Source organism: Variovorax sp. UC74_104 (genome assembly GCF_044055375.1).
Lineage (GTDB): Bacteria > Pseudomonadota > Gammaproteobacteria > Burkholderiales > Burkholderiaceae_C > Variovorax.
In genome coordinates, this window is sequence record NZ_CP171978.1 from 2765978 (window position 1) to 2823155 (window position 57178).

Consider the following 57178-nt stretch of genomic DNA (forward strand, 5'->3'; position numbering starts at 1 on the left):
CCTGGGCGTCTCGGGTGACGGCGACTCGGCCTCCATCGGCCTGGGCCAGTTCGCGCACGCCATGCGGCGCGGCGTGCGCATGGCCTACATCGTGGAGAACAACGGCGTCTACGGCCTCACCAAGGGCCAGTTCTCGGCCACGGCCGACCAGGGCTCCAAGAGCAAGAAGGGCGTGGTCAACACCGACAGCCCGGTGGACCTGGTGGCCATGGCGCTGCAGCTCGGCGCGAGCTACGTGGGCCGGGGCTTCTCGGGCAACAAGGCGCAGCTGGTGCCGCTCATCAAGGGCGCGATCAGCCATGGCGGTTCCGCCTTCATCGACGTCATCAGCCCCTGCGTGGCCTTCAACAACCATCCGGGCAGCACCAAGAGCTACGACTACATCCGCGAGCACAACGAGGCGGTCAGCCGCATCGACTTCATCAGCGGGCGGGAGGAGATCGCCGTGGACATGGAGCCCGGCGAAGTGATGGACGTGCGCCAGCACGACGGCACGCTGCTGCGCCTGCGCAGCCTGCACCCCGACTACGACCCGGGCGACCGCTTCGCCGCCATGGCCTACATGCAGCGGCACCAGGAGATGGGCGAGGTGGTCACGGGGCTGCTGTACGTCGACCCGCTGGCCACCGACCTTCATACGGCACTCAACACCTGCGACCGGCCGCTCAACGCACTGGGGCCGGAACAGCTGTGCCCCGGCGCCCAGGCGCTGGAGCGGCTCAACGCCTCCTTGCGCTGAGCAACGGCGGCGGCACCATTCAGGGTTCGACTCACGGAGGGCGCATCATGTCCGAGCGCACCGTTTTCCAATCGATTTCGCGCACGCACGTGCTCAGCCTGGCACCGCAGGCCAGCGTGCGCGACGCAGCCTGCGCGATGACGCGCGCCAACTGCGGCAGCGTGCTCGTCATGGAACTGCCCGACACGCTGCTGGGCATATTGACCGAGCGCGACCTCATGACCCGCGTGCTCGCCAAGGGACTCGATCCCGACGCGACGCCGGTGCGCGAGGTGATGACGCCCAACCCGATCTGCGTGCCGCCCGAGACGCTGGTGTCCGACGCGGTGGTGCTGATGCTCGAGCGCGGCTTCCGGCATCTGCCGTTGGTGTCGGGCGCGAAGGTGCTCGGCGTGTTCTCGGTGCGCGATGCGCTGCCGAGGGAGATCGGCGCGGCGGTGAGCCTGAGCGAGTTCAGGGAGCAGGTGAACGACGCGCTGGGGTGAAGTAGGGGGCGGCGCAGCCCTTTCAGGGAATCACGTAGTCGGGATACTGCTTGCAGATCTCGTTGACGGCGCTGAGCGTTCCCGACAGGTGCTTGCGCAACGCGGCCTGGGCTGCGTCCGGGTCCTTCGCCTCGATGGCGCGCACGATGGCGCGGTGGTCGCGCAGGATCGCCTCGGTCTTGCCGGCGGTCGGCAGGTGCAGGCGGCGAAGGCGGTCGACGTGGCCAGAGACGCGGCCCACCAGATCCCACAGGCCCAGCACGCCGCCGGCCTCGTACATCAGTCGGTGGAACGCGCGGTCCGCGTTGACGAAGTCGCCATAGCGCTGCGAGTTCGCGAGCGCGGCCTGCTGGGCGATGACGCCCTTGAGCTGCTCAACCAGGCCCGGTGTTTCGTCGAGGGCCAGCTGGTGCACCAGCTCCAGCTCGATGGAGCGCCGCAGGAAGTGCGCCTCGCGTGCGGCCGCGATGTCGATGCGGCTCACCAGCGTCGCGTGCTGCGGGAACACGTCCACCAGGCCTTCCTCGTTGAGCCTCAGCAGTGCCTCGCGCACGGGGGTCTGGCTCACGCCGAAGCGGTCGGCCAGCTCCTGCCGCTGCAGCACGGTGCCGGGAACGAGTTCGAGCGCGAGGATGGCTTCGCGCAGGTTCTCAAGCACCTGTGGCGCGGCGAGGCGGGTGCGGTCAAGTCGGATCTTCGGGGAGGCGCTCATCGCCGGCGATTGTGTCATTGACGCACTAATATACTAGTGTTTTAATTCGACGAAAGACGCCGGCAAGGCCTGGCGAGGCCGCACTTTCCACGCAGCGGCCATGGAGACAACCCCTTGACGAAACGCCCCTACGAATCCCTTCGCAGCGCCCGCTGGTTCGCGCCCGACGACTTCCGCTCCTTCGGCCATCGCTCGCGCGTGCTGCAGATGGGCTACAGCTACGCCGACTGGATGGGCAAGCCCGTCATCGCCATCGTCAACACCTGGAGCGACGCCAACCAGTGCCACTCGCATTTCAAACAGCGCGTGGAAGACGTCAAGCGCGGCGTGCTGCAGGCGGGCGGCTTTCCGCTCGAGCTGCCGGCGATCTCGCTTTCCGAGAGCATGGTCAAGCCCACCACCATGCTCTATCGCAACTTCCTCGCGATGGAGACGGAAGAGCTGCTGCGCAGCCACCCCATCGACGGCGCCGTGCTGATGGGCGGCTGCGACAAGACCACGCCCGGCCTCACGATGGGCGCGCTCAGCATGGGCATTCCCTTCATCTACCTGCCGGCCGGCCCCATGCTGCGCGGCAACTGGAAGGGCAAGGTGCTGGGCTCCGGCTCCGACGCCTTCAAGTACTGGGACGAGCGCCGCGCCGCCCGCCTGGGCGAACAGGCATGGGCCGAGATGGAGGCCGGCATCGCCCGCAGCCACGGCACCTGCATGACCATGGGCACGGCCGCCACCATGATGGGCATCGCCGAGGCTGTGGGACTGACACTGCCCGGCGCGTCGAGCATTCCCGCGGCGGATGCCAACCACATCCGCATGAGCGCCGACTGCGGCCGCCGCATCGTCGATATGGTGTGGGAAGACCTTACGCCCGCGAAGATGCTCACGCGCGCCAACTTCGAGAACGGCATCGCCTGCGCGATGGCCATGGGCTGCAGCACCAACGCCGTCATCCACCTGATCGCGATGTCGCGCCGCGCCGGTCACGCCGTGAGCCTCGAGGACTTCGACGCCTTCAGCCGCCGCGTGCCCGTCATCGCCAACATCCGGCCCAGCGGCGATGCCTACCTGATGGAAGACTTCTTCTACGCGGGTGGGCTGCCGGCGATGCTGGAGCGCATCCGCGGCCACCTGCGCACGGAGGCGCTCACCGTCAACGGCCGCAGCATCGGAGAGAACATCGAAGGCGCCGAGGTGTACGACGACGACGTGATCCGGCCGCTGACCAACCCCATCTACGCCGAAGGCGCGCTGGCCGTGCTGCGCGGCAACCTTGCGCCCGACGGCGTGGTCATCAAGCCCAGCGCCTGCGCGCCGCATCTGCTGAAGCACACGGGCCGTGCGCTGGTCTTCGACGACTACCCGTCGCTCAAGAAGGCCGTGGAAGACCCGGAACTCGACGTGACCGGCGACGACATCCTGGTGCTGCGCAATGCCGGTCCGCGTGGCGCCGGCATGCCCGAGTGGGGCATGCTGCCCATCCCCACCAAGCTGCTGAAGCAGTGCGTGAAGGACATGCTGCGCCTGTCCGACGCACGCATGAGCGGCACCAGCTACGGCGGCTGCCTGCTGCATTGCTCGCCAGAGGCCGCTGTCGGCGGGCCGCTCGCGCTCGTGCAAACCGGCGACCGCATCACGGTGGATGTGCCCGCGCGCCGCATCCACCTGGAGATCGACGACGAGGAGCTCGCGCGCCGCAAGGCCGCGTGGACTCCGCCGCCGCCGCGCTACGAACGCGGCTACGGCTGGATGTTCGGCCGCCACATCCGCCAGGCCGACGAGGGCTGCGACTTCGACTTCCTCGAAACCAGCTTCGGCAAGCCGGTGCCCGAGCCGGACATCTTCTGACCGCCATCCGATTCCACCCACTTCCAGACAACGGAGACCCCACGTGAATCCCGCCACCCGCGAGCAGCTCATGAAGGTGAGCACCGCCACCCTGTGCACGGCCCTGTTCAAGCGCGGCCTGCGCCACCAGTTCATCCAGGACGTGCGCCCGCTCGATGCCGGCCTGCCCAACATGGTCGGCGAGGCTTTCACGCTGCGCTACATGCCGGCGCGCGAAGACCTGAACCCGATCGGCGTCTTCCTCGACCGCGACCATCCGCAGCGCAAGGCCGTGGAGCAGTGCCCCGAGGGTGCGGTGCTCGTCATCGACAGCCGCAAAGATGCGCGCGCCGCATCGGCCGGCGGCATCCTCGTCACGCGGCTCATGAAGCGCGGCGTGGCCGGCGTGGTCACCGACGGCGGCTTCCGCGACAGTCCCGACATTGCGAAGCTCGGCTTTCCCGCCTACCACCAGCGCCCCAGCGCACCTACCAACCTCACGCTGCACCAGGCCATCGACATCAATGTGCCCATCGGCTGCGGCGATGCACCGGTATTCCCCGGCGACGTGATGGTGGGCGACGCGGAAGGCGTCGTCGTCATCCCGGCCCACATGGCCGACGAGATCGCCGCCGAGGCCACCGAGATGACCGCCTTCGAGGACTTCGTGCAGGAGAAGGTGCTCGAAGGCCGCTCCATCCTGGGCCTCTATCCGCCCACCGACGAACAGAGCCGCACCGACTTCGCGGCATGGCGCCAGGCCAGGGGCCGCTGAGCCGGCCCGCCGATCACAGAACACAAAGGAGACAAGACATGCGTTCCATCCGCCTCGCTGCGGCGTTCCTCCCTGCGGCGCTGCTTTCGGCTGCGCTCGTTCCTCTGGCCGCATCGGCCCAGGCAACCGATTGGCCCGCCGCCAAGCCCATCGTGTACGTGGTGCCGTTCACACCCGGCGGCTCCACCGACATCGTGGGCCGCACGCTGGCCCAGAAGCTGGGCGAGAGCCTCAAGCAGTCGGTGGTGGTCGACAACAAGCCCGGCCAGGCCGGCGGCATCGGTGCCGCCTACGTGGCGAAGGCGCCGCCCGACGGCTACACGCTCTTCGGCGGAACCATCAGCACGCACGCCATCAATGCCAGCCTCTACAAGAAGCTGGCCTACGACCCGATGAAGGACTTCGAGCCCGTCTCGCTGGTTGCGCGACTGCCCAACGTGCTCATCGTCAACAGCCAGCTCGGCGTGAACTCCGTGGCCGAGCTCGTGGCGCTGCTGAAGAAGGACGAGAGCAAGCGCACCTTCGCTTCCTCGGGCGCCGGCACCTCGACGCACCTGGCCGGCGAGATGTTCGCCGACCTCGTCGGCGTGAAGCTCACCCACGTGCCGTACAAGGGCACGCCTCCGGCGCTGACCGACGTGGCCGCGGGGCAGGTGCCTTTCATGTTCGACCAGGTGACCGCTGCGCTGCCGCTGGTCAAGAGCGGAAAGCTCAAGCTGCTGGCAGTGACCACCGCGAAGCGCATCGCGCTGGTGCCCGACCTGCCGACCATGATCGAATCGGGTATTCCCGGCTTCGAGATGTCGTCGTGGCAAGCGGTATATGCCCCCAAGGGCACGCCCAAGCCCATCGTGCAGCGCCTCAACGCCGAGATCGTGAAGGCCCTGCACCAGCCCGACGTGCAGGCCAAGCTCTCGGGCCAGCTCGCGATGGAACTCGTGGGCAGCACGCCCGAAGAACTGCGCGACCACATGGCCAGGGAGATCCCGCGCTGGGCCGAGCTGGTGAAGAAGTCCGGTGCCGTCGCCGACTGAACGATCAGGAACAACGGCCAGGAACAACGGCCAGGAACAACGGCCAGGAGCAACGGCCAGGAGCAACCGACAAGAATCCAAGGAGACAACCGATGCAGAACAAGACGAACGACGACCGCCGCCGATTCCTCAAGACAGCCGTGGGCACAGCCGCGGGTGTCGGCACCGCAGCCTTCGGCACGCTCGCAGGCGCCCAGGCCTTCGACTTCAAGCCCAGCCAGCGCTATCCCGACCCGGCGGTGCTGATCCTCGACCCGAGCTTCACCAAGTACAGGCTCTACAGCAGCACACTGGAGCAGCTGGGCTCCGGCATGCGCTGGGCCGAGGGGCCGGTGTACTTTCCCGAGCACGGCTATCTGCTGCTGAGCGACATTCCCAACAACCGGCTCATGAAGTACGACGAGAAGACCGGCAAGTTCGGCGTGCACAAGACCGGCGTCAACTACGCCAACGGCAACACCCGCGACCGCCAGGGCCGCCTCGTCACCTGCGAGCACTCGGTGACGCGGCGCGTGGTGCGCACCGAGAAGGACGGCCGCATGACCGTGCTGGCCGACAGCTACCAGGGCAAGCGCCTCAACGCGCCGAACGACGTCGTCGTGAAATCGGACGACACCGTCTGGTTCACCGACCCCATCTTCGGCATCAACGGCGAATGGGAGGGAAGCAGGGCCGCGCCGGAGCAGGCCACGACCAACGTGTATCGCATCGCCACCGACGGCAAGCTCACGGCGGTGATCACCGATCTCGTCAATCCGAACGGCATCGCCTTCTCGCCCGACGAGAAGAAGCTCTACGTGGTCGAGTGGAAGGGAACGCCCAACCGCAGCATCTGGAGCTACGACGTGTCACCGGACGGCACGAGCGTCTCCAACAAGACCAAGCTCATCGACGCCGACGGCCCCGGCTCGCTCGACGGCTTCCGCGTCGACCGCGACGGCAACCTCTGGTGCGGCTGGGGTCACTCCGGCGCCATCGCTTCGGAGCCCACCGACGTCGGCGGCGGCATGAAGGCCTACCTGCCCACCGGCAAGTCGGAGGAAATGGATGGCGTGAAGGTCTTCAACCCGCAGGGCAAGCCCATCGGCTTCATCCGCCTGCCCGAGCGCTGCGCGAACCTGGAGTTCGGCGGGCCGAAGCGCAACCGGCTCTACATGGCGAGCAGCCATTCGCTGTATGCGCTTTATGTGGAGGCGCACGGGGCGGTCTGACCTGGGCGCGCGCCGGTGCCGGTGGCCGGCTGCCTTCGTCCTAGAGCGCAATCACATCCGCAATCGGCTTGTTCGCCTTGAAGCACGACAGCGCCTCCATCTGCTTCCAGGCCTGCAGCTGCGTGAAGTTGGTCTGGTACTCGATGTAGCAGCCGGTCAGCGCCTCGTCGATGATCTTGTCGGCCCGCTCGAAGAGGATCTGGTTGTCTTCCAGGTCGCGGAAGTAGGTGCGCCAGGTGTCGCGTTCCTTCGACTGTCCCAGCAGCGTGAGATAGGCGCTGTAGAAGAGCGAGTTGAAGGCCCGGCCGATGTTGTCCTGGTAGACGGTGAACTCGCCGCCGCCGCCGGCACCCACGCCGAGCGTCACGTCGGCCTCGATGCCGAGCTTGGAGCCGCCGAACGCGGACGACTCGAACTCCAGCGAGAAGGACGCGCCCACGCCCGCCGACAGCGAGCCCTTGGCCGTGCCCTTGACGATGTCGTAGCCGCACATGCGCACCGAGAGCGAGGCCTCGCCCTTCACGCGCGCGCCGGCGAAGGCCTCGGCCCCGACCTTGAACTTCACGCCGTCGACCGTGGCGTTGAACTCGACCTCGGCCTTTGCCATGGCGCCCGCGAAGGCCTCGGCGCTGGCCTCGATCAGGAAGATGTCGGCCACGTCGATCTTCGCGTCGAGCTTGATCTTCACGCCCACCATCGCCTCGACGCTCGCCTTGGCCGTCACGCCCTTGCCGCGCTCGTAGCTCGCTTCGGCCTCCACGGACGCGGAGGCGCCGGCGAACGCATCGGCCTTGAACTCGGCGCGCAGCCCGGTGATCTCGATCACGCACTCGCCCGTGGCGCGCACGCCGTAGCCCACGGAGGCCTCGGCCTTCACCGCTTTCTTGAATTCCTCGTTGGTCCAGGTCACCTTGCCGAACTTGCCGTTCTCACCGCCGCGCATGAGGCCGGTCTCGATCTTGCCGCTGGTCTGCAGCCACGGGCGCGGATCGGCGAACCTGATCTTGGTGAGGTCCTTGCACAGCACGTCGAGGAAAAGGCGCACCTTGGCGGGCTCGTTGTTGCCCATGTACTGCAGCGGGAGCGAGACGTCCTCCATGTACTCGGAGCCGTTGCGCAGGCCGTCCATCCAGAACTTGAGCAGCTGCTTCTTGCGCACGATGAGGTCGCGGCGCACCGCGTTCACCGCCATCTTGTCCGCGACCGAGGCGAGCTCGCTGGGCAGCCGCAGGATGGGCATGTCCAGCAGGCCGCCGAACTGCCGCTTGTACTCGGCGTTGAAGTCGTTCATCTTCTGCAGCACCAGCGCGGGTTCCGGCGAGTGAGTGCCTTGCGTGAGCTTCTCCAGCATCTGCTTGTAGACGTAGAGGAACTGCAGGAACTCCTGCGCGAGCGCCTTGCGCTCCTTGCTGGAGGGGCCGCCGATGATCTTGCCGAGCTGCTTGAGCCAGGCCTTGGTCTTGGTGTTGAACTCGCCGCCGGGCAACTCGGCCCAGACGACTTCGTACTTGTGCGTGAATTTGGCGCTCGCGAGCGCATTGAACAGGGGAGTGGAGGTTGCCATGAGGTTGACGACGTGACGTATTCAAGAAAACGGATTCACCCTAGAGGTCCGGCCTGACGCCGATCATCGAGAAGTAGCGGTTCAGGTCCCCGTCCTCGCGCAGCACTTCCTGCATCAGCTGCGGCAGCGGCATGCGTCCCCATGCCACGGCGCGGTTCACGAGGTAGGGCGTCGGGCTGTGCGGCTCCTCGCGCATCAGGTAGGCGGCGGCCAGCTCGAGCAGCCGATAGGCCTCGGCGCGGCTGCCGATGCGGCCGCCCGCCAGCACCTGCGGGAGCGCCTCGGAGGGAGGGGGAGGAAAGGAGGCAGGAGGAGCGTCGCTCATGTCGTTGTCGTCCATCGGGGTTGCGGTGGGCAGCGGTTCGGCATCCGGCACCCATCCGGTCGGAGCCGGAGTGACTGGTTTCTCTTCGTCGCGCGGATCGCGCCCCTGCAGCAGGCTGCGCAGCGCCTGCCGCATGCGCGCGAGCATCTCCGTCAGCTTCGACAGACTGGGCGCGTCCACGCCCAGCCGCTCGTCGAGCAGGGCTTCCAGGCTGCGCCATGCATCGGCGGCCGCAGCGACCCGGTCGTCGAGCGCGGCGAGCGCATGCAGGTCGCGCGCGGCGCGCTCGAGGATGTCCTGGCGCGACACCGTCTGCGCGCTCGGCTCCTCGGCCACTTCCTTCGCCTTCCCCTTGGCGTTGCCCGCGACGCCGGCCGCGCCCGTGCCGTACTCGCTGCTCAGCGCGCGCTGCCAGTCACCCAGCGTGATGAAGGGCGGCGAGAAATCCGGCCATTCGAGCAGCGGCACGCGCATCAGCAGCGCCTGCGCGATGGTGTCGTTGACCCACACGAAGGTGGCGGTGCGCATGTCGGCGTCGCCGTCGTCGCCGATGCGCGGATGCACGTCTTCCCAGAACTCGCGCGCCAGGCCTTCGAGCAGCCGCGCCCCGGCGGCCATCCCGTCGACCGCATGGCGGTGCACCCAGGCCTCGGTGAGCCAGGCGGCCATCTGCAGGTCCTTGCTGCGGCGCTGCAGCACCTCGGTGCACAGCATTTCGGCGGTACGCCAGTCGGCCTTCTTCAGCGGACGAGTCCATTCGCCCATCGGCAGGCTGGCGTCTTCCTCGGTGCGCGCTTCGCGAATGCGGGCGCACACCGGGTCGTAGCGCAGCGGCGGGCCGGCCGGGCCTTCGGGGCCCTCCAGCGGCGAGAGAAAGGCCGCGAGGTCGGGCGCGAAGCCGCCGGTGGCTTCGTCGATATCGGCGTTCAAGGGAGACATCAGGGCGGCCATCAGGGCATGTTCCATTCGGGAGCGCGCGCGGGAAACGCGGTGGGCCAGATCAGGGCGTTCTTCTTTCCGGCGGGGCTGGCGGCGATGCGCAGGAACACGCGCGCGCGTCCCCCGTTTGGCGCCTGGGCGGCGTCGCCGGCCGACTGGGCCACCAGCGGAAACTCGAACTTCAGCAGTTGCGAGCGGCCGTCGGGCCGCTGCGCCGGGTCGCCTTCGCGCTGGCGCTGGGCCAGCGTGAACAGCGCCCACGGGTCGGCGAAGCGGAAGCTCACGGTCTGGCCGTCGGTGATCAGCGCATGCTGCTGCGGGTCGGCGCGCGCCATCAGCGGCGAGTCCTTCGCGATGCGCAGCACCAGCGCCACCGGCATGCCGTATTCCCAGCGCAGCGTGCGCGGCGCGTCGCGCAGCCGGAGCACCTGGTCGCCGACCTCGAAGGACCAGTCGATGATCTTGTTGCCTTCGATTTCGCCCATGGTGTTCGCGCGGAAGTCCACGCTCAGGTCATAGCCCGGCGCGGCGCCGTCCTCTGTGGGGAAGAGCGGCAGCAGGAAGTCGCGCGCGCGGGCGAACTGTTCGGCGAAGCGGCGCGCGCCCGCGCCCTGCATGCCGGGGCCGCGCATGCCGCCCGCGTCGATCGCGCGGTTCTCCTTCAGCGCGCGCGCCAGCGGGTCGAAGGCGCGGGCCAGGTCGTTCACGTCCGCCGGATCCGCCAGCTCGAAGGCGCGGCCGGTGGCCGGGCCGAAGGGGTGGCGGCCGGCCAGCGAGCGGTTGAAACGGGTGGAGAACTGCGTCCACAGCTCCTGCTGGTCGCCGAACTGCAGCTCCTGGCAGCGCGCGAGCAGTGCGCTGTAGATCTGCTGGTGCCGGTCGGCGAAGTAGTCGCCGATGCGCGTGGCCGGTGCCTTGCCGGCCAGCTTCGCGCCGCAGGACTCGCGATCGATCTCGGCGCCGGTCGTGCCCAGGAACTGTTCGAGCAGCAGCAGGCTGCTGTTCGGGTTCTTCAGCCGGTAGCGCTCCAGGTCGCGGTTGATGGCCTGCCAGCGCTGCGCGAGCACCGAGCCCGCTCCCGCGCCGTCGAGCGCCGAGATGTAGCTGTCGGCCAGCTTGCCCAGCGCCTCCGTGCGATTGAACTGCTGGCCCAGGTAGGCCGCGAGCGAGCCCGCGTCGGAGACGCCGAAGGCCACCAGCATCGGCCCGCGCTCGCCGCGCCAGGCCTGGAAGTCGCGTCCGCGCATGGCGTACAGCTCCGATTGGTTGAAGGCGTCGTCGACGGCCTCCAGGCGCAGCAGCGCGTCGCGCGAGACCATCGCGCGCAGGTCTTCGGCGCGCGAGCCGGCCCCCAGCTCGTAGAGCAGCGCCTGGAGCTTGGCGAGGCGCTGGCGCGAGGCTTCGTAGGCCGATGCCTGCGTGTCGGTGACACGGCCGCCGTCGCCCATGCCGTTCGCGGCTTCGGCGACCTGGTCGACCACCAGTTGCGCGAAGTGCGCGTTCAGCGCGGCCTCGATGCCCGGGCGCAGCGCCGCCGGAAATGCCTGCATGCCCTCGCTCATGTAGCGCTTGCGGATGTCGCCAACGGCCAGCGCCTGGTCGAGCCGCGGCAGGTCCCACGCGGCGAGGCCGCGCATGCCGGCGCCCGGCAGTTCGCGGTCGCGCGCGGCGGCCATGAAAGGCTGCGCCAGCAGGGCGGTGAGCGCGTCGCGCAGCGCGATGCGCTCGGGCGCCAGCGCGAAGCGGCCGTCCTTGTCCTGCCAAACCAGGCCCGGCTGCGCGCCGCCGAAGCGCAGGTTGAACTCGGCGCGGAACTTCTGGAAGGCGTCCTGCGCCCGCGAGCGCACCGCGTCCGCAGGTTCCAGCCCCAGCAGCCGGTTCTGCTCGATGCGCGCGATCGTGCGGTCGTAAGAGGCGCCCAGCACCAGCACCGGCTGGCGCATCCAGCCGCCCTTGCCCGAGGCGACCAGGTCTTCCTGGTCCTTGATGGCCGCGATCACCTCCCGGTAGCTGGCCGTCGTGCGCGTGAAGGTGCCGGTGCTCGCCAGCGATGGCAGCAGCCGTGCCAGCGATTGCTCCGACACCAGCAGCTCGTTGTTGACGAAGAGCCGTGCATCCAGCTGTGCCGTGCCCTTGTCGAGCGCGCAGCGCAGCGCCGACTGCACGGGAGCGAGCGGAATGGCCAGCGCGTTGCCCTCTGCCGCCTGCCTGAAGTAGCGCAGGTTGCGGCTCAGGTCCGCCGGCAGCTCCGCGCCCAGCGCGTAGCGCACGGCCACGCGAAGGTCTTCCGCATTGCCGGTGGCCGGCTGGCGCAGCCGCTCCACCGCCTGCAGTGCGGCATCGAGCTGCTCGACCGAGCCCAGGTAGCGCTGCAGCGCGCCGAACTCCGGCTGGTCTTCCACCAGCAGGCCGTTCTTGCGTGGCGCGTCGCCAATGGTCTTGAAGCTCGGCGGGAGTCCGCAGCTCGCGCCGGTGATGAATTCGCCGGTGGCCTCGTCCTGCTCCACGCCGCTGAGCTGGCTCACGCGCGCCATCAGCTCGCGCCGCAGCGTGCTCACTGCGATGTCGCCGAACTCGCGCTCGATGCGCTCTATCACGCGCTCGTTCAGGTCGTCGAAGGGCTGCCAGGAGCCGGGCATGAAGAAGGAGTACGTGCCGTCAGTGCGCAGCCGCTCGTTCATGGCCAGCAAGGACAGCGCCTTGTTGCGGTACCAGGCGGTGGGAATGGTCTCGCCGCGCTGCAGCGCGCGCATGCGGTACTGCGCGTCATGCTGCAGCTGCGAGAGCGCGGAAACCAGCGTCGCGTTGTGCCTGTTCAGCTGCCAGGTCGCCACCAGAAGCCCGATGCCCCAGCCGCCCAGGAAGAGCACCGCCGCCCAGCGCAGCGCGCGATGCAGCACGGGCCGCGTGAGCGTCTGCGTGCGCGAGGGCCGCGTGAGGCCGTACTCCAGGAAGATCTTCTTCTCGAACAGGTCGCGCAGGAAGGCCGGCTGGCGCATCAGCTGCGCGATCAGGTCGCCGCCGATGGGCTCCAGGTCCTTCCGGCCGTAGGCGTCGTGCTCCGAGTCGATGGCCGCGACGGTCTGCGCCGATTCGCCGCTGTCGCCCGTGAGGTAGATGCCGCGGAAGAAGAAGGGCTCGTGGTACGCGCTCGGGCGCATCAGTTCGTCGACGTACAGCTGCAGCTGGCCGCGCAGCGCCTCGATGCGCGAAGGCAGCAGCAGTTGCGCGCCGGCACCCTGCGGCTCAGTGCCGGTGGCGAAGAGCTCGGCCGATACGTCGGACACCGAGCGCACCACCGTGCCCACCGCCTCGTCGACCCACGCGGGCTGGTAGGTGGTCGACAGGTCGTAGGGCGAGGACCAGCCCAGCATGCTCGCGCGCAGCGGCTCGGGCAGGGCGCTCGCGAAGGCGCTGAAGCCCTCCAGGTGCTCCGCGCCGGTGACAAGCACGTACACCGCGAAGCGCATAGCGAAGCGGTTCTGCGCCAGCCACAGGCGCCGGTGCGCAAGCTTGGCGCGCTTGGAGAGCTCGAGCCGGCCGTCGGTACTGTCGTCGAGCAGCAGCGCGGCCGGAATGGTGATGACCACCGAGTCGAAGGGCCGCTGCGGCCGGTACGACCGGCACATGCCCAGGAACTCGTCCCACGGCTTCTCGGAGGCATCGTCGTCGTCGGGCGAGCCGAGGTAGGCGCCCTGGATGTCGATGACCACACCGCGGTCGAAGAAGTGCCACGAGATGCCCTGCGTGGCCGCGGCCGAGGCCGATTCGGTGCTGAGTGCGCTCGCCACGCCCGACTGCTCGATCGGCAGCTGCCGGTGGTCGTCGCCCTCGTTGAGCAGCATGATCCACGGAATGCCGTAGCGGTCGGCGCGCGAGGCGATGTTGCCCTCGATCAGCTCCACCGCCTGGCGGAACGAGCTGCGCAGCGAGTCGAAGCGGATGCGCGCGACCTTCGGATCGCTCGATGGCTTGGCGTGCGAACGGCGTGCCGCGAAGTACAGCACCATGCCGAGCACGAGCAGCACCACCAGCGTCAGCACCGCGATGGAAACGAGGAAGAGCTGGTCAGTCAGCATGTCGACGACCTCCTGATGCTCCTTGGGTGGCGCAGGTCGTTCATCGCTGGTAGGCCCCCGATGCGTCGACCGCTCCCGGCTGCAGCACCTGCCGCACGGGCCACGACTGCCACAGCCACAGCAGCTCCGACACCGCCAGCAGCGTGGCGACGCCCAGCATGAACAGCACCGTCCAGCGGCTCAGCGTGGGCAGCTTGCGCGGCGCGATGTGCGAAAGCGTGCTCGCGTAGGCGCGCTCCGATACCACGCGGTCGCGGCCCGAGAAATCGGCCGGCCGCTGGTAGACGAACTGAAAGAGCTCCTCGCGGTAGCCCAGCAGGCGGGCTTCCTCGCCCGCGCCGCGGTACTTGCCCTGGAAGCCCAGCGCCAGCGCGAAGAGATACAGCCGCGCGATGTCGCGCTTCGACGGTTCGCGGCCTGACAGCAGTTCCTCGATGCGGCTGAACACCAGGTCGCCCGCGATGTTGGTGCGAAAGAGCGACGACTCCAGCAGGTGCGCCGTCCAGCGCTCGCGTCCGATCCACGGCGTGTGCAGCAGGATCTCGTCGGCCAGCGCGGCCTTGAGGTAGCGCGCGTCGGCCACGTTCTCGAGCTCGAAGCGCGTGCTCTCGCGGCGCGATTCGAGCGACTGCAGCTCCAGCAGGTTCTCCAGGTGGCGCGCCAGCGTCTGCGCCACCATGTCGATGTCGCTCTCGCGCGATTCGGCGGTGCGGTCGCGTGCCTTCACGATCTCGTCGTAGAAGGCGCGGAACTGCCGCGTGATGTGGTCGTCGACGGCCAGCTCGGGTAGGTTGCGTGCCATGGCTTCAGTCCTTGATGAACAGGACGATTTCCTGTGGCGGCTGGGCGGTGGCGCCTTCGTTGGCGTTGGCGATCACCAGCAGCTCGCCGGGAACGGTCAGCGCGGCGCTGGTCTGGATCGCGTAGAGCAGGTAGCCAGAGCCCGGGCGCAGGCCGAGCTCGTCGGCCGACTCGATGGAACGGCGCACCGCGCCCAGCACGCGGCGCTCGCGCAGCGAGGGATAGGCCGACTGCGAACCGACGATGGCGCTGTCCATCCAGGCCAGCAGGTCCTTGTCGGACTGTCCGCGCAGGCCCACCACGATGCGCGCGCCGGCCACCCACTGCGGCTGCAGCGTGGTCTCGAAGGCGCCCTGGCGGAAATCGAACTTGTGCTCGCGATACTCCTGGCTCACCTCCGACACCGCGTCGCGCAGCGCCAGCAGCAGCGGCTGGAACACGCGCGAGGGGTCGGCGTGGTCGTAGTCCATCGGCACAGGCGGCACGCCGCCCGGGCGCAGCAGGCTCAGCGAGGCCAGCAGCGCACAAAGGGACCAGTACATCGGCAGCGGATGCAGGTGCGGCGTGCGCATCACCGCCTCCGCATGCGGCAGGCCCGACAGCAGGCTGCGCAGCCGGTCCTTCAGCTCCAGGTGCGCGAGGCGGTCGTCGATGCGCGAGGAAGGCACGGCCGTCTGCTTGGCGACGAAGGCTGCCTTGCCGCGCAGCTGGCCGAGCAGGGCGGACGCGGCGGTCCACAGCGGGTTGTCGCGCGCCACTTCCAGCAGCGGCGGCTGCGCGTCGCCGAGCTTCACCACCTCGTTGTCCTTGAAGACCTGGCCCAGCCGCAGATGCACGTGCGTGCCGGGCGGCACCGCGCCGGCGCTGAGCGCGAGGCGCGGCAGCATGCGCGGGATGTTCGCGGGCTCGGCGTCGGACACCGCGTCTTCCACCGGCGCGCCGGCCACCGAGCGGAAGCGCACGGTCGCGGCGCGATGCCGGTTGGGCGTGGTGACCGGCAGCGTGAGGTAGATGTCCAGCGGCTCGTTGGCCAACCGCTCCGCGTAGGGCGCGAGGGAAAGCTCCAGCGCGCCGTGCGCGGCCTCGGCAGCCGAAAACTGCACCGCGGTGCCGTCGGGCAGGATGGCTTCGAGCGCCAGCACGCGCAGCAGGCCGGCGGGCAGCAGGCCCTGGTCGAACACCAGGCGGCGCACGCCCCAGGCGAAGGGCGCGGCGGCCAGCGTCTGCCAGGCCACGAGGGTGTCCATGCGCGAGGAGAACTGCTGGAAGTGCTGCGGCGACAGCAGCATGCCTTCATGCCACTCGACGCGGTCGGTGACGGGGGCGGCGCGGTGCAGGTCAGACATGGCGTGCTCCCGCGCGGCTGGATTGGAGTTGTTGGTTCACTTGAAGGAATCCGTGTTGTTCAGCGCGACGCGGCCGACACGTCGAAGCTCTGTGCATCGAAGCGGGCCACGATCGAGCCCTTGAGGTCTTCCACCCGGATGCGGTTCGCACCGGGCGTGGTGTAGTTCGCGAAGACCAGCACCGCCGAAACGCGCGGCGAGCCGATGGCGCTGGCGGGCACGCGGATCGTCTGGCCCGGCACCAGCTCCCACGAGAGGTACGACAGGCTCTGCGGAAAGGTCTTCTGCAGGTCGGCGCGCGCGCCGAACCACTTGGCGGCCGTGAGCTCGGTCACGCGCGCGAGCATGGCGTCGTCGAGCACCATCACCACGTCGACGGCCACGGGGCTGTTCTGGTTGGCGCCGGGCGCGGCCGACAGCGTGAGCTCGTTCCAGCTCACGCGCGTGCCCTTGGGAAAGAGGCTGCCGCATGCGGCCAGCTGCACGATGAGCAGCAGCGCGGCCATCCGCTTGATGAGAAGCTTCTTCGTCCGGTTCATCGCGAAATTCCTGTGTTCGCCGCGGCGGGGGGATGCGTACGTGACCGCCGACTGCGCCTGCCGCACGCCCACCGCGATGCCCATCAGCAGGATCAGCACGGAGGCCAGCACGCTGCAGCCCGCGAGCAGTGCGACGTGCCCGCGTGCGAACACGAAGCGCAGCGGCTGGGCGGGCTTGATCTCGGCAGCCGGCGCCGCCACGCGCTCAGAGGGCAAGCCGGCCGACACCATCGAAATCAGCGCGCAGGTAGCCAGCAGCGTCAGCAGGTTGCGCGGGCCCTCGCAGATCAGGTCGATGGCCAGGAAGAGCGCCAGCGCCGCCTCGATGGGCAGCTGCAGCATCGACAGCACGATGCCCGCGTAGCCCACGTTGGTGAGGCTGCTGTTGCCGGCAGAGGCGAAGGCCGCGATGGTCGCGCCCGTGCCGATCATCCCGATGTCGGCCGCGCTGAGCGTGCGGTCGTAGAGGTTGGCGACGAAGAGCGCCGCCAGCACGTAGTAGAGCGCCGAGCCCGCGCGCAGGAACACCGAGGCGGTGGGCACCACCAGTTCCACGATGCCGCGGCTGAAGCCCAGGCGCGCGCTCATCGTCTCGATGGTGTGCGGAATGCTGGCCGTAGTGCTCGACGACATCAGGCTCACCAGCATCGGCGTCTTCAGGTGCTGCAGCACCTCGGCCAGCGGCTGGTTGCCGCGTCGGTGAATCACCGCGATGGCCAGCGCGCCCAGCAGTGCCACCAGCACGACGAAGTGCAGCAGGAAGCCGCTCATGGCGCGGATGGTCAGTGCATCGGTCTGCGACAGCACGTGCGCCGACATGCCGAAGGCCACCACCGGCAGCAGGATGTTGGCGCGCGCGATGATGAGTTCGAGCGTGCGGTAGATGCCCTCGAACATGTGGTTGAGCGCCGCGTGCTGCGTGCGCGCCAGCGCCGCGAAAGCCAGGCCGAACAGCAGTGCGCAAGAGAGGATGCCCAGCGAGCGGCCCTCGGCCAGCACGCGGAAGAAGTTGTCGGGCACCACGGTGGCGCGCGGGCGTTCGATGGGCGTGGCCTGCATGCCGTTGTCGTGCAGTCGCATCTCGATGTCGCCGCCGTCGCCGGCCCGCTGCACCAGTTCGCCGAGGTGCTCGCGCGCTTCGGCGTCCAGGTGCGCGCCCGGCGCGTTCACCCAGCCCAGCGCCAGCCCGGTGGCGGCGCAGCTCACCACCAGCAGCAGCGCGAGGCCAGCGATCATCGCAATGCGCCTTCCGGGAAAGGGCAGGCCCATGGTCTGGCGCAGGCCGAAGAAGGTCGCCACCACCAGCAGCGGAATGGCTGCCATGCTCACGATCGCCAGGTAGACCTGCGCCGCCGTGTACGCCACGTCGCCCAGCGCGGGCGCATACACGCCCGCGACGGCGCCTGCCGCCATGCACAGGAGCAGGGCGAGCAGGCTGTGGGACATGCGCGTCAGGAAAGCCATGCCGGCCTGTTCCATCCCTTGTCGAGCGCGAAGGCGACCGTCGCGCGCGCCAGTTCCAGCGAGCTGTCGACCAGCGTCAGCGGCGTGTGACCGGTGGCCCGTGCGACCTTCGCGGCCTTCGCAGCGATGGGCAGCTCGGTGCAGCCCATGATGACGGCGGTGGCGCCCGTGGCGGCCAGCGCCTGCAGCGCGAGCCCGAACGCCGCAGCGCCGGCGTCGATGTCGCCGCCCTTCACCGAGCGGATGCAGGCGTCCACGTGGTCTTGGCCGGTGCCGGCATCGGGCACGATGAAATCGATTCCGCGCTCGCGCAGCGCCTGCTGGTAGAAGCCCGAGGCCAGCGCGCCGCGCGTGGCGAGCACCGCCACCCGCACCGGCCGGTCGTCCGATGCCGTCGCGATGGCGGCCACGCACGACTGCGCGATGTGGATCACCGGCGCGCGGCTGTGCGCCGCGATCTGCGCATACCAGTGGTGCGACGAGTTGCAGGGAATCGCGATCACGCCGACGCCGGCGTCGTTGAGCACGTCGATGCCCGCGAGCAGCGCATCGAGCGGGTCGGGCCCGGTGCCCAGGATGGCGCTGGAACGGTCCGGCACGTGCGGCAGGTTCGCGACGATCACCGGCAGGTGTTCCTGGTCGCGCGTGGCCGGCGTGAGCTGGATGATCTTGTCCATGAAGTCCACCGTCGCCGATGGACCCATGCCGCCGAGAACGCCTATGCGTGACATGAAGGCGCGCTCCCTAGATCTTCAGCGGACGCGGGCACACCACGGCCACTGCGGCGGTGTTGCCGATGACCAGCACCAGCGTGCGCAGCATGTCGCACACCGGGTCCACCGCCAGGAACAGGATGAAGGCCGCCTCGAAGGGCAGGCCCAGGTAGGTGCAGGTCATGCCGATGAGCGACACCGTCACCAGCCCCGTCATGCCTGCAGAGGCGAAGCCCGCGAGCACGGAAGAGGTGAGCACGATGCCGATCTCCACCGGCGTGAGCGAACGCCCGTAGATCTGCGCGATGAAGAGCGTGGCGCACACGTAGTACACGACCGGCCCGATGCGCAGCAGCGACACCGTGAGCGGCACCAGCAGCTCCACCCGCGAGCGCGCGAAGCCCAGGCGCGTGACCAGGCTCTCGATCATGATCGGCATGCAGGTGGCGCTGCTGCGCGTGGCCAGCGCCAGCGCGAAGGGGCCGCGCAGCGCGTTGAGCGTCTGCCCCAGCGTGCCGTTGGAGCGCTTCCAGATGATGACCGCCGCCACCGCCAGCAGCAGCGCCGACACGACGAGGAAGGCGACCACGAAGGCGCCCATCGCCTTCAACGGTTCGATGCCCGTCTTGCCCAGCTGCGCCGCGCTCATGCAGAACAGCACCACCGGCAGCGGAAAGCTTAGCCAGCGCATCAGCGTCTGGCAGGCGTGGTACACGGTCTCCAGCGCCTGCGTGAGGCCGTCGGAGATGCGCGTGGGCACGTGACCCACCGCCAGGCCGAAGAGCAGCGCGAACACCAGCGTCTTCAGCGTGTCGCCGTTGGCCAGCGCCGAGAAGATGTTGGCGGGCACCAGGCTCACCAGCATGTCGGCGAAGCTGGCGGTCTTCTTGACCTCGTCCACGCCGCGCAGGTTCATGGCCGTGTCGCTGGCGCTGAGATCGCCGCCCACGATCTGGCCGAAGGTCTGCATGGTGCTGCTGGGCAGGTTCTCGCCGGGACGCAGGATCAGCAGCGTGGCCGCGCCCGCGATGGCCACGAAGGCCGAGAACGCGAGGAACACGAGCGCCACCCGGCCCAGCAGGCTGGCCGTGCCGCCGTCGCGGAACAGGCGCTGCAGGCTGAAGATCACGGCCGAGACCATGAAGGGCAGCGTGATCATCTTCAGCAGGTCGACGTAGATGTCGCCCACGAAGGCCAGCGGCGTGGCGAGCGGGGGCGCGAGCATGCCGAAGGCCACGCCGGCCCCGAGGCTGATGATGACGACCCACGGGTTGAGGACGAAGGCGTAGAGCTTGGAGGTGTTCATGATGTTTGCGCGTCCTGTGCCGCTCAGCGGTCGAGTGCCTGCAGCACCTTCTGGATATCGAGCTTCTCGGCGCGCTGCGCGAGGAACTGGTTGACGTAGGCCAGCAGCGTGGTGTCGGTCACGGCCACGCCGATGCCCAGCGTGTCCTCCAGATCCTTCAGCGTCACGGTGCGCAGCACGAGCGAGACGGTGGGGTCGGCCTTGAGCACGCGCTTGACCTCGAACTCGTCGCGGTACGCGCTCACGATGTCGCCCTTGTGCAGGGCCACCAGCACGTCGTTCCAGGTCGGGAACTCCTGCACCTTGGCGTGCGGGAAGTTGGTGCGCGCGTAGTCGGCGAACGACGACTTGGCGATCACGCCGATGCTGCCGTCGAAGTTGCGGATGACCTCGGGCAGCGGCCGTCCGCGCGAGAGCTGCGCGAACTTCACGCGGTTGAGGATCAGCGAGTGGCTCAGCGTGAGGTACGCGTCGCTGAACGCGATGGTCTGCGAGCGCGCCAGCGTGCGTGACAGCTTGCTGATGGCCAGGTCGGCCTGGCCGTTGGCCAGCAGGTCGACCACCGCGTTGAAGGTGCCGGCCTCGCGGTTGAAGCGCAGCTTCACGCCCAGCTCCTTGGCGAGCGACTGGGCGAGGCCCACCTCCAGACCGGTCCACTGGCCGCTGTCGTCGAAGAAGAAGAACGGGGGCGTGTCGACCTTGAGCATGGCCACCACCAGCTCGCCGCGCGTCACGATGCGGGCGATGTCGGGTGCGAGCAGCCGTCCGTCGGGCACGCGCACGAGGCCGTTGACGAGCACGGGCGGCGTGGCGGGAGCGGCAGGCTCGACGGCAAAGGCGGCCGCTGCCGGTGCTGCGGGTGTCGCAGGTGCGGCGACAACCGGCGTCGCCGCCACGGGCGCAGCGGGTGCCGCGAGCGTGCCCTGCGCCACGGGCCGTTCGCCCGCGGCGAGCGCGCTTGCACCTGTGCAAAGGCCGGCGATCGCCAGCAGTGTGGGAAGGGCAAGGCGCCGCAGCGCGTTGTGCATGCCCGTGAGGTGTCGTGCGTTGGTCGACATGCTTGTATTCACTTTGGTCATTGGGTGGAGGCAGCGGGGGCCGTGGGGGCCGCGGGAGCCGTTGCGGGCGCGGCGGCGGGCGGTGGAGGTTGCGACGGCGCCGCGGCAGCGGGTACGGGAGCAGGCGCGGGCGCCATCAGCTTGCCGATCTCGACGCCCATCAGGAACAGCAGGACGCACAGCAGCACCAGGCAGGCCGCCGTGATGGCGACCATGCGGGAACTCATCGTGAAAACGTATTGGGACATGGGGTTGTCGGTGCGTGCCGTTCGTTGGTCGTCGTTCGTTTCAGGGAACCATGGAGGTGAATTGCCCGGGCGCGACCACCTGGATCACGCCGCCCCAGTTGCAGGCGAGCTTGGAGCTGTCCTGCAGCGCGGGCATGTTGCCGACCAGCACCGTGGGCGAGCCCGGCGCCCAGGGCGCGGCCGTCACCGGGATGCAGGGCATGGGCGTGAAGGCGCCGAGCGCGGCGGCGGTTGCCGCGGCCACCATCGGGTTCGACATGCTGTTGCAGGTGCCGAAGGGAAGGATGTTGACGATCGGCTTGTTGTCCATGATGTTGGCGCCCGGCGTGCTGCCCGTGAGCACGCCGCTCACGGGCAGCACCACGAGGTTGGACGGCGCGGCGCCGAAGCTGCACTGCAACGTGGCTCCCATGCAGACGTGCATGCCCATGGCTCAGCTCCCCCTCACGAGTTTTTCGAGGCTCTTCATGAAGCCTGGCGAGGCGGCGGTCTCCACGATCTCGCGGCCCGCCTGGTCGAAGCGGCGCGCGCCGCCGTAGGGCTTGCCCTGGCGGTAGGCGACTTCTTCCATCAGTTGCCCGTTGGGCCAGTAGCGCCGCAGGGGGCCGTGCAGCACGTTGGCCACGTAGGTGGAGGACTGCGCGACGCCGCCGTTGGGCGCGTAGTCGATGACCTCGCCGTCGAGCAGTCCGGCGCGGTAGCGCTCGCGCCGCAGCATGCGGCCCTCGTGGAAATAGGTGGCCTCGCCTTCGAGGCGTCCGGCCGCGTAGGGCAGGCGCGCGGTGACGTCGCCCGATTCGGCATACGACACCGCCTCGCCGTGCTGCACGCCGCGCACGTGCTGCAGCGTCTGCATCAGCTTGCCGCTGGGGTAGTAGCTGCGCGTGACGCCCTCGGCCAGGCCGCCGATGCGCTGGGTTTCCTGCAGCAGCTGGCCGCGTTCGTCGAAGAGCCGCATGGGGCCGTGCGGCAGGCCGGCCTGGTACGACGCATCGAGCGCCGGCTTGCCCGGTGCCGAGAAGACCTGCATCGGCCCGTACGGCAGCTCGCCCACGAAGGAGGCGCGCACCACCGTCTGGCCCGCATCGTCCAGCGTCTCGCGCACGACGGCGGCCGGCAGGGCGGCGATGTCCTTGACGGGCAGGGAGGAAGGGATTGCCATGGCGCCGCTCAGTTGATCTTCACCAGCCCGCCCTTGAGCGTGACCATGCCGCCGCCCTCGACGGAGTTCATGCCCGAGGCCTTGCTGCTGATGGAAGGCGCCTCGTTCGACAGCGTGGCGCCGCCCTTGGCCGACAGCGCCACGCCGGCCTCGGCCGCGAAGTTCATGCCGGCGTTGGCGCCCAGGTTGGTGCCGGCCTTCAGGTCCAGCGTCTGCGCCGACTTGATGAGCAGCGTGCCCGTCACGTCGATCACCAGGTTGCCCGTGACCTTGAGCTCGTAGTTGCCCGTCACAGTCTGCGTGAAGTTGGCCTTGTTGTCGTGCGTCTCGTTACCGGTGACGTCGAGCGCGCGCGTGCCCTTCACCGAGTGGGTCTCGTTGCCGGTGTCGACCTTCACGGTGCGATTGCCCTTGGTGACGGTGTGCGTCTCGTTGCCGGCCTTCACGGTGGTGGCCAGGTCGTTCTCGATCTCCACGCGCATGTCTTTCTGCGCATGAAGGTAGAACTCCTCCGAGCCCTTCTTGTCCTCGAAGCGCATCTCGTTGAAGCCTCCGCCGCCCTTCGTCGAGTTCGAGCGGATGGTGCTTTGCGACGAACTGCCCGGCAGCGCGACCGGCGTCGCGTGCGTGCCGTTGTAGACGCTGCCCGAGACGAGCGGCCGGTCGGGGTCGCCGTCGACGTAGCTCACGACCACCTCCTGCCCGATGCGCGGCAGGAAAAGCGCCCCCCAGCCTTCGCCAGCCCACATCTGCGAGACGCGGATCCAGCAGGAACTCTTTTCGTCCTTCTTGCCCAGGCGGTCCCACGGGAACTGCACCTTGATGCGACCGTGCTGGTCGGTCCAGATTTCCTCGCCGGCAGGGCCGACCACGCGCGCCGTGTGGCTGCCGGCAACCACCGGCCGGGGCATGACGCGCGGCGGGCGGAAGGGCAGGGCGGGAGGCAGGGTCTCGAAGCTGTTGCCGTAGTGCTCGAGGTCGGCGTGGTGCCGCACGCTGTGCACCATGTGCGCCACGTTGAGGTCCGCGCGCGGATGGTCTTCCAGCGTGAAGGTGGTGCCGGGCGTGAGGTAGTGGCAATGGCTGTCGCCGCGGCCGGACTGGCTGCCGCTGCGGTGTGCCTCCAGCCGGATGCGCGCGCGCGACTGTGCCGCCGAGAGCGGCACGCGCGAGGGGTACTCGTAGTCGGTGCCGCGGCCGTCCTTGCCCTGCGTCTCCTTCAGCAGGCTGGTGTCGGGCGTGAGGAAGTCGTAGTCGTCGACTTCCTGCGCCTTGGTGGCCAGCCGCGCGTCCGACTCGAAGCGGGTCACGGCGTGGGCGTGCGCGAAGCCTTCCTCGGCGCTGCGAACCAGAAGCTTGTCGGCATGCGGGCACGGCTGGCATGCCGAATTGCTGTCGGCCAGCACCAGCGTGTGTTCACCGTCCGCGAAAGTGAAGAAGTAGAAGATGCCTTCCTCTTCCATCAGCCGCGAGACGAAGTCGAAGGCCGTCTCGTCGTAGCGCACGCAGTACTCGCGCGGCGTGTAGCTGCCGCTGAGCTGGAGCGCGAAGCTCACGCCGAAGTCGCCGAGCATCTTCTGCACGATGTCCGGCGTGCTCATGTTCTGGTAGATCACGCGGTCGCGGCCCAGCGTGAGCAGCCACATGCGCGGCACCAGTTCGAGCGTGTAGGTCGCGAAGTCGCGGTTGCTGCCCATGTAGGTGAAGCGCGAGACGATGCCGTTGAAGAAGCGGCTTTCCTTCCCGGGCCGCTGCAGCACGACCGTGGCCGAGGTGCCGATCACCGCGGCAGCGTCCAGCGCGTCGTCGGACGAACGCATGGTCAGCGAGCAGGCGAAGAGCTGCGATAGCCCCTCGGTGGCCTGGAAGGATTCGAGCAGCAGCTTGTCGGGGCCGAACGCCGTCTTCACCGTCAGAAAGGCGGCGTGCTGGGTAAAGCCTTCGCGCATGTTCATCGCTTCGTCAGCTCAGCGTGGCCGGCTCGAAGCCGAAGGCGAAGGCACCGTCGGCGCCCACGCTCATGTGCACGCCGGTGAAGGCGGCCGCCATCGAGATGCGCTCCAGCACCTGGCGCGACAGCTCGGGCAGCACCGCGTGCGCCAGGATGTGGTCGATGTTGCGCGCGCCGCTGTCCACCTCGGTGCAGCGCGCGGTGATGGCGTCTTCCACCTGCGCGTCCCAGGTGAACCCGGCGTGGTGATTCAGCGCGAAGCGCCGTGCCAGCTTGCCCAGCTTGAGGTTGACGATGGACCGGATCTGCCCGTCGCCCAGGTGGTGGTAGGGCACCAGCGCGAGCCGGCCCAGGAAGGCGGGGCTGAACTGCTTGAGCAGCTCGGGGCGCAGGCGCTCCACGAGCTCGTCGGGGTCGGGCCTGCGCCCGCCCTGCGAGGCCTGCGTGATCACGTCCTGCGCGGCGTTCGAAGTGAGCAGGATCAGCGTGTTCTTGAAGTCGATCAGCACGCCTTCGCCGTCTTCCATGGTGCCCTTGTCGAACACCTGGAAGAAGAGTTCCAGCACGTCGGGGTGCGCCTTCTCCATCTCGTCGAGCAGCACCACGCTGTAGGGGCGCCGCCGCACCGCCTCGGTGAGCACGCCGCCGCGCCCGTAGCCCACGTAGCCGGGCGGCGCGCCCTTGAGGCTGGAGACGGTGTGCGCCTCCTGGAACTCCGACATGTTCACCGTGATGACGTTGCGTTCGCCGCCGTACAGCAGGTCGGCCAGCGCGAAGGCGGTCTCGGTCTTGCCCACGCCGCTCGGGCCCACCAGCATGAACACGCCCACGGGCTTGCCGGGGTCGTCCAGGTCGGCGTGGAAGGTGCGGATGCGCCGCGAGATGGCGTCGAGCGCGTCGTCCTGCCCGACCACGCGCTCGGCCAGCTTCTCCTTCAGGTTGAGCACGGTGTGAAGCTCGTCGGTCATCATCTTGCCGACCGGAATGCCGGTCCAGCCGGAGATGACTTCGGCCACCATGGTGCCGTCCACGCACACGGGCACCATGGGCTCGTCGTTCTGCAGCGCCTCCAGGCCCTTCTCCAGGCGACGCAGCGCGGCAGTGAGCAGGGCGGGGTCGTTCTCCTCGTCGGCCGGCGGTGCGTCGCTGCGCAGGTTCTCTGCGATCTTGCGGCGCAGCGCGACGATCTCCATCACCGCGTGTTTTTCCTCGTCGACCTTGTCGCTCAGGCGCTTGTGCTTCTGGCGCAGTTCGTCGAGCCGCGCCGAGAGCGTGGCGATGGCTTCCTGCCGGTCGCTGCCCGTGGCCGCTTCATGGCGCAGCACGCGCAGCTCGTTCTCGCCGGTGGCGATGTCGCGCGCCGTCGATTCGAGTTCGGCCGGCAGCCCGTTCTGCCCGATGGCCACGCGCGCGCAGGCGGTGTCGAGCACGCTGATGGCCTTGTCAGGCAACTGGCGGCCGGTGATGTAGCGGTGCGAGAGCTTCACGGCCTCGCGCACCGCGTCGTCCACGATCTCCACGCCGTGGTGCTTCTCCAGCGTCTCGACCATGCCGCGCAGCATGTCGATGGCGACTTCCTCGCTGGGCTCCTCCACCTTCACGACCTGGAAGCGCCGCGCGAGCGCAGGGTCGCGCTCCACGTATTTCTTGTACTCGGCCCAGGTGGTGGCGGCGATGGTGCGCAGTTCGCCGCGCGCGAGCGCCGGCTTGAGCAGGTTGGCCGCATCGCCCTGGCCCTCGGCGCCGCCCGCGCCGATGAGCTGGTGCGCTTCGTCGATGAAGAGGATCACAGGCGTGGGCGAGGCCTTGACCTCGGCGATGACCGACTTGAGCCGGTTCTCGAACTCGCCCTTCACGCCCGCGCCGGCCTGCAGCAGCGCGAGGTCGAGCGAGCGCACCGACACCTGGCGCAGCGCAGGCGGCACGTCGCCCTGCACCACGCGCTGCGCGAAGCCTTCGACCACGGCCGTCTTGCCCACGCCGGCCTCGCCGGTGAGGATGGGGTTGTTCTGGCGGCGGCGCAGCAGCACGTCGATGATCTGGCGGATCTCGCCGTCGCGGCCGCGGATGGGGTCGATGGCGCCGTCGCGCGCGAGCTGCGTCATGTCGACCGTGTACTGGTCGAGCGAGGGCGTGGCAGAGCTGCTGCGGCGCGCGGTGGGCATCTGCATCGCGCCGGCTTCGGGCGCTGGTTGCGTCGCGGCGGCCGGGTTGGCTGCGGGCGCGGAAGGAGCCTGTGCGATGGGCGCGGCGGCCAGTGCCGCACCCGCCGCGTCTTCGGGCGACGACTGCAGCAGGCCCGCGAGTTCGTCGCGCAATGAACTGCGCGGGATCTGCAGCAACGCGGGCGCCGCATCGACCAGCCGGCCGCGCAGGCGGTCGACCTCGAGCAGCGCCAGCATCAGCGTGCCCGAGCGCACGTGCTGCTGGCCCAGCAGCACCGAGCTCATGAGCCAGGCTTCCTGGAAGAGCGGCGCGAAGTCGGGCGCGAGGCTGGGCGTGCGGCCGTTGCCGCGCTTGAAGGTGTCGAGCGACTTCTGAAGCTGCGCCTGCACCGCGTCGGGCCGGATGCCGAAGCGGCCGAACACCAGCCGAAGGTCGGGCGCCTCGTTGTCCACCAGCTTCATCAGCAGGTGCTCGATGTCCACGTTGTAGTGCGTCTGCTGCACGCACAGCTCGGCGGCCTGTTCCATGGCGCGCTTGCATTCCGGGTTGAGCCGGCCGAGCAGGGTGCGGATGTCGATGTCCATAGGAGAGCGGGAGAGCGTGGTCGGATCAGCCGTGGGGCGCGTCGCCGCCGTCGCTGGTCAGGGTGTGTTGAACGGGCGGCAGCGCGCCGCGGAAGGCCGGCCCGGCGACCCACGAGGTCCAGCCCAGGCGCATCGGGTTGGATGCGCCGAGCACGCTGCCGCGCGATTCGGACGGTGCCAGCCGCAGCTCCATCTCGACCTTCAGGTCCTGCGGTATGAAGCGGCGCACCAGCCACTTGGCGAGCGCGTGGTCGGCGCCCTTGGGCAGCAGGCCGCGCAGCCGCTGCTGGCTCAGGTTGCTGAAGACGAGGCGGATGCCCGCGCCCTGGTCCCACACGCGCTTGCCGAGCACCGCGCCGCCGCCCAACGGCTGACGCATGTCGAGCCGCGCCGAGGCATCGGGCTCCAGCGCCAGCCAGCGGCCGCGGAACTGCGTGCCGTCCACCTGCACGCCGAGACGGTCGCGCAGCAGCGCGAGCAGCGCAGTCATGCCGCGCGGCGCACCGCCCAGCAGGCCGGCATGCCGCAGCCACTGGGCCGAGCCGTCGGGCGCGCGCACGCCGGCGCGCAGGCCCAGCGCACTGGCCGCGTCGAGCGTGGTGGCCAGCGTCGAGCGTGCGGGCGACTGCGGGTTCAGCGCGATGTGGTGCTTGCGCCGGCTGCGGTAGAGAAAAGCCAGGAAGCGGTGGTTGAAGATGTCGAGGAAGTCCTGTGTGGCGTAGTCGCGCTGCTGACGGCGCTCCAGCAGCATCTCGGTGAAGGGCATCGGCAGCGGACCGCCGCTGCCGGCCAGCGAGAGCGCGGGCGTGGTGAGCGCATAAGGCTCGCCGGTGGCGGCATCGGTGCCGACGTCGCGCACGTCGCTGGCTTCGAAAGCGAGCGAGACGAAGGCATGCAGCCGCACGGCCTCGCGTTCGCGCGGGCCCTGCGAGCGGCCCACGGGCACCGCGTCGGGCGCGGCGCGCTCGAGCAGGCTGATGGCCTGGAACAGGTTGAAGTCCTGCGGGCGGGCGGCGAGTTCTTCGACGATCACAGCACCACCTGCCGGCCCGTCATCGGGGCCCATTGCTTGCGGATCTCCTCGCCGCTGCGCACCGCGAGGCGCACGAAGGAGTTGACCGAGGTGTACATCGCGAAGAAGCGCGCGAGCACCGCCGACATCATCAGCGGCGAGGCGCCGACGAAGGCGTCGTCCTCGAATTCGAGCGTGACCTGCGTGCCGCGGCAGTAGCCGCGCCAGGCCTCGGTGCCCACGTGCGCGGTAACGCCGCGCGCCGAGAGCCCTGCGATGCCGCGGATCTGCGCATGGTCACGCCGGCTGTCGGAGGCGAACAGCAGCAGCATCTCGCGCAGCTGCTCGCGGCCGGTGGAGCCGTCCACCAGCGACTGGTGGTTGAGCGTGAGCAGCGACACCAGCCGCCACAGCGTCTCGCTGCCCAGCGGCGGATCGCGCTGCGCGGTGGGCTCGTAGAGGCAGCGCACGTGCGTGGGCTGCGGCGGGCCCTCGGCCAGCAGGCGCGCGCCAACGGGCACCTGCTCGGCCAGGCGGCGGTTGGTGCACAGCAGGTGCGCGTAGACCACGGGCTGTGCAGGGCGGGTGTGCGCCTTGCCCTGGTCGACGAAGGAAAGAAACACGTCGGTGCCGGGAATGTTCTGGCGCAGGCAGGGCTCGCGCCGCGCCGACCAGAACACCGCCTCCTGCGCGCCCCTGGCGCCATCGACGTGGCCCAGCGCTGCGAAGCCCGGCACGTCGACGGGCTTGTCGGCGTCGGGGTCGGAGGCGACCACCGAGACGATGGAGTGCACCTCGGTGGTCGCGTCGCGCTGGCGGTCGGGCACCAGCATGTATTCGTAGTGGCGCTGGTCCATCGCCAGCGGCTCGCTCACGCGCGGGAACAGGTTGACGATGGGCGTGCAGCCGAGCTGGAAGTTCTCGGCGTCGATGTAGCGCAGCGCGCGCGTGGAGCGGTCGAGCTGGAAGGCGATCTCGCAGCGGCGTCCGCCGCCCAGGCGCGAGCGCAGGTGGTGCAGGTCGAAGAAGTGGAACTTGCGCGGAAACGCGAAGTACTCCTGCAGCAGGCCGTAGGCGGGCTGCGCGTTGGCAGGCTGGGGCAGCACTTCCTCGCCCTCGGCGAAGCCGACCTCGCGCCATGCGTCGGCCGGCAGCGTCTGTGCCATGCCGCCTTCCGGAATGACGGCCACCGACTTCACGCCGGACACCAGCGCGTCGTACAACGGCATGGTGGTCATCCAGTCGCCCTGCAGGTGGATGCGCAGGCTGTCGATCTCCAGCTCGGAGAAGTCGGCCTCGCTGTCGCATTCGAGCGCGAGGCGCAGCACGGCGTCGGAGTCGATGGAGGCGTGCGCGATGCGCAGCGGCCACAGCACGGTGTCCCAGGCGGTGCGGAAGCGGCAGTCCTGGGACGAAGCTCCCGGCGCGTGCGGCGACGTGCGCGCATGCAGCATCGTGTGCCGCGGCACGCGGAATCCCGCCGTGACCTTGCCCTGCGCGGGGTCGAGCCCGAACTGCGCCACCGACATCGAGGGCAGCGGCTGCACGAGCGAAGGGCAGAGGTTGTCGAGCAGGGCGTAGGCGACGTCGGGAAATTCCTGGTCGAGGTCGCGGTGCACGCGCGCCGACAGGAAGGCCACCGACTCGATCAGCCGTTCGGTGTGAGGGTCGAGCGACTCGCCGCCGTGCAGCGACAGGCGCGATGCGACCTTGGGGTAGCGCTGCGCGAAGTCCGCCCCCTGTCCGCGCAGGTAGGACAGCTCGCGCTTGTAGTACTGCAGCAGGTCGCTGTGCTGTATGTCGGACACGTCAGGCGACTTTCATCAGGCTGTCCGGCGCGCCGAGCAGCATCTCGAAGTCCACGCGGCGCAGCGCCAGCCCCGCGCGCGCCTGCGCGCCGATGCGCACCAGCGCCACCTCGTGGCGGTTGGCCGCGGCGCTCACCTGCACGCTCACGTCGGTGAGGCGCGGCTCGTAGCGCGAAACGGCCGTGCGCAGCAGCGCCGCCAACTGCTGCAGGTCGGCTGCGTTCTGTGCGCTGAGCGAGGAAAAGTCGGGAATGCCGTACTCCAGCACCGTACCGCTGGCTTGCGCGAATTCTTCGGCGGACAGCGGTGAGCGCGTGTTGAAAAGGCGGCGCAACTCGCGACCGATGGAGTCCTGCACGGACTCCATCGTCTCGAGATGCGCGCCGCCACGGACGGGCTCGGATTGCTGAGGCGACGCCAGCCGGTCGAACAGGGGCGCGACGCCGCCTTTGACGAGTTCGGACACGGTGGGCGCCGGGTTTCAGCGTCGGGCCATCATCAGGTGGCCGCGACGTTCTTCGAGATATCCCAGCCGAACGGTGCGACGCCTTCCTGGCCGCCTTCTTCCTTCTGCTTCGTGTACTCGACCTTGATGGCCGCGTAATTCAGGGAGACGCTTTCCGATGGAAGGTCGCCGCCGCTCGAAACCGAGAAGCCGCTGAGGATCACGTCGGTCAGCGTCACGATCATCAGGGGCAGCAGGCCGCTCTTGTCCTCGCGCGGGAAGGTGATGACGGTGTCGCCCGCCAGCACCTCGCCGCCTGCGAGCTTCTGCAGCAGCTGAGGCGTGGCGGAGTCGGTCGTGCGGGTCACCGTGATCTCGGAGAAGCTGGGCTTGCCCGCGGTGCGTTCCTGGTTGGAAGTGCCCGTGGTCACGGCGAGGCCGGCACCGAACTGAAAGCTCTGGACTTCCATTTGGTCTTCGTGGCCCTTGATCTGGGTCTGACCTTTGACCCCTGGCATCTTGAGATAGATAGGCATGTGAATGTTCTTTCAGTTTGTCTGTAGATCGACGTGGAAGTTGAGGAGCGTCAGGCCGCAGCCGCCGGCAGGTCGGCCACGAGGCGGATCGAGGCCGAGAGCTCTTCCAGCTGGAAGTGCGGCTTCAGGAAGGCGATGGCGCGGTACGAGCCCGGCTTGCCCGGCACCTCGGTCACGTCGACGCGGGCCTGGCTCAGCGGGTACTTGGCCTTCATGGCCTGCGGCGCCGAGGGACTCACCAGCACGTAGTTCGCGACCCAGTTGTTCAGGTGCTTCTGCATGTCGGCCTGCGTCTGGAAGCTGCCGATCTTGTCGCGCACGATCACCTTCAGGTAGTGCGCGAAGCGCGATGCGGCCAGGATGTAGGGCAGGCGCGCCGACACTGCTGCGTTCGCGTTGGCCGCGTCCTTGTCGTACACCTTGGGCTTGTTCACGGTCTGGCCGCCGAAGAAGGTGGCGGTGTTCGAGCCCTTGGAGTTGACGATGGCGATGAAGCCCAGGTCGCTCAGCTCCTTCTCACGACGGTCGGTGATGGTCACTTCCGTCGGCGGCTTCAGGGCGATGTCGCCTTCGTCCGTCTTGTAGGCGTGGGCCACCATGCCGTCGACCTTGCCGCCGCCTTCCACGCCGCGGATGGCCGTGGTCCAGCCGTACAGCGAGTGCGCCTGCGTGATGCGAAGGCCCAGCTGGTAGGCCGCGTTGGCCCACAGGTACTTGCCGTGGTCGGTGCCGTCCACGTCTTCCTCGTAGTTGAAGTTCTCCACGGGAATGGTCTTGGCGCCGTAGGGCAGGCGGGCCGCGTAGCTCGGCAGCACCAGCGACACGTAGCGCGAATCTTCCGATTCGCGGAAGCCGCGCCACGAGGCGAGTTCGGCGCTCTCGAAGGTCTTGGACAGGTCGCGCGGAATGCCCAGCTCGGTGAACGACTTGAAGTCGAACAGGGCGGGCGCGGCCGCGGCGATGAAGGGCGCGTGCGCGGCGGCGGCCACGCGGGAGATGCGCTCCAGCAGGGCGATGTCCTGCGGGTGGCGGCCGAAGTAGTAGTCGCCGATCAGCAGCGAGTAGGGGTGGCCGCCGTAGGTGCCGTATTCCTCTTCGTAGATCTTCTTGAAGAGCACGCTGGTGTCGTGGTCGACGGCGGTCTCCAGGTCCTTCAGCAGGTCCTTCTTGCTCACGTTGAGCAGGCGCAGCTTGAGGTTGCTGCCGGTCTCGGTGCCGAACACCAGGTCGTGCAGGCCGCGCCACGAGGCTTCGAGGGCCTGGAACTCGGGGGCGTGCAGGATCGCGTTGAGCTGGTCGGTCAGCAGGCGGTCGATCTCGGCGACGCGCTCGTTGATCAGCGTGACCACGCCCTTGTCGGGGCTGGTCTTCATGCCTTCGTCGAGGATCTGCGAAGCCAGCTGGCCGATCAGCTTCTTCGCGTAGGCGCCCTGCGAGGGCTCCGTCGTCATGTTGCCTTCGTAGACGATCTTGTCGAGCAGGCTCAGGTCACTGGTCGTGACGGTGGTTGCTGCTGCACTGCCGGCTTCGGCGGCTTTGGATTTGTTGGCCATCTCTATCACCATTCATGAAGTGCCGGATCGCGCGCGGGCGCGGCACCGGCGTGGTTGATCACGCTGCCGGTGCTTCGGCTTCGGGGGACGATTGGGTCTGCGCGGCGTCGGGCGCTGCCGCTTGCGTGGAAGCGGCGCCGGCTTCGGCCCTGGCCTGGCTCTGGACCGTCTTCAGTTCTTCGCTGTTCTTCACCACGCGCTCGAGCAGGCCGTCGAGTTCGTCGTTGCCGTCGAGCTTGGCGAGCAGGTCGCGCAGCTGCTGGCGTGCCTCGAGCAGCTTGGCCAGGCGCGGCACTTGGCTCACGATGGCTTCGGGATGGAAGTCGGCGAACTCCTTGAAGTTCAGCTCGATCTTCAGGTTGCCGTCGCCCTTCATGGTGTCGGGCACCGAGAGGTCCAGGCGCGGCGAGATGTTGCCGAGCACGCCGTCGAAGTTGTCGCGGTCGATCTCGACGAAGCGGCGCTCCTTGAGCTTGGGCAGCGGCTGCTCGGGCTGGCCGGAGAGGTCGGCCAGCAGGCCCACCACCAGCGGCAGCTCCTTCTTCTCGACTGCGTCGCCGATCTCGACGTCGTAGGTGATCTGGACGCGCGGCGGACGGTTGCGCCCAACCCATTTTTGCAGGCTATTCGACATTTTTTCGCTCTCAGAAAAGGTTGAAGTGACAGGAACACTCGTTGCGGTTTTCGACGCCCGTCGCCTGGTCGGGGCGGCGCGCGGTCCGTTGCCGTTGCAGTCCGGCAATGCCTCAGAGACGGTACGAAAGATACAAATCGAGATATCTGCTAACAATCCCCAGAATTGGGTAGGTACCCCATGGGCGAGGAAAAGTCATTGAAAAAAGCAAGAGCTGCAGTGACTGAAAACTCGTCTTTTGAGGGTTTCGTCACGTAATTGACACGCAAATGGCTTGCGTGCTACCGAATCAGCGCGCGAGCAGGTGCATCCGGCCGAGCGGATGCCATGGGAGGAGGGGATGTGGGGAGGGCGTGAGCCGGCCGGCGCACGCGAAAAAGCGGCCTATTTGTAATAGCCGAAATCGAGGTGCCGCGGCCTTGGCGGCGACATCGGGGGAGGAAGGTTTGCGCCGGGGAAAACGCCGCGGCGCTCGCCGCGTTTTCCTAGAGCTCGATGAATGCCGAGGTGGCCTTGTTGAGCGCCAGCATGCCCTTGGCCGTGATCGTTTCGACCTGCGCAAGCTGGCGGATCGCGCGCGCATCGGGAGCGCGATCCGAAGGCGGGATGAAGGCCGTCACCAACTCCGCCGCACGCAGCACGCGCACCCTGTCGATGTCGGCCGGCGTGTGGATGACATATGGCAATTTCTGCTCGGCGATAGCCCGAAGAAATTCCATGGACATGAGCCGTCTCCTTTTGGTTGAGGGCGTTCCGGACATTGTGCGCACAAACAATTAGCCTTGTCTAAACCCTGTGCTGCGCGTGCCTTTCTTCGCGTGTACCGAAGTGTTCCTTTCGCACGAAGGAAGCGACGAAGGTGCCAGTTTGTTTCTGGTGGCCGGTCCGTGGGTTCGGCGGTTTCTGCGTCTAGGGCCTGTTCACACTATTTCCGGGGTCGCGAAGGGCAGCAAGGGCGGGCCAATCAAGGCGCGTGACGACGCGTGTGCATGCGCACACGCTAGGAGCGCAACGCCGAGTGGTCCGCCCTTGCTGCCCTTCCCGCAGGGTTGGCGCTCCAAGGGGCCGTCTGCGGCGTTGCCCGCGCTTGCAAGGCTTCAGCCTTGCTGCGCACGGGCGCCTTGCAGCCAGCCCCTTGGAGCACCAACGCGACCCCGGAAATAGTGTGAACAGGCCCTAGCCAGTGGACTGGACAGGCCACGCCGTGGTGTCCGGCATGACGACGTGCCACCGCACCGGTTCGATGCCCTCGAAGGTCTCGCGATAGCGATCGGAGCTGCGGCTTTCACCGGTCACGTCGCGTATCACGATGCTCTCTATGCGCTGCGGATGCGAGCGAAACGTTTGCGCGTAGATCTCGGGATCGGCCTCGCCCGAATCGCCCACCAGCACGAAGCGCCGCTGCGGAAACTCCGCAAGCAGCCGCTGGATCACGCCGAGCTTGTGCGCGCGCGAATCCTCGTCGCCGGGAATGAGCGTGCGCCACGTCGTGCTCTCGCGCAGGTGCATGCTGCCCTGCGGAAAGTCGGCGTTGCGGATGAAGTCCGACAGCGACGGATAGAGCTGTATCGGGCTCGCCGAAAGATAGTGGAAGCGCGTGCCGGGCGTCTTCGCCAATGCGCGATACCAGGCTGCCATGCGCGGTGCGGGCTCGAAGCGGCGCGCGAAGGTGTTGAGCAGCATCTCGCGCCGGTCGCGCACCTGCGTGCGCTTGATGGTGTCGTCGATGTCCGAGATGACGGAGATGCCCTGCTCGGGCACCACGAGCGCCTGACCCCTGAAGCGGTGCAGCAGTTCGCCCGGACCGGTCACGCCATGAAAGTGCACCCACTCCTGCGGAGAAGGCGACGTCGAAAGCAGCGGTGCGCGCGGCATGTCGATCACGATGCGCAGGTTGCACCGGCCGTCCTTGCCCGATGGCGGCATCGTCACGCGCGCGGGGCCGCCGTCGAAATCGATGTCGATGACCTTGCCTTCTTCCGACTCCGCATGGAAGAGCGCGGTGCGCTGGTTGAAGCGCAGCCGCGCGGCGGGCGAGAGCTTCCTGAGGCTCAGGCCCAGGTAGCGCGCGAAAGCCGGGTTGAGGCCCCAGCGGGTCTCGCGCTCGAAGATCCACGCATGGATGTCGACTTCGAGCCGGCCGTCGGCGGTGGGGCGCGCGGTGCCGGTCATGAAGAGCGCTTCCTCGTCGGGCTCCAGGGGCTCCGCGGCATGCAGGAGCCGCACCGGCGCAAGGCCCGCGAGCAGGGCCGCGCCGGCGATCACCGAGCGGCGCCGCAAGCCGGACGGAAGTGGCCGGTGCGCGACGCCTTCGTTCATCGCCTCATTTCGCCGCCGGGGCCGGTGCGATGCGCTCGAAGGTCACGAAGCTGAAGCCCAGGCCTTCCTTGGCCGAGACATGCGATTCGCGCTGCGTCTCGCGCCACGAGGCGGCATCGAGTTCCGGTGCGTAGGCATCGCCTTCGTAGTCGCGCGCGACCTCGGTCACCACCGCGCGCTGCGCGAGCGGCTCGGCCTCGGCGTAGATCTGCGCGCCGCCGATGACCCATGCGGTGTCGACACCCGGCTGTTCGCAAAGCGCCAGCGCCTCCTGCAGGCTCGCTGCGCGCTGCGCGCCTTCGGCCTGCCAGTCGGCCTGCCGCGTGACCACGATGTTGCGCCGGCCCGGCAGCGGGCGGAAGCGCGGCGGCAGCGAGTCCCAGGTCTTGCGGCCCATGATCACCGGCGCGCCCGCGGTCTGCTGCTTGAAGTGCGCCATGTCCTCCGGGATGTGCCAGGGAATGGTGTTGTTCACGCCGATCACGCCGTTGGCGGCGCGGGCGAAGATGAGGTTGATGCGCGGCTTGCTCATCGGGCTCACACCGCTCATACCGCCACGGGCGCCTTGATCGGGTCGTGGTGCCGGTAGTCGAGCACCTCGAAGTCCTCGTACTGGTAGTCGAAGATCGACGCAGGCTTGCGCTTGATGTTCAGCGTGGGGTAGGGGTAGGGCGTGCGGCTCAACTGCAGCGCCACCTGCTCGGCGTGGTTGCTGTAGATGTGGCAGTCGCCGCCGGTCCAGATGAAGTCGCCCACGTCGAGGTCGCACTGCTGCGCGATCATGTGCGTGAGCAGCGCATAGCTCGCGATGTTGAAGGGCACGCCCAGGAAGATGTCGGCGCTGCGCTGGTAGAGCTGGCAGCTGAGCTTGCCGCGCTCGCCCTCGGCTTGCGGCGGCGCCACGTAGAACTGGAAGAAGGCGTGGCAGGGCATGAGCGCCATCTTCGAGAGCTCGGCCACGTTCCATGCGCTCACGATGATGCGGCGCGAATCGGGATTGGTCTTCAGCGTCTTGATGACTTCGGCGATCTGGTCGATGTGGCCGCCGTCGGGCGTGGGCCAGCTGCGCCATTGCACGCCGTACACGGGACCGAGGTCGCCGTCCTCGCGCGCCCATTCGTCCCAGATGGTGACGCCGCGTTCCTTGAGCCAGTTGTTGTTGCTGGAGCCGGTGAGGAACCACAGCAGTTCCTGGATGATGGACTTCAGGTGCACCTTCTTGGTGGTGACCAGCGGGAAGCCCTCGTTCAGGTCGAAGCGCATCTGGTGGCCGAACACGCTCTTGGTGCCGGTGCCCGTGCGGTCGCTCTTGAAGACGCCATGGGTGTCGACGTGGCGCATGAAATCTTCGTACTGGGAGCGGACGGGGCGGGCGGGCGTGGAGGTCATGGGGGAGGGCTTCCGGAGGGGAACTGGCGGGAGGCTTCGAATTTTAAGTGCCCGGGCGTAGCATCGTCCGGATGAGCTCCACCAACCCCCACGTCGGCGACGGCCACCACCACGACGATGACCACGAACACAGCGAACTCGGCGAGATGGACCTGCGCGTTCGCGCCCTCGAGAGCGTGCTCGCGCAGAAGGGCTACATCGACCCGGCCGCGCTCGACGTGCTGATCGATACCTACCAGACCCGCGTCGGCCCGCGCAACGGCGCGCGGGTGGTGGCCAGGGCCTGGGTCGATCCGGCCTTCCGGCAGTGGCTGCTGGCCGACGCCACCGCGGCGATCGCCTCGATGGGCTACACGGGCCGCCAGGGCGAGCACATGGTGGCGGTGGAGAACACCGACGATACCCACCACATGGTCGTGTGCACGCTGTGCAGCTGCTACCCGTGGCCGGTGCTGGGGCTGCCGCCCACCTGGTACAAGAGCGCGCCGTACCGTTCGCGCGCGGTGAAGGACCCGCGCGGCGTGCTCGCCGATTTCGGCACCGCGCTGCCCGAGAGCACGCGTATCCGCGTGTGGGATTCGACCGCCGAGGTGCGTTATCTGGTGATCCCGCAGCGCCCCGCCGGCACCGAAGGCATGAACGAGGAAGAACTCGCCGCACTGGTCTCGCGCGATTCGATGATCGGCACGCGGCTGGCCGGCGCGCCGGCCGAAGCGGGGAGCGCCGCATGAGCTACGTGACGAAGGCCGACCTCGGCGGCCAGCCGGGCTTCGGCAAGGTGGTGCCCGAAGCCGAAGTCGAGCTCTTCCATGCCGCCTGGGAGCCGCGCGCGCTGGCGCTGGTGCTGGCCATGGGCGCGACGGGCTCGTGGAACATCGACGCGAGCCGTGCCGTGCGCGAAACGCTGCCCGACTACGGCGAGCTGAGCTACTACCAGATCTGGCTTCGCGCGCTGGAGCAGTTGATGCTGCAGCGCGGGCAGGTCTTTCCCGACGAGATCGCCAGCGGCGAGATGCGCCACGCGGCCGCGCCCGTGGCCCGCGTGCTGCAGGCGGCCAACGTACCCGCCGTCCTCGCCAAGGGCTCGCCCACCGAGCGGCCGGCGCCGGCCCCGGCGCGCTTCGCAGCTGGCCAGCCAGTGCGCATGCACCTGGGCAAGGTCGACCATCACACGCGGCTACCGGGCTACGTGCAGGGCAAGCGCGGCACCATCGTCCGCGTGCATGGCGCGCACGTGTTCGCCGACACCAATGCGCAAGGGCTCGGCGAGCAGCCGCAGTGGCTCTACACGGTGGAGTTCGACGAAGCCGAGCTCTGGGGCGACGATGCGCCGCGCCAGAACCTGTCGGTGTCGGTCGATGCGTGGGAAAGTTATCTGGAGGCTGTGGCATGAGCAGCGAACGCATGCCGCTGTCGCCCGGCATGCCGCGTGACGCGGACGGGCCCGTCTTCAGCGCGCCCTGGGAGGCACAGGCTTTCGCGATGACGTTGGCGCTGCACGAGCGCGGCCTCTTCACCTGGCCCGAATGGGCCGAGGCGCTGGCGGCGCAGATCGCCCAGGCGCAAGCGGCGGGCGACCCCGATACCGGCCAGACCTACTACCTGCACTGGCTGGCCGCTCTCGAGAAGCTCGTGGCCAGCAAGGGCGCCAGCTCCGACGGCGAACTGGCGCGGTACCGCCATGCCTGGGCGCAGGCGGCGGACCGAACCCCGCACGGACAGCCGATCGAGCTGCGCGCGGAAGACTTTCCCGGCTGAAGTGTCGGTAGAGTCAGCGAGGCGCGGCGGCGCTGCCGCGCCTTCCCGGAACCTCCTTCAACAGAACGGAAAACAATGACGATTCACTCGCGCCATCCCGCATCCGCCTCGTCGGCTCCTTCGGCCATGAAATCCCGGCCGCCTGCCCGCCGCCGCATGCTCGCCATCGCCCAGTGCTCCGCGCTCGCATGCGCGCTCCTCGCCGGCAGCGCGATGGCCCAGAAGCCGCACCAGGGCGTGCTCGACGCGGCTACGCAGAGCAAGGACGGCGCGCTCAAGATGCTGGAGACCATGGTCAACATCGACTCGGGCTCTGCCGACACGGCGGGCCTTGCCAAGGTGAGCGATCTGGCGGTGGAAGAGCTGCGCAAGCTCGGCGCGCGCATCGAGACCTTTCCGGCCGAGCCGCATCCGGGCACCAACGTGGTGGCCACGCTGACGGGGCAGGGCAAGAAGAAGATCCTGATCCTGGCGCACATGGACACCGTCTTCAAGGAAGGCACGGCCGCGGCCAAGCCCTTCTACATCAAGGACGGCCGCGCCTACGGTCCCGGCGTGATGGACGACAAGGGCGGCGTGGTGGCCGGCCTGTACGCGCTGAAGATCCTGCAGCAGATCGGCTTCAAGGACTATGGGCAGATCACCTTCCTGCTCGACACCAACGAGGAGACCGGCTCCGTGGGCACCAGCGCGCTGATCGAGCGCGTGGCGAAGCAGCACGACGTGGCGCTGAACCTGGAGCCGGGCCGCCCGGCCGATGGCCTGGTGGTCGAGCGCAAGGGCTCGGCCACTGCGCTCGTCGAGGTGAAGGGACTCGCCGCCCACGCGGGCGTGGCACCAGAGGCCGGCCGCAACGCGGCGATGGAGGTCGCACACCAGGTGCTGCAGCTCTCGAGGACGGCCGACGCGGCGAAGAAGACCACCGTCAACTTCACGGTGCTCACGGCCAACGGCCCGACCAACGTGATTCCCGCGACCGCGAGCGCCAAGGGCGACGTGCGCGCCGCCACGCCCGAGGAGCTCGACCGCGTCGAGAAGGATCTCGTGCGCATCTCGCAGAACAAGCTGATTCCCGAGACCGAGGTGCGCGTGCGCCTGATTCGCGGCCTGCCGCCGATGCCGCGCTCGCCCGCGTCCGACAAGCTGGTTGCCATGGCCGAAGGCATCTACGCGGAGATCGGCAAGAAGCTCACCATCGAGAGCAGCGGCGGCGCGGCCGACGCGAGCCTGGTGGCGGGCGTCGGCGTGCCGGTGCTCGACGGCTTCGGCATCGTGGGCGGCGGCATCCACACGCCGGAGGAGTACGCGGAAGTCGAGAGCGTGGTGCCGCGGCTCTACCTGCTCTCGCGCATGCTGATGGACTTGTCCAGCAGCGGCAACTGAACGTCCAGGCTCAGCCGCGCTTCGGAATGCCCAGCCCCGCCACCACGGCGGGGCGCGCCACGAAGGCCTCGAGCGTGCGCGCGACGTTCGGGAAGTCCTTGAAGCCGACCAGGTCGCCGGCCTCGTAGAAGCCGATCAGGTTGCGGATCCACGGGAAGGTGGCGATGTCGGCGATGGTGTAGTCGCTGCCCATGATCCATGCGCGATCGGCCAGCCGCTTGTCGAGCACGCCCAGCAGGCGCTTCGACTCGTTCACGTAGCGGTCGCGCGGGCGCTTGTCTTCATAGTCCTTGCCGGCGAACTTGTTGAAGAAGCCGAGCTGGCCGAACATCGGGCCGATGCCGCCCATCTGGAACATCACCCACTGCAGCGTCTCGTAGCGGCCGGCGGCGTCCTGCGGGATGAGCTTGCCGGTCTTCTCGGCAAGGTACACGAGGATCGCGCCCGATTCGAACAGTGCCAGCGGCTTGCCGCCGGGGCCGTTGGGGTCGAGGATGGCCGGGATCTTGTTGTTCGGGTTGAGCGACAGGAACTCGGGCGACATCTGGTCGTTGGTTTCGAAGCTCACCAGGTGCGGCTCGTAGGGCAGGCCGGTTTCCTCCAGCATGATCGAAATCTTCACGCCGTTGGGCGTGGGCAGCGAATACAGCTGCAGCCGCTCGGGGTGCTGCGCGGGCCATTTCTTCGTGATGGGAAAGCTCGAGAGATCGGTCATGAAAGATCCTTGGGGGAGAAGACTGCAAGCGCGGGATTCTGCCCGGGCCGACTCCCGGGCGTGCGCGTGCGGTCTTGCCCCTGCCTCAGATCCCGAGCCAGCTCATCAGCGAGGCCTCGACGTCGGCCGAAGGCTTGACGAATCCCACGTAGCTCGATGCCGCGAGCGCGCGCTTGCCGGCGTCGTTCTGTGCCAGGCCCAGCAGCGCGTCGCGCGCCGCGTTCACCGTGGCAGCGTCGAGCTTGCCGGACGCGAGCCATTGCTTGACGGGCACCGCGCGCGATTCCGCGCAGATCTTGCCGCCGCCGTCCTTCCAGGTCTTGATCACGCTCGAGGCGGCGGTGGCGCCGTAGGCCGCGAAGCCGTTCTGCACGTAGAAGGGCACGGCCTCCTGGAAGCGCGTGTTCGTCACTTTCACGGCCGTCGCGCCCTGCAGGCCCTGTTCGCGCAGCATGGCGCGCGTGATGACGGCGGTGATGGAGTCGGCGTCGGGCATCACCAGCTGCTTGCCGGCCACGCTCTTCCAGTCGGAGATGGGCTGCTGCTCCTTGCACAGGAACGACACCTTGTAGTCGGTGTAGCCGGTGGTCCATGCGAAGGCCTTGTACTGGCCGCCCTTGATGGCGCCGAGCGCCACGTGCGAGGGATGCACGAAGGCGAGGTCGACCTGCTGCTGCTTCAGCGCCTCGCGCGCGCCGTTGTACGAGTTGAGCACCTTCACCGTCACCGGCTGCTTGAGCGCCTTGGAGAGCACGTCGGCGATGGGCTCGAAGCGGGCGGTGATCTGCGCGTCGGACACGTCGTAGCTCACGCCTTCGCTGACCCCGATCACGAGGGCGTGCGCCGAGGCGCCGGCCGCGAGGAGCGCGCCCGCGGCGACGCGGGCAACGAGGCGAAGCGAAGGATGAAGGGGCAGGCGTTGCATGGCGGGGCTTTCTTCGGAGGTGGGTGTAATGGATTTGTAACTAAATTATTACATTGATCCAGCCTGGTGCAACAGGCGCCCGCGTTCGATGAAAGCTCCGATGGCGGCAGATAGTAGGTTCGTGCTAAGGACCGCGCATTGACGCCGGTCAACGGGCGCCAGCTTCGGGAGGCCGAACGTCCGCCGGATGCCCGCCGACCGGATGCGGCGCCACCTGGTAGTTGTTGCGGCCCGCGCCCTTGGCCTGGTAGAGCATCTCGTCGGCTTGCCTGACGAGCGCGGCGGCCGTCGCGTCGCCGCCCTGGTAGAAGGCCACGCCGATGCTCGTCCTGACGAGGATCGTGCGCTCCTCCAGATCGAATGGCAGCTGCATGGCGTCGATCAGCTCGGAGGCCACCGAGATCGCGGCATCCGCGCCGGGCAGGCCTTCCATGATCACAGTGAACTCGTCGCCGCCCAGGCGCGCGCGGACGTCGCCGGAGCGCAGCGCCTGCGACAGCCTGCCCGCGAAGCCGCGCAGCAGCTCGTCTCCCACCTGGTGCCCGAACTGGTCGTTGATCTTCTTGAATCCGTCGATGTCCAGGTACATCAGCGCCATCAGCGCGCCGGCGACCCGGGCGCGCTCCATCGCTTCTTCCAGGCGCGCCTCGAAGCCCGAGCGATTGGCGAGGCCGGTCAGGGGATCGACCTGGGCAAGATTCACGAGGCGCTTCTCCTCGAGTTTCTGCCGCGTGATGTCGGTGATCACGGCATGGAAGCCGACGATGGCCTCGTCGTTGACCGCGGGCTGCGGGATGTACTGGGCCTCGTAGCAGTAGTAGCTGTCGCTCTTGGCGACCTCGCTCTGGAAGGTGACGGTCTCGCCGGCCAATGCCGCGCGGATGTGCGGCCGCAGGGCCTGGTAGTCGGGCTCGCCCAGCAGCTCCTGCACGGTATGCCCCTGGATCTGCTCGCGCGAGAGCCCGAAGCCGCGCTCGTAGGCCAGGTTGTTGAACCGGTAGCGCTCCTCCGCGTCGATGTAGGCCACGCGCATCGGCAGCGCATCGGCCACGGTGCGCAGGCGTGCCTCGCTTTCCTGCAGCGCTTCCTCCGCCTCGTGGTGCGCGGTGATGTCGCTGTCCAGCGTGTAGAGGCCGATCACTTCGCCGTGCTCGTCGCGCTCCGGCACCAGCGTGGCCTGGACGTCGCGGCGCCCGCCGGGCGTCTTCAACCGGCGCTCGTAGGTGACCTGTCGCCCGGCCAGTGCCGCCCGCAGGTGCGGCTCCATCTCGGCCCATGCTTCCTCGCCGTAGAACTTCCACAGCCCCATGCCCAGCAACTGCTCGGCGGGAATGCCGAACCAGTCCTGGTGGGCCTTGTTGACGAACCGGAACCGCAGGTCGCGATCGAGGTAGGAGATCAGCGCCGGCAGGTGGTCCGTTACCATACGCAGGCGATGCTCGCTGTCGCGCAGCGCGCGTTCCGCGGCCTTGGCCGCCGAGATGTCGCGCATCAGGCCGGAGAAGTACTCCACCTTGCCGTGCTTGTCGCGATGCGCGATCACCATGTGGCTCGCCGGGAACGCCTGGCGCCTGGCGTCCCACACCATCGACTCGCCCACCCAGATGCCCGTGCGCACGGCGGTTGGCACGATCTCCGCGCGGAGCCTTTCCAGGGTCTCCGGCGGATTGAAGTCGGCCACGCTGAACTGCTCGATCGGTGCGTCGAGCGCCAGGCCCGTGCGCAGCCGTGCGGCCGGGTTCATGTAGATGAGCCGCCCCTTCGCGTCCAGCTGGACGATGTAGTCGGTCGTCATGTCGAAGATGGCGGTCAGCGTGCGCAGCGCCTGCTCGGCGCGGGTTCGCTCGGTGATGTCGGTCACCGTGCCCACATGGCCGAGCACGCGGCCGTCCGCCGCGAGCACCGGCCGGCTCTTCAGCGCAACCAGCACGCGGGTGCCGTCCCTGCGATGGAGCCGGCGCGTGACTGCCACCGATGTGGCCGAGCTCGCCAGGCGCACCCACTCCTGGCGAACCGTCTCGCGGATCTCCTCGCGCACCAGCGTGAGCCAGCCCGCGGCCGCATCCCCGCGCGCGAGACCGTGGATCGCCAGGTACTCGTCGTTCACGTAGGTCATGCGGCCCTGGTTGTCGCAGCGGAACAGGCCTACGGGCGAAGCGTCGGTGACCGCGGCCATCTCGAGCCGCTGCTCGCGCAGCTCGGCCATCAGCGCGTCGAACTCGCGTGCGAGGTCTCCGCGCTCGTCGTTGGCGACGACATCGAGCCTGACCTGGCTGTCGGGCGAGCGGCGCAGGGTGCGGATCGCACTGCTCAGCGCCTCCAGCGGGCGCATCACCCACGCGGTTCCCGCCCAGACCAGGAGCGCGCAGCCCAGGCCCAGCCAGAGCAGCTGCAGCAGCAGGTTCCGCCGCACCTGCTCCAGCGGCGCGTAGGCCGTGGCGGCTGGCACGACCAGGCGCAACTCCCAGCCGGCGGCGGGAATGGCGGCATGCGTGGTCATGTCCTTGCCGATGCCGTCGTCAGAGGCGAGGGCGCTCGCGGGCTTGAGCAGCAGGCTCGCATCGGGGTGCATGACGATCTGCGGGGACGGGCCGCGCGTGACGATCACGTAGTGGCCGCCCCGGCCGACGGTGGCGCGGCTGAGATCGCCGAGCACGTTGGCGCGCTGCAGGTTCAGCGCCGCACCCAGCACGCCGGCGAGGCGGCCGTCCGTTTCGTCCACGGGCACGGCCATGATGACCGCGGGGTGCTGGGCGCTCCTGGTGAGAAGGGGCGCCGAGATCGTGGGCCGGCCCGTGTCGCGCACGCGGCGGAAGTAGTCACGGTCGGCAACGCTCGACGGCCGCGCGGTGGGAGGGTTGATCGCCACGATGGCGCCGTCCGGCGTGGCCAGCGCGGCGTTGTCGAACATCGTGCGCAGGTCCTGGTCCCCGAGGAAGCGCTGCTGCGCCGCAGGGTCGGCGAAACCGTGTGCGCCGAGTTCGCGGGCCGCGCGCGCCAGGGCGGACAGATGGACGCCGAGCTTGTAGTCGAGGTCGGCGGCAGCGCTGTCGGTCAGCGCCTGCTGCTGCTCGCGCATCAGCCCGATGTACTCGCTGGACAGGCTCCGGTATTGCCACCAGCCCGTCATGCCGACCAGCACGAGCACCAGTGACGTGATCAACAGTGCCGTCTTCGTTCTCAGCTTGAACCGCACTCGCTTTCCTCCGCCACCACGGGGTGGCTGTGACTGCATGAATCGATGATAGCAAGGGGCTTTTCCCGAGCGCTCGAGCGATGGCCCCTGCGCCCGGCGCGGGATGGCGGACGTCCCCGATATGGGGCTCCGATCCCTCAATCGGGGCTTCTTCGCGGATTGCGCAGCACCTTTGTCGTTCTGGTTCGGTGCATGAGTCTTGTATACCACTGGCACGGTTCGTGCGGCTCGGGGCAGGCGCAGCCGGGCTCGGCCGTGCGCCCGACATCAAACCCACAACCACTCGTCATCGTTCAGGCATCATGAAATTCGGCAGATTGCAATTCGTTCTGGGGCTCGCGCTCGGCGCCCTCATGGCAACCGGGGCCGTCCACGCGCAAACCGCGCTGGACACCATCCTCAAGAACAAGAAGATCGCCATCGCGGTTCCCCCCGATTTCCCGCCCTACGGTTCGATGGACCGCGACTTCAAGATGCACGGCCTGGACATCGACATGGCCAACTACATCGGCAGCAAGCTCGGCGTGGAAGTCGACCTGATCCCCGTGACCAGCGCCAACCGCATCCCCACCCTGCAGAAGAAGAAGGCCGCGCTGGTGATCGCCACGCTGGGCAAGAACCCCGACCGCGAGAAGCAGATCGACTTCACCGCCGCGTACTCGCCGTTCTACCAGGCCATCTTCGGCGCGAAGAGCCTGAACATCAGGAGCTTCGCGGACCTGTCGGGCAAGTCGATCGCGGTCACGCGCGGCTCGGTCGAGGACCAGGAGCTCAACAAGGTCGCGCCCCCGGGCACCGACGTCCGCCGCTTCGACGACAACACCCGCACCGTCGCGGCATTCGTGTCCGGGCAGGCGCAGCTGATCGCCACGGGCGCTTCCGTTGCGAACACCATCATGGCCAGCAACCCCGCGCTGGGCACCACCTACAAGCTGCTGCTGAAGGAGAGCCCCAACTACATCGGCGTGGCCAAGGGCGAAGACGCGCTGCGCCAGCGGGTCAACGCCATCATCGACGAGGCGAAGAAGAGCGGCGAGCTCGACCGGCTGTCCGTGAAGTGGCTGGAGCGCCCGGCCGGGGACCTGCCGCAGTAAGCACCTGAAAGCGGGCCGCCGATGCTCAGCGCCCGGCCGCCTCGACGATCACCCTGGTCACCGCCTCGGGCTGCGACGTCATCACGACGTGCGAGGCGCCCTTGACCACCACCGTCTTCTGCGCATTGGCGCGCTGCGCCATGAAGGCCATGGCCGCCGGCGGGATGTTCTTGTCGCGATCGCCGTACACGAACCACGACGGCACCGATTTCCATGCCGGAGCCTGCGCCGCCTCGTTCAGCGCCGCCTCGGCGATGGGCCGCTGCCCCACGGCCATCAGACGCGCCTTGGCGAGCGGAACGTCGGCCGCGAACTGCGCGGGGAACTTGTCCTGCTCGATGTACAGGTCCTTGCCGCCATCGGCGAGCGGCACCGCGGGCGCCAGCGTGGGGCCGAGCGTGCTGCCCGGGAACTTGCCCGTGAGGCCGATCGCCGTTTCGCCGGCCTCGGGCGCGAAGGCCGCCACGTAGACCAGCGCCTTCACGTTCGGCTTGCCGTTCGCGGCGGCAGAGATGACCGAGCCGCCGTACGAGTGCCCGACGAGCACCACCGGCCCCTTGACCGAATCGACGACGCTGGCGACGGAGGCTGCGTCGAACGAAGGTCCGCGCAGCGGGTTCGCCGCGGAGATCACGGAATAGTGCCGTGCCTCCAGGCGTTGCACCACGCCGTCCCAGCTCGACGAATCGGCGAAGGCGCCATGCACGAGCACGATCGTCGGCTTGGTGGATGGGGCAGGGGCCGCCGGCTGCGCGAACGAGTGCAGGGGCGCGAGCGCGGCCAGGCCGAGCGTGTGGGCCATCAGGGTCGCGGCGAGACGGCGAGAGAACTTCTTCATGACGATTCTTCCTTGGTTGATTCGGGTGGAACGGGATCGACCTGGGTCGACGGCGCTGAATCTAGGGGCGATGCGAAGGAAGCCGGGGCCGGTCTGTATGCCTGTGTGTCCGAAGGGCGTGACGTGACATTACTTTTCAAGCGGCCCGGCCGGAACCGCCGCGGCGCGCCCGGTTTGCGGTGGCGCATACCCGCGCCTAACAACACCTAACACCAGCCAACGGCCGCAGCGTCCATCTCGCGATCGGCGGAGTTCCAATGGCATCCGCGCCCAGCGCGCCCGGAGACGGGAAGACACAAGAACAACGGCGGACTCGACTCGGTGCCCACGCATTTCGCGGCCCCGGCCGGCCGCAAGAGGCCCACATCCATGCCCATGCAACACCAGGAACTCGCCGGACAAGAAGAGCCAGAGGCGGTCTTGCCAGATGCTCCCGTCGTCGCGCAGCACGGGGCATCGTCGGTGCGATACCGCGACTTTCGCGAACTGGGCGCGGGCACGCCGCGCCTGGAACGCGCACGCGCGCATGGCACAGCCTCTTCGCTCGTGGCCGGGCGCGGCCAGAGCACGCCGGCCATTGCCGCGCTGCTTCAGCGGGAGTACTCGTTGCGCCACGTGCTTCGCGACGAGTGGGCCGCGGTGCCGATCGCGCTGGTGCCTCATGGAGAGAGCTTCCTGCTGATCCTGAAGGACTCCGGCGGCGAGCCGCTTCTGCGCGGTGCGGCGCCGTGTACCGACGCACACACCTTCGTTGCGATCGCGCTGCGCCTCACCGCCGCCGTGGGCGCGATGCATGCGGCCGGCGTGCAGCATCGCGCGCTCACGCCCGGTCGCATGCTGCTCGGCGAAGACGGCCGGGTTTGCCTCACCGGATTCGGCCAGGCCGTCACGGTCGAGGACGAGGACAAGTCCGCGGGCGACGACCAGCTCTCCTGGGACGAGGACAGCTTCAACTACATGGCGCCGGAACTCGGCGCGCGCATGAACCTGCGCGTGGATGGGCGGGCCGACCTCTACGCGCTCGGCTGCATCTTCTACGAGCTGATGACCGGCAGGCTTCCCTTCGAGGGCGCCGATGCCGCCGCGCGCGTGCACGCGCATGCGACCCGGCTCGCGCGCGCACCCGTGGAATTGGTGCCGGGGCTTCCGGAGCAACTCTCGCTGCTGGTCATGAAGCTGCTCGAGAAGACGCCGGAGCTCCGGTATGCGGACGCTGCCGGCGTACTGGCCGACCTGCGGCGCTGCGAGACCCTGCTGTGCCAGCACGGGCGCATTCCCCGGTTTGCGCTCGATGCCTATTCGGCCCTGTGCAAGCCCGGCGGCACCGGCCTCGTGCTGGGGCGCGACGCCGAACTGCAGGCGCTGCTGGCGCTCTACCGCAAGGTTGCGGACAGCGCCGGTTCGGCGGCAGCCTGGATCTCGGGCCCGTCGGGCATCGGCAAATCGACGCTCCTGCGCGAGGTGGTGGCGCGCATGCAGCGCTCGGGCGCGCCGCTGCTGGCTGCGGCCAAGAGCGAGCAAGGGCACCGCGGCAAGCCGTATGCGCTGCTGGTGGAGGTGCTCGATCCGCTGCTGCAGCACGTGATCGGCTGTGCGAACGAGGAGTTCGCGGCCTGGCGCAATCGCATCGCCGCCGCCGCGAGGCCGGTGGAGCGGACCCTGGCGGGCTTGATGCCGGCGCTCGGCGTCATCCTCGGCGCGCCATCGGGGCAGCCAGTTCCCGCCTCCCCGGATGCGGCACCCGCGCTCGAACGCGAGCGCGTGCTGCAGGGCATGGCGCGGCTGATCGCCTGTTTCGCCGTGCCCACGCGTCCGCTCGTGATGCTGCTCGACGACCTGCAATGGGCCGACGTCGAGACCCTGCAGGTGCTTGAGCGCCTGCTGCATCAGCATGACGATGCAGCGCTGCTGCTCGTCGGAACCTTTCGCGACAACGAGGTGGACGTGACCCATCCGCTGCGCGCGGGCCGGCTCGCGGAAGTGCCTCGGGCCGTGCGCATCGAGCTCGGTCCGCTGGACGAGGGCGCCCTGCGCGAGATGATCGCGCTCACGCTGCAGCAGGACGCGAGCGGCGTTGGCGAACTGGCCGAGCTCATCGGCCGGAAGACCGAGCGGAATCCGCTCTTCGCCCGGCACCTGCTCCATCTGCTGGCCGACGACGGCCTGCTTGCCTACGACGCGAAGACCGCTTCGTGGCGCTGGAGCCTGGAACAGCTCGCGTCCCACCCCCGGCGCCGACACCGTCGGCGACCTGATGGCGCACCGCTTCGAGCAACTGCCCTCGGCGACGCAGGCGGTACTGCGCCTGATGGCATGCCTAGGCCACCGCACCCCGCACGTGGAGCTTGCGCTCGCGATGGACGTGCAGCCCGGCACCGATGCAGCCTCGCGCCTGCACGCCGCGCTCGACAATGCGCGCGAAGCAGGCAGCATCCAGCGCGAGGGCGATGACTGGGTCTTCTGGCATGACCGCATCCGCGAGGCCGCCTACGCATCGATCCCGCACGGGGAGCGGCCGCGCATGCACCTGCAGATCGTGCGCCGCCAACTCCGGCTTGCGTCCGATCCCGCGCGGATTTTCTCGCTCGCCGCGCAGGCCGGCCTCGCACACCCGGCCGTTGAGGCACCGCAGGAGCGATGCGACTTCGCGCGGCTGAATCTGCGGGCCGGCCGGCAGGCAAAGGCCGCGGCCGCACACCATTCGGCGCTCGGCTTCTTCCGCGCCGCGCTCGCCTTCCTGGGCGAAGCCGACACCAGCGAAGACGGCCTGCACGCGCGCGCTCTCTGCGGTGAGGCCGAGTTCATGACCGGGGCGCTGGAGGCCGCGGAGAGCCGCCTGTCGGCACTGGAGGAGGTCGCGGGGGACGGCATCTTCGGGGCCGATCTCGCGCGCCTGCGTGCGGCGCTGTACACCACGCTCGGCAACTTCGACCGGGCACTCGACGTGGGGCTGGCCTTCCTGCGCAAGTCCGGCATCGTCATGCCGAGGCGGCCCGATGCCGCGGCGGTCGATCGGGAGCATGCGGCGCTGCAGGAATGGATCGACCGGCACGGCATCGGGGCGCTGCGCCAGCTGCCCATCGTGGCAGACCCGCTGCGCCGGGCGATCACCGACATCTTCGCGGACCTCATTCCGCCGGCGCTGTACACCGACCAGAACCTGGTCGACCTGATCCTGCTGCGCATGGTCGGCCTCAACATTGCGCAGGGCCATTCCGACGCGTCGGCGGACGGCTATGCCTGCATGACGCAGGTCTTCGGCGTGCGCTACGGCAACTACGCCGCCGCGCGGGAGTTCGGCGCGCTCGCGCTGCACCTGGTCGACGAGCGCGGCCTCGCGCTGTACCGGGGCAGGGTCTACATGACCTTCGGCACCATGGTGGTCCCGTGGACGCAGCCGGCGCGCGCAGCGCGCGACTACATCCGGCGCGCCTACGACGTGGCCGTGGCGAGCGGCGACCACACCTTCGCGATCTACTGCGGACGCAACCAGGCGACGGGCATGCTGTTCGCCGGCGAGTACCTCGGCGACGTGCGGGACACGGTGGAGCGTGGGCTGGCCATTGCGCGCGATGCCAATTTCCAGCTCGTGATCGAGGCGCTGCTGGCGCAGAAGCTGTTGCTGGCGCAACTGCAGGACGGCACATTCGGCAATCGCGACGAGCAGCCGAGTCCGCCCTGCGAAGGCCAGCCCGCCACGCTGGTGGACTTCGCCTATTGGGTGTACAGGCTGCAGGCGGCGCTGCTCGGTGGCAGGCTGGCGGAGGCAATAGAGGCTCGCCATCGGGCCGAGGCCTGCGCGGCCTCGGGCCGTACCTTCGCCGAGAGCGGCGACCTGCCGTTCTACGGCGCGCTCGCCCTGCTCGCGCTTCCCGCGCGCGATGCCTCCCAGCAGGCCGCGCTGCAGCGGGACGCGAAGCAGCTCCAGGCCTGGAGCCAGGCCTGCCCGGCCAACTTCCTGGCCCGCTTCCAGCTGGTGCGCGCCGAGATGTGCCGCATCGACGGCGATCCGCTCGCGGCGGTGGAGGCCTATGCGCGGGCGGTGTCGCATGCGCGGCGCCACGGCTTCACCCAGGTGGAGGCGTTGGCGGCCGAGCTTGCCGCGGCCTTCCATGCCGGGCGAGGCGACGATCTGTCCGCGCACGGCAACCTGCGCCACGCACGCGGTGCATGGCAGCGCTGGGGCGCCACGGCCAAGGTGCGCCAGCTGCAGGCTTCGCACCCGGGGCTCTTCGAGATCGAGGACCCGCTGCCGAACACGCGGCGGATGCAGGGGCTCGACGCGCAGGCCGTCCTGCGCATCTCGACGGCCCTCGCCGGCGAGATCGTGCCCGTCCGCCTGGTCGAGACGCTGCTTCGCACCGCGCTCGAGAACGCCGGCGCCGAGTCGGGCACGCTGGCGCTGTTCCGGCACGAGGCGTGGCAGGTGCGCGCCCAGGCGCGGGTGCTCGACGGTGCCGTCGTGCTCACGCAGGAGGGCATGTCCTTCGATGCAGGGACGCTGCCGGTCTCCATCGTCCAGGCGGTCGCGCGCAGCCAGCAGCACATCGTGGTGGACGATGCGCGCGAGAGCGCATCGCTCGCGCAGGACGATTACATCCGCCGCCGGCGCCCGCGCTCGATCCTGTGCGTGCCGCTGATGCGCCAGGCGATGCTCGTCGGCGTGCTCTACCTGGAGAACAACCTCGCCTCCCATGTGTTCACGCCCGCCAAGGCCGAGGTGCTGGAGGTGATCGCCTCGCAGGCGGCCTTCGCGCTGGAGAACGCGCGCCTCTACGAGGAACTGGTCGACCAGAACCAGCAGCGCGCGCAGGCGGAGGAGCAGCTGCGGAGCACGCTCGCCGAACTGGAGCGCGCGACCCGTCTGAAGGCGATGGGCGAGCTGGTGGCGTCCATCGTGCACGAGGTCGGCCAGCCGATCGCCGCGGTGGACACCTCGGCCAGCGCCGCGCTGCGCTGGCTCGACCGCAGTCCGCCCGACATCGGCGAGGCCAGGGAGATGCTCACGCACATCAGCAGGAGCGCGCTGCGCGCCCGCACCATCATCCAGGGCCTTCGCGCCAAGGCGCGCAACGCAGAGCCGCAGTTCGCCGCCTTCGACCTGGGCGAAGCGCTGCGCGAGGCCGCTGCGCTGGTCGCCGGGGCGCTCGACACCATGGGTGTCACGCTGGAAATGAAGGGCCTGGACACGCCGCTGGCCGTTCACGGCGACCGCGTGCAGCTGCAGCAGGTGGCCGTCAACCTGTTGATGAACGCAGCCGAGTCGATGGCTTCCCTTGCGCCCGGTCCGCGCCCGCTGTCCATGGCCTGCGCGCAGGGCGACGGCCATGTGCGCATCGTGGTGGAAGACGCGGGCCCGGGCATCGGCCCCGAGGCGGCGCAGCACCTGCTCAAGCCTCTTTTCACCACCAAGCCCAACGGCATGGGCATGGGGCTGGCGATCTGCAAGTCCATCCTCGATGCGCATGGCGGAACGCTCGAGCTGCGGCCGCGCGAGCCCACGGGCATGCGCGCCGTCTTCAGCCTGCCGCGGCCGGCCCCTGGCCATCGATGAAAGCGCAGGCGACCCCGATGCCCTCACCAACCCTTCGTTTCATGCGTCCTTCCGATCCGCCTCCGGTGCCCCTTCGCTGCGTGTTCATCGTCGATGACGACGAGCTCGTGCGCGACGCGCTGTGCAGCCTGCTGCGCTCCATCGACCTGACGGTGCACGCCTTCGCCACGACGGAGGAATTCCTGGCCGCGCCGCGCTCCGGCTGGCCCTCCTGCCTGGTGCTCGACGTGCGCCTGCGCGGCCAGAGCGGCCTTGCCTTCCAGCAAGCGCTGCTGGAGCGCGGCGAGCATCACTTGCCGATCGTGTTCATGACCGGCCACGGCGACATCGCCATGACCGTGAAGGCGATGAAGGCCGGGGCCGTCGATTTCCTGGCGAAGCCCTTCCGCGACCAGGACATGATCGACGCGGTCATCGCCGCGCTGGACCGCGATGCGCGGCGCCTCGAGAGCGCGCGCGTGCTTCAGGCGGCGCGTGCCTGCTGGGAATCGCTCACGCCGCGCGAGTGCGAGGTGGTGCAGCACGTGGCCGGCGGCCTGATGAACAAGCAGATCGCCGATCGCATGGGCATTGCCGAGATCACGGCCAAGATCCACCGCGGCCAGGCGATGCGCAAGATGAACGCGCGCTCGGTCGCCGAGCTGGTGCGCAAGATGGAGGCTCTGGGCGTGGTGGAGAGCGCTTGCTGAACTGGTGCCATACCTATGGATGATGGCGCCGCGCACTGGCGCCGGTATCCTGCAGCTCTGGGCAGGGGCGGGAATGTTCCTGTGCCTTCACCGGAACCCTTCGGGGTAGAGAACGGGCTTCCTCCTTGTCCGCGTCCTTGTCCTTTTCAGCCATCGAACTCGTTTCCATCGTCGACGACGATCCCTTCGTGCGCGCCGCGACAAGCAGTCTCGTGCGCTCGTTCGGATGGGAGGCCCGCGCGTTCGAGTCGGCCGTCGACTTTCTTGCCTCCGACGTTCCGGCGCGTACGCGCTGCCTCGTCTGCGACATTCACATGCCGGCCATGGACGGCATCGCACTGGTCGAGTGCCTCGAGCGCGAAGGACTGCGCCTGCCCGTCATCTTCATCAGCGCCTTGGCCACCGCCCGCACGCGGGAGCGCGTGCAGGCCAGCCCGGCACTCTGCCTGATCGAGAAACCCATCGACGCCGCCGAACTCGAGACCTGGATCGGCCGCGCGCTGGGCCGGGCCTGAGACCCGGGAAGGAGCGCCGGCCGCGCGCCACCCTCGTGCATGAAGAGGGCAAACCTTCGTAGGGGTGCGGCAAACGCTGATGCAATGGTCAGTGCTCCCCCTCGCGTGATGTCATCCCTCCCACGCCGGCCCGTGCGCCGGCAGCAGGAGAAAACCAATGACGAAGAAGTCCCGCGCATCCATCAGTTCCTTCATCTGTTCCTACTTCGGCTCCTTCCACCGGGCGCGCGCATCCGTGGCGTTCGCCGGCGCCGCTTCCAAATCCACCCAGCCTGACCGCCGTTCGCACCGCCTGGCGTTGATCGCGGCACGCGCCCTCGCGCTGGCCACGCTCGGTCAGAACGTCCATGCCGCGACGCTGTCGCCGTTGAGCTGCCCGCTCGACGATAGCCTGCGGTGGATGCTGTGCGTGTCGGTGCTCGTCGGCCTCATGCTGCTCGCCGTCGTCCTCTGGCTGGAGGCGATGGACCACCGCGCGGGGGCGGCGCGCCTGGCTCGCACACTGGAGCAGCACGGCGCCGGCATGCCCGAGCTCGCCGAAAGCGGCCCGCGCGCCATCGTGCGGCTGGCGCGCGCGATCAACAACCTTCGCCGCCGCCAGGCCGAGCGCGACGTAGCGCACCTGGATGTGCAGGCCGCCTATGCGCACGACCTGCGCACGCCGCTGACCCGCATGGGGCTGCGCTGCGAGATGCTGGAAGACGCCTCGCTGCGCGAAGCCATGGAGCGTGATCTCGCCCAGATGCGCGAACTGGTCGAGGCCAGCGTGGCCAGCGCGCGGCTTCAGCGCAGCGTGGCCGAGCCGCTGCAGCGCGTCGATGCCGACGGCCTGCTCGGCAGCCTGATGCGCGACTATCGCGAGGCAGGCAGGGCGATCGCCGTCGACGGCCGCATCGGGCAGCCGGTGATGGCCTGTCCCCTCGCGCTGCGCCGCGTGCTCGCCAACCTGATCGACAACGCGCTGCGCTACGGCAGCGACGTGAGGGTCAGCGCCCGCGTCGATGCGACGAGTCTGGTGCTGGCCGTGGTGGACTCGGGGCCGGGCATCCGGCCGGCGCAGATGGAGGCGGTCTTCGCGCCATGGGTGAGGGCGGAGCAGGCCAGCGTCGAAGGCAAGGCCGGCTCGGGCCTCGGCCTCGCGATCGCCAGGCGCCTGGCCCGCTCGATGCAGGGCGACCTGCAGCTGCAGAACCGCCGCTGCGGAGGGCTCGAGGCACGGCTCACGCTGCCGCTCGTGGTCGCATGAAGCAACCCCTGGCGAACCGACGGGGTTGCTTCTTCCCCGGTCAGCGCAGCGACCTGAAGGCCGCGCGCACTTCCTGGCTGAACAGTGCCGGCTGTTCCCACGCGGCGAAATGACCGCCGGTGTCTACCTCGTTCCAGTAGATCAGGTCGTGGTATGCGCGGTCGGCCCAGGTGCGCGGAGCCTGGTAGATCTCGCCGGGAAACACCGTCACGGCAGCCGGCAGCGAGATGTCGACGGCGTTGAAGTTGTTCGAGTGGTCTTCCCAGTAAATCTGCGCGGCCGAGGTCGCGCTGTTGGTCAGCCAGTACAGCGAGATGTCGTCGAGCATCTCGTCGCGCGGGAGCACCCGTTCGGGCACGCCGCCCGAGTAGGTCCAGGTGGCGAACTTGTCGTAGATCCAGGCGGCCTGGCCCACGGGCGAGTCGGCCAGCGCGTAGCCCAGCGTCTGCGGACGCGTGACCATCATCGCGGAGTAGCCGGAGCTGTTCCTGTAGAAGGCATCCAGCTTGTCGAAGGCCGCGCGTTCCTTGGGCGACAGCCCGGTGGGCGCGGGGCCGCCCGCGGCGAGGATCGACGCGATCTCGGCAGGCACGGTGCCCGGCATATTGACGTGGATCGCCATCAGGCCCGGCACCTTCTGCATCGCCATGCGGTGCGAGATGACCGAGCCGCAGTCACCGCCCTGCGAGACGAACTGCCTGTAGCCCAGGCGCGCCATCAGCACGCCCCAGGCGCGCGCGATGTGGTCGGAGCCCCAGCCGGTGGCCTGCGGCTGGCCCGAGAAGCCGAAGCCGGGCAGCGAGGGCAGCACGAGGTGGAACGCATCCTCCGCGCGGCCACCGTGGGCAGTGGGATCGGTCAGCGGGCCCACGACCTTGAGCAGCTCGAAGATCGAGCCCGGCCATCCGTGCGTCATAATCAGCGGCATCGCGTCGGCGTGCCGCGAGCGGATGTGCGCGAACTGGATGTCGAGCCCGTCGATGGTGGTCACGAACTGCGGAACGGCGTTGAGCCGGGCCTCGCCCTTGCGCCAGTCGTAGTCGGTGGCCCAGTGGCGCACCAGCGAGCGCAGCGTGGCGAGCCGCACGCCCTGCGAGTCGTCCGCGACGGTCTCGGCGCTCGGCCACCGGGTGGCGCCGAGCCGGCGGCGCAGGTCGGCCAGAGCCTCGCGGTCGACGCCGATGCGGAACGGCCGCACCGAGGTATCGTCCGGACCGGAGGCTCCGGGTGGCCGCAGCATGGCGAAGGCGCCGGTAGCCGCCGACGCCGCGCCGAAGGCGATCGACGTGGCCAGGAGGTGGCGGCGCGAGAGGGATGGATGGAGGTTGTTCATGCAGGCATTTCCGTGAAGTTGAAACGCCTCCATTGAAGACAGCGGATGTATCCCGCGTGTGTGAAGAAACAGCCGAATCGCATGCGCAGGTACCTCGGGGGCGGACCGACACACGGCCATACAAATCGGCATGCTGCGACCCTCGGTTATGCTCCGTCCGCCCGCGCTGCCGAGGTGGCCGGCGGGTTCGCCGGGCCGATCGGATCGACCATGTCCGGCCTGGCATCGCGTCGCCTGCGCGGCACGCTGCAGTTCCCCATCTCCATGAGCGACGACAACTCCTTCAAGACCGCCGGCTCCATCTCCTTCGGGCCGTTCACCCTGCGCGTCGCGCAGCGGCTCCTCGAGCGCGACGGCATGCCGGTGGACCTTGGCGGGCGGGCGATGGATGTTCTCCTCGCCCTGGTCGCCAACGCCAACACGATCGTGAGCAAGCGGGAGCTCATGGCGCTAGCCTGGCCCGGCATGGTGGTTTTCGGACGGAAGCCTGCGTTACCAGATCGCGATGCTGCGGCAGGCGCTGGGCGACGGGCAGCACGGCGCGCGCTACCTGTCGAACGTGGTCGGCCGCGGCTACTGTTTCGTCGCCCGCATCACACCGGCTGCCGTCGCTCCCGACCTGCCGCCTGAACCCGAGGCGGGCCCTGTCGAACCCGGTCTTCCCGCGCAGCTGGTGGAACTGCTCGGCCGTGCAAAGGACCTGGCCGCGATCCCGGTCCAGTTGGCCAGGACGAGGTTCGTCACCATCGTGGGCTCGGGCGGCGTGGGCAAGACGAGCGTCGCGGTCCGCACGGGGCAGGACATGCTCGGCGAATTCAACGGGGCCGTGGTGTTCGTGGATCTTTCCATGCTGCTGGACCCCGGCCTGGTGCCGAGCGCCATCGCATCGATGCTGGGGCTCTCGGTGCGCTCCGCCGACCCGGTGCCCAGCCTGATCGCCTACCTGCGGGAAAGGCGGATGCTGCTGATACTCGACAACTGCGAGCACGTCATCGCGGCGGCCGCCTCGCTGGCCGAGCGCATCTTCCAGGCGGCGCCGCGCATACACATCCTCGCTACGAGCCGCGAGGCGCTGCGCGTCCAGGGCGAGCACATCCATCTGCTCGATCCGCTGGACAACCCGCCCGACCAGCCCGGGCTAGTGGCGCGCGACATCCTGATGTACCCCGCCACGCGCCTGTTCGTCGACCGGGCCGGCGCCAGCGGCGCCA

The 57178-nt window shown here is 68.9% G+C and carries 47 protein-coding genes (2 of these 47 cut by a window edge); 17 read left to right on the forward strand and 30 right to left on the reverse strand.

The annotated features are described in order from the left end of the window. On the forward strand, positions 1-739 hold the 3' portion of the coding sequence (locus ACHMXA_RS12800) for a 2-oxoacid:ferredoxin oxidoreductase subunit beta (RefSeq protein WP_176664721.1). Its footprint begins 317 nt before the window's first position; the window shows 739 of its 1056 coding nt (coding positions 318-1056); its start codon lies beyond the left edge, outside the window; its stop codon occupies positions 737-739. A gap of 47 nt (positions 740-786) precedes the next feature. After that, the gene (locus tag ACHMXA_RS12805; protein ID WP_176664722.1) at positions 787-1224 is read left to right on the forward strand and encodes a CBS domain-containing protein; all 438 of its coding nucleotides are present in this window, start codon (positions 787-789) and stop codon (positions 1222-1224) included. Positions 1225-1246: 22 nt separating this feature from the next. Here the strand turns inward: ACHMXA_RS12805 and ACHMXA_RS12810 are convergent, their stop codons facing one another. After that, positions 1247-1936, reverse strand: coding sequence for a GntR family transcriptional regulator (locus ACHMXA_RS12810; RefSeq protein ID WP_176664723.1), 690 nt, complete (start codon positions 1934-1936; stop codon positions 1247-1249). Positions 1937-2050: 114 nt separating this feature from the next. On the opposite strand from ACHMXA_RS12810, the gene araD reads away from it, so the two are divergent. The 4 genes from araD (at position 2051) to ACHMXA_RS12830 (ending at position 6780) form a co-directional block, all read left to right on the forward strand. Beyond that, the gene (gene araD / locus ACHMXA_RS12815; RefSeq protein ID WP_395320894.1) at positions 2051-3781 is read left to right on the forward strand and encodes an L-arabinonate dehydratase; all 1731 of its coding nucleotides are present in this window, start codon (positions 2051-2053) and stop codon (positions 3779-3781) included. Between the two features lie 43 nt (positions 3782-3824). Next, a complete protein-coding gene (locus ACHMXA_RS12820) occupies positions 3825-4535 on the forward strand; it encodes a ribonuclease activity regulator RraA (protein ID WP_176664725.1) in 711 nt (236 codons plus the stop codon). Between the two features lie 38 nt (positions 4536-4573). Then, positions 4574-5569, forward strand: coding sequence for a tripartite tricarboxylate transporter substrate binding protein (locus ACHMXA_RS12825; RefSeq protein WP_176664726.1), 996 nt, complete (start codon positions 4574-4576; stop codon positions 5567-5569). Positions 5570-5661: 92 nt separating this feature from the next. After that, positions 5662-6780 carry an SMP-30/gluconolactonase/LRE family protein gene (locus ACHMXA_RS12830; RefSeq protein ID WP_176664727.1) on the forward strand — a complete coding sequence of 373 codons (1119 nt, stop codon included), beginning with the start codon at positions 5662-5664 and terminating at the stop codon, positions 6778-6780. Positions 6781-6820: 40 nt separating this feature from the next. On the opposite strand, the gene ACHMXA_RS12835 is transcribed toward ACHMXA_RS12830, so the two are convergent. The 24 genes from ACHMXA_RS12835 to ACHMXA_RS12950 form a co-directional block, all read right to left on the reverse strand. Beyond that, positions 6821-8344 (reverse strand): hypothetical protein, encoded by a 1524-nt coding sequence (locus ACHMXA_RS12835; protein WP_176664728.1) that lies wholly within the window; start codon positions 8342-8344, stop codon positions 6821-6823. A gap of 40 nt (positions 8345-8384) precedes the next feature. Next, positions 8385-9620, reverse strand: a complete 1236-nt coding sequence (tssA, locus tag ACHMXA_RS12840; protein ID WP_395320897.1) for a type VI secretion system protein TssA — start codon at positions 9618-9620, stop codon at positions 8385-8387. Continuing rightward, positions 9620-13687, reverse strand: coding sequence for a type VI secretion system protein (locus ACHMXA_RS12845; protein WP_395320898.1), 4068 nt, complete (start codon positions 13685-13687; stop codon positions 9620-9622). Before ACHMXA_RS12845 ends, tssA begins: the two co-directional genes overlap by 1 nt. A gap of 40 nt (positions 13688-13727) precedes the next feature. Beyond that, a complete protein-coding gene (locus ACHMXA_RS12850; protein WP_176664731.1) occupies positions 13728-14489 on the reverse strand; it encodes a DotU family type IV/VI secretion system protein in 762 nt (253 codons plus the stop codon). A 4-nt stretch (positions 14490-14493) separates the two neighbouring features. After that, positions 14494-15834 (reverse strand): type VI secretion system baseplate subunit TssK, encoded by a 1341-nt coding sequence (gene tssK, locus ACHMXA_RS12855; protein ID WP_176664732.1) that lies wholly within the window; start codon positions 15832-15834, stop codon positions 14494-14496. 59 nt (positions 15835-15893) lie between these two features. Continuing rightward, positions 15894-17837 carry a cation:dicarboxylate symporter family transporter gene (locus tag ACHMXA_RS12860; protein WP_395320900.1) on the reverse strand — a complete coding sequence of 648 codons (1944 nt, stop codon included), beginning with the start codon at positions 17835-17837 and terminating at the stop codon, positions 15894-15896. Continuing rightward, positions 17825-18568, reverse strand: coding sequence for an aspartate/glutamate racemase family protein (locus ACHMXA_RS12865; RefSeq protein ID WP_176664735.1), 744 nt, complete (start codon positions 18566-18568; stop codon positions 17825-17827). The genes ACHMXA_RS12860 and ACHMXA_RS12865 overlap by 13 nt, the downstream gene beginning before the upstream one ends. Positions 18569-18581: 13 nt before the next feature. Continuing rightward, positions 18582-19856, reverse strand: coding sequence for a dicarboxylate/amino acid:cation symporter (locus tag ACHMXA_RS12870; RefSeq protein WP_176664736.1), 1275 nt, complete (start codon positions 19854-19856; stop codon positions 18582-18584). Between the two features lie 23 nt (positions 19857-19879). Further along, positions 19880-20914, reverse strand: coding sequence for an ABC transporter substrate-binding protein (locus tag ACHMXA_RS12875; protein WP_176664737.1), 1035 nt, complete (start codon positions 20912-20914; stop codon positions 19880-19882). Positions 20915-20931: 17 nt separating this feature from the next. After that, positions 20932-21162, reverse strand: a complete 231-nt coding sequence (locus tag ACHMXA_RS12880) for a hypothetical protein (RefSeq protein ID WP_176664738.1) — start codon at positions 21160-21162, stop codon at positions 20932-20934. Positions 21163-21202: 40 nt separating this feature from the next. Further along, entirely contained in the window at positions 21203-21592 is a 390-nt protein-coding gene (locus tag ACHMXA_RS12885) for a DUF4280 domain-containing protein (RefSeq protein WP_176664739.1), read from the reverse strand. Between the two features lie 3 nt (positions 21593-21595). Further along, positions 21596-22324, reverse strand: a complete 729-nt coding sequence (locus ACHMXA_RS12890) for a toxin-antitoxin system YwqK family antitoxin (protein ID WP_176664740.1) — start codon at positions 22322-22324, stop codon at positions 21596-21598. Positions 22325-22332: 8 nt separating this feature from the next. After that, on the reverse strand, positions 22333-24279 hold the full coding sequence (locus ACHMXA_RS12895) for a type VI secretion system Vgr family protein (protein ID WP_256098964.1): 1947 nt from the start codon (positions 24277-24279) through the stop codon (positions 22333-22335). A gap of 7 nt (positions 24280-24286) precedes the next feature. Further along, positions 24287-27025 (reverse strand): type VI secretion system ATPase TssH, encoded by a 2739-nt coding sequence (gene tssH, locus ACHMXA_RS12900; protein WP_395320904.1) that lies wholly within the window; start codon positions 27023-27025, stop codon positions 24287-24289. Positions 27026-27050: 25 nt separating this feature from the next. Beyond that, positions 27051-28091, reverse strand: a complete 1041-nt coding sequence (gene tssG / locus ACHMXA_RS12905; protein WP_176664742.1) for a type VI secretion system baseplate subunit TssG — start codon at positions 28089-28091, stop codon at positions 27051-27053. Beyond that, complete coding sequence (tssF, locus tag ACHMXA_RS12910) at positions 28055-29836, reverse strand: type VI secretion system baseplate subunit TssF (RefSeq protein WP_176664982.1); 1782 nt, start codon at positions 29834-29836, stop codon at positions 28055-28057. The genes tssG and tssF overlap by 37 nt, the downstream gene beginning before the upstream one ends. Positions 29837-29846: 10 nt before the next feature. Further along, entirely contained in the window at positions 29847-30311 is a 465-nt protein-coding gene (gene tssE / locus ACHMXA_RS12915; RefSeq protein WP_176664743.1) for a type VI secretion system baseplate subunit TssE, read from the reverse strand. Positions 30312-30343: 32 nt separating this feature from the next. Next, positions 30344-30760, reverse strand: coding sequence for an Hcp family type VI secretion system effector (locus ACHMXA_RS12920; RefSeq protein ID WP_395320906.1), 417 nt, complete (start codon positions 30758-30760; stop codon positions 30344-30346). Positions 30761-30876: 116 nt separating this feature from the next. Continuing rightward, entirely contained in the window at positions 30877-32379 is a 1503-nt protein-coding gene (gene tssC, locus ACHMXA_RS12925; RefSeq protein ID WP_176664745.1) for a type VI secretion system contractile sheath large subunit, read from the reverse strand. 58 nt (positions 32380-32437) lie between these two features. Continuing rightward, positions 32438-33013, reverse strand: coding sequence for a type VI secretion system contractile sheath small subunit (tssB, locus tag ACHMXA_RS12930; RefSeq protein WP_176664746.1), 576 nt, complete (start codon positions 33011-33013; stop codon positions 32438-32440). Between the two features lie 485 nt (positions 33014-33498). Beyond that, entirely contained in the window at positions 33499-33738 is a 240-nt protein-coding gene (locus ACHMXA_RS12935) for a hypothetical protein (RefSeq protein ID WP_176664747.1), read from the reverse strand. Positions 33739-34189: 451 nt separating this feature from the next. Then, positions 34190-35332, reverse strand: coding sequence for an App1 family protein (locus tag ACHMXA_RS12940; protein ID WP_176664748.1), 1143 nt, complete (start codon positions 35330-35332; stop codon positions 34190-34192). Positions 35333-35336: 4 nt separating this feature from the next. After that, complete coding sequence (locus ACHMXA_RS12945) at positions 35337-35864, reverse strand: dihydrofolate reductase (RefSeq protein WP_395321300.1); 528 nt, start codon at positions 35862-35864, stop codon at positions 35337-35339. Positions 35865-35878: 14 nt separating this feature from the next. Next, positions 35879-36721, reverse strand: a complete 843-nt coding sequence (locus ACHMXA_RS12950; protein WP_176664750.1) for a thymidylate synthase — start codon at positions 36719-36721, stop codon at positions 35879-35881. Between the two features lie 71 nt (positions 36722-36792). Between ACHMXA_RS12950 and nthA the strand changes: the two genes are divergently transcribed. The 4 genes from nthA to ACHMXA_RS12970 all read left to right on the forward strand — a co-directional run bounded on the left by nthA (position 36793) and on the right by ACHMXA_RS12970 (position 39862). After that, on the forward strand, positions 36793-37452 hold the full coding sequence (gene nthA / locus ACHMXA_RS12955; protein ID WP_176664751.1) for a nitrile hydratase subunit alpha: 660 nt from the start codon (positions 36793-36795) through the stop codon (positions 37450-37452). Then, the gene (gene nthB / locus ACHMXA_RS12960) at positions 37449-38114 is read left to right on the forward strand and encodes a nitrile hydratase subunit beta (protein ID WP_176664752.1); all 666 of its coding nucleotides are present in this window, start codon (positions 37449-37451) and stop codon (positions 38112-38114) included. The genes nthA and nthB overlap by 4 nt, the downstream gene beginning before the upstream one ends. Next, on the forward strand, positions 38111-38479 hold the full coding sequence (locus tag ACHMXA_RS12965) for a nitrile hydratase accessory protein (RefSeq protein ID WP_176664753.1): 369 nt from the start codon (positions 38111-38113) through the stop codon (positions 38477-38479). The genes nthB and ACHMXA_RS12965 overlap by 4 nt, the downstream gene beginning before the upstream one ends. A gap of 156 nt (positions 38480-38635) precedes the next feature. Beyond that, positions 38636-39862 carry a glutamate carboxypeptidase gene (locus tag ACHMXA_RS12970; RefSeq protein WP_256098965.1) on the forward strand — a complete coding sequence of 409 codons (1227 nt, stop codon included), beginning with the start codon at positions 38636-38638 and terminating at the stop codon, positions 39860-39862. A 10-nt stretch (positions 39863-39872) separates the two neighbouring features. On the opposite strand, the gene ACHMXA_RS12975 is transcribed toward ACHMXA_RS12970, so the two are convergent. The 3 genes from ACHMXA_RS12975 to ACHMXA_RS12985 all read right to left on the reverse strand — a co-directional run bounded on the left by ACHMXA_RS12975 (position 39873) and on the right by ACHMXA_RS12985 (position 44665). After that, positions 39873-40577, reverse strand: a complete 705-nt coding sequence (locus tag ACHMXA_RS12975) for a glutathione S-transferase N-terminal domain-containing protein (protein WP_176664754.1) — start codon at positions 40575-40577, stop codon at positions 39873-39875. Positions 40578-40662: 85 nt separating this feature from the next. After that, positions 40663-41502 carry a phosphate/phosphite/phosphonate ABC transporter substrate-binding protein gene (locus ACHMXA_RS12980; protein ID WP_176664755.1) on the reverse strand — a complete coding sequence of 280 codons (840 nt, stop codon included), beginning with the start codon at positions 41500-41502 and terminating at the stop codon, positions 40663-40665. Between the two features lie 148 nt (positions 41503-41650). Beyond that, positions 41651-44665, reverse strand: a complete 3015-nt coding sequence (locus ACHMXA_RS12985) for a PAS domain-containing protein (protein WP_395320912.1) — start codon at positions 44663-44665, stop codon at positions 41651-41653. Positions 44666-45000: 335 nt separating this feature from the next. Between ACHMXA_RS12985 and ACHMXA_RS12990 the strand changes: the two genes are divergently transcribed. After that, positions 45001-45792 carry a transporter substrate-binding domain-containing protein gene (locus ACHMXA_RS12990; RefSeq protein WP_176664757.1) on the forward strand — a complete coding sequence of 264 codons (792 nt, stop codon included), beginning with the start codon at positions 45001-45003 and terminating at the stop codon, positions 45790-45792. A gap of 25 nt (positions 45793-45817) precedes the next feature. Here ACHMXA_RS12990 and ACHMXA_RS12995 read toward each other — a convergent pair whose 3' ends face one another. Then, a complete protein-coding gene (locus tag ACHMXA_RS12995; RefSeq protein WP_176664758.1) occupies positions 45818-46630 on the reverse strand; it encodes an alpha/beta fold hydrolase in 813 nt (270 codons plus the stop codon). A 369-nt stretch (positions 46631-46999) separates the two neighbouring features. Between ACHMXA_RS12995 and ACHMXA_RS13000 the strand changes: the two genes are divergently transcribed. From ACHMXA_RS13000 to ACHMXA_RS13020, 5 genes are all read left to right on the forward strand, one after another. Then, the gene (locus ACHMXA_RS13000; protein ID WP_395320914.1) at positions 47000-49081 is read left to right on the forward strand and encodes an ATP-binding protein; all 2082 of its coding nucleotides are present in this window, start codon (positions 47000-47002) and stop codon (positions 49079-49081) included. 1816 nt (positions 49082-50897) lie between these two features. After that, positions 50898-52184 (forward strand): sensor histidine kinase, encoded by a 1287-nt coding sequence (locus ACHMXA_RS13005; protein ID WP_395321302.1) that lies wholly within the window; start codon positions 50898-50900, stop codon positions 52182-52184. A gap of 41 nt (positions 52185-52225) precedes the next feature. Next, positions 52226-52873 carry a response regulator transcription factor gene (locus ACHMXA_RS13010; RefSeq protein WP_176664759.1) on the forward strand — a complete coding sequence of 216 codons (648 nt, stop codon included), beginning with the start codon at positions 52226-52228 and terminating at the stop codon, positions 52871-52873. Between the two features lie 137 nt (positions 52874-53010). Then, positions 53011-53388: a response regulator transcription factor gene (locus tag ACHMXA_RS13015; RefSeq protein WP_132797513.1), complete on the forward strand. Its 378-nt coding sequence runs from the start codon at positions 53011-53013 to the stop codon at positions 53386-53388. A 157-nt stretch (positions 53389-53545) separates the two neighbouring features. Further along, complete coding sequence (locus ACHMXA_RS13020) at positions 53546-54634, forward strand: ATP-binding protein (protein WP_176664760.1); 1089 nt, start codon at positions 53546-53548, stop codon at positions 54632-54634. Between the two features lie 40 nt (positions 54635-54674). On the opposite strand, the gene ACHMXA_RS13025 is transcribed toward ACHMXA_RS13020, so the two are convergent. Beyond that, positions 54675-55967, reverse strand: a complete 1293-nt coding sequence (locus ACHMXA_RS13025; RefSeq protein ID WP_176664761.1) for an epoxide hydrolase family protein — start codon at positions 55965-55967, stop codon at positions 54675-54677. A gap of 505 nt (positions 55968-56472) precedes the next feature. On the opposite strand from ACHMXA_RS13025, the gene ACHMXA_RS13030 reads away from it, so the two are divergent. Then, positions 56473-57178 carry the start of an ATP-binding protein gene (locus ACHMXA_RS13030; protein ID WP_395320917.1) on the forward strand. It continues 1916 nt past the right edge of the window, so the window shows 706 of its 2622 coding nt (coding positions 1-706); its start codon is at positions 56473-56475; its stop codon lies beyond the right edge, outside the window.

What these genes read in the sequence shown, in the direction of transcription:
- ACHMXA_RS12805 (WP_176664722.1), top strand. Translation starts at nt 787, where the DNA reads ATGTCCGAGCGCACCGTTTTCCAATCGATTTCGCGCACGCACGTGCTC.
- ACHMXA_RS12810 (WP_176664723.1), bottom strand. Translation starts at nt 1,936, where the DNA reads ATGAGCGCCTCCCCGAAGATCCGACTTGACCGCACCCGCCTCGCCGCG.
- ACHMXA_RS12825 (WP_176664726.1), top strand. Translation starts at nt 4,574, where the DNA reads ATGCGTTCCATCCGCCTCGCTGCGGCGTTCCTCCCTGCGGCGCTGCTT.
- ACHMXA_RS12830 (WP_176664727.1), top strand. Translation starts at nt 5,662, where the DNA reads ATGCAGAACAAGACGAACGACGACCGCCGCCGATTCCTCAAGACAGCC.
- ACHMXA_RS12835 (WP_176664728.1), bottom strand. Translation starts at nt 8,344, where the DNA reads ATGGCAACCTCCACTCCCCTGTTCAATGCGCTCGCGAGCGCCAAATTC.
- tssA (WP_395320897.1), bottom strand. Translation starts at nt 9,620, where the DNA reads ATGGCCGCCCTGATGTCTCCCTTGAACGCCGATATCGACGAAGCCACC.
- ACHMXA_RS12845 (WP_395320898.1), bottom strand. Translation starts at nt 13,687, where the DNA reads ATGCTGACTGACCAGCTCTTCCTCGTTTCCATCGCGGTGCTGACGCTG.
- ACHMXA_RS12850 (WP_176664731.1), bottom strand. Translation starts at nt 14,489, where the DNA reads ATGGCACGCAACCTACCCGAGCTGGCCGTCGACGACCACATCACGCGG.
- tssK (WP_176664732.1), bottom strand. Translation starts at nt 15,834, where the DNA reads ATGTCTGACCTGCACCGCGCCGCCCCCGTCACCGACCGCGTCGAGTGG.
- ACHMXA_RS12860 (WP_395320900.1), bottom strand. Translation starts at nt 17,837, where the DNA reads ATGGCTTTCCTGACGCGCATGTCCCACAGCCTGCTCGCCCTGCTCCTG.
- ACHMXA_RS12865 (WP_176664735.1), bottom strand. Translation starts at nt 18,568, where the DNA reads ATGTCACGCATAGGCGTTCTCGGCGGCATGGGTCCATCGGCGACGGTG.
- ACHMXA_RS12870 (WP_176664736.1), bottom strand. Translation starts at nt 19,856, where the DNA reads ATGAACACCTCCAAGCTCTACGCCTTCGTCCTCAACCCGTGGGTCGTC.
- ACHMXA_RS12875 (WP_176664737.1), bottom strand. Translation starts at nt 20,914, where the DNA reads ATGTCGACCAACGCACGACACCTCACGGGCATGCACAACGCGCTGCGG.
- ACHMXA_RS12880 (WP_176664738.1), bottom strand. Translation starts at nt 21,162, where the DNA reads ATGTCCCAATACGTTTTCACGATGAGTTCCCGCATGGTCGCCATCACG.
- ACHMXA_RS12885 (WP_176664739.1), bottom strand. Translation starts at nt 21,592, where the DNA reads ATGGGCATGCACGTCTGCATGGGAGCCACGTTGCAGTGCAGCTTCGGC.
- ACHMXA_RS12890 (WP_176664740.1), bottom strand. Translation starts at nt 22,324, where the DNA reads ATGGCAATCCCTTCCTCCCTGCCCGTCAAGGACATCGCCGCCCTGCCG.
- ACHMXA_RS12895 (WP_256098964.1), bottom strand. Translation starts at nt 24,279, where the DNA reads ATGAACATGCGCGAAGGCTTTACCCAGCACGCCGCCTTTCTGACGGTG.
- tssH (WP_395320904.1), bottom strand. Translation starts at nt 27,025, where the DNA reads ATGGACATCGACATCCGCACCCTGCTCGGCCGGCTCAACCCGGAATGC.
- tssG (WP_176664742.1), bottom strand. Translation starts at nt 28,091, where the DNA reads ATGGGCCCCGATGACGGGCCGGCAGGTGGTGCTGTGATCGTCGAAGAA.
- ACHMXA_RS12920 (WP_395320906.1), bottom strand. Translation starts at nt 30,760, where the DNA reads ATGGAAGTCCAGAGCTTTCAGTTCGGTGCCGGCCTCGCCGTGACCACG.
- tssC (WP_176664745.1), bottom strand. Translation starts at nt 32,379, where the DNA reads ATGGCCAACAAATCCAAAGCCGCCGAAGCCGGCAGTGCAGCAGCAACC.
- tssB (WP_176664746.1), bottom strand. Translation starts at nt 33,013, where the DNA reads ATGTCGAATAGCCTGCAAAAATGGGTTGGGCGCAACCGTCCGCCGCGC.
- ACHMXA_RS12935 (WP_176664747.1), bottom strand. Translation starts at nt 33,738, where the DNA reads ATGTCCATGGAATTTCTTCGGGCTATCGCCGAGCAGAAATTGCCATAT.
- ACHMXA_RS12940 (WP_176664748.1), bottom strand. Translation starts at nt 35,332, where the DNA reads ATGAACGAAGGCGTCGCGCACCGGCCACTTCCGTCCGGCTTGCGGCGC.
- ACHMXA_RS12945 (WP_395321300.1), bottom strand. Translation starts at nt 35,864, where the DNA reads ATGAGCAAGCCGCGCATCAACCTCATCTTCGCCCGCGCCGCCAACGGC.
- ACHMXA_RS12950 (WP_176664750.1), bottom strand. Translation starts at nt 36,721, where the DNA reads ATGACCTCCACGCCCGCCCGCCCCGTCCGCTCCCAGTACGAAGATTTC.
- nthA (WP_176664751.1), top strand. Translation starts at nt 36,793, where the DNA reads ATGAGCTCCACCAACCCCCACGTCGGCGACGGCCACCACCACGACGAT.
- nthB (WP_176664752.1), top strand. Translation starts at nt 37,449, where the DNA reads ATGAGCTACGTGACGAAGGCCGACCTCGGCGGCCAGCCGGGCTTCGGC.
- ACHMXA_RS12965 (WP_176664753.1), top strand. Translation starts at nt 38,111, where the DNA reads ATGAGCAGCGAACGCATGCCGCTGTCGCCCGGCATGCCGCGTGACGCG.
- ACHMXA_RS12970 (WP_256098965.1), top strand. Translation starts at nt 38,636, where the DNA reads ATGCTCGCCATCGCCCAGTGCTCCGCGCTCGCATGCGCGCTCCTCGCC.
- ACHMXA_RS12975 (WP_176664754.1), bottom strand. Translation starts at nt 40,577, where the DNA reads ATGACCGATCTCTCGAGCTTTCCCATCACGAAGAAATGGCCCGCGCAG.
- ACHMXA_RS12980 (WP_176664755.1), bottom strand. Translation starts at nt 41,502, where the DNA reads ATGCAACGCCTGCCCCTTCATCCTTCGCTTCGCCTCGTTGCCCGCGTC.
- ACHMXA_RS12990 (WP_176664757.1), top strand. Translation starts at nt 45,001, where the DNA reads ATGAAATTCGGCAGATTGCAATTCGTTCTGGGGCTCGCGCTCGGCGCC.
- ACHMXA_RS12995 (WP_176664758.1), bottom strand. Translation starts at nt 46,630, where the DNA reads ATGAAGAAGTTCTCTCGCCGTCTCGCCGCGACCCTGATGGCCCACACG.
- ACHMXA_RS13000 (WP_395320914.1), top strand. Translation starts at nt 47,000, where the DNA reads ATGCCCATGCAACACCAGGAACTCGCCGGACAAGAAGAGCCAGAGGCG.
- ACHMXA_RS13005 (WP_395321302.1), top strand. Translation starts at nt 50,898, where the DNA reads ATGCAGGGGCTCGACGCGCAGGCCGTCCTGCGCATCTCGACGGCCCTC.
- ACHMXA_RS13010 (WP_176664759.1), top strand. Translation starts at nt 52,226, where the DNA reads ATGCGTCCTTCCGATCCGCCTCCGGTGCCCCTTCGCTGCGTGTTCATC.
- ACHMXA_RS13020 (WP_176664760.1), top strand. Translation starts at nt 53,546, where the DNA reads ATGACGAAGAAGTCCCGCGCATCCATCAGTTCCTTCATCTGTTCCTAC.
- ACHMXA_RS13025 (WP_176664761.1), bottom strand. Translation starts at nt 55,967, where the DNA reads ATGAACAACCTCCATCCATCCCTCTCGCGCCGCCACCTCCTGGCCACG.